This is a genomic window from Nonomuraea sp. NPDC050383, assembly GCF_044459125.1.
Taxonomy (GTDB): domain Bacteria; phylum Actinomycetota; class Actinomycetes; order Streptosporangiales; family Streptosporangiaceae; genus Nonomuraea.
The window spans coordinates 625404-682218 of the sequence record NZ_JBITIP010000002.1 but is presented as its reverse complement, the minus strand read 5'-3'; the positions used below and the strand labels follow the sequence as shown (position 1 = coordinate 682218).

Below are 56815 nucleotides of genomic sequence, written 5' to 3'. Positions count from 1 at the left end.
TGTAGACCTCGGGATGGCCGAAGAACCAGAACAGGTGCTGCCACAGGATCGGCCCGCCGCTCGACCCGTCGAAGATGTGCGTGCCGAACTTCCGGTCGATCTCCAGCGCCAGCAGCGCGGCGGCCAGCACCGGGAACGCCATGAGCACCATCATGCTGGTCAGCAGCGTGTTCCAGGTGAAGATCGGCATGCGGAACATCGTCATGCCGGGCGCCCGCATGCAGATGATCGTGGTGATGAAGTTGACCGACCCGAGGATCGTCCCGACCCCCGACAGGGAGAGGCCCATGATCCAGAAGTCGCCGCCCAGGCTGGGCGAGAACGTGATCGACGACAGCGGCGTGTAGGCGAACCAGCCGAAGTCCGCCGCCCCCAGCGGCACCACGAAGCCCCAGACCGCCATGAGGCCGCCGAACAGGAACAGCCAGTACGCCACCGCGTTCAGCCGCGGGAACGCCACGTCCGGCGCGCCGATCTGCAACGGCATGATGACGTTGGCGAACCCCGCGAACAGCGGCGTGGCGAACAGCAGCAGCATGATCGCGCCGTGCATGGTGAAGAGCTGGTTGTACTGCTGGGCCGAGACGAACTGCAGCCCCGGCGCGAACAGCTCGGCCCGGATGATCATGGCCATCACGCCGGCCGCCAGGAAGAACCCGAAGGACGTGATCAGGTAGAGGTAACCGATGACCTTGTGGTCGGTCGTCGACAGCCAGTTGGCGAGCATCTCACCCGTGCGGCGCCTCTTCACCGGGGCGAGCGGTGAGGTCATCGGCTCGCCGGCGGCCGGCTTCTGTGTCGTCACCCGGTCCTCCCCCTGCTGCGTCCCGGCGTCCTGCCCCCGCGCGTGACGCCTTCCACCAGGAATACCCGTAGCCGGGTCAAGGAAGGATCGGCCCGCGGTCACGACTCGCCCCGCATCGGCGGGGCGAGTCGCGCCCGGTCCGTCAGGAGGTCGCCTTGTCCGGCCGCTCGGAGACGCGGATGGCGTTGAGGATCGGGTCGCCCTGCCGGGTGGCGAAGCGGACGTTGAGCTGGCCGTCGGTGACCTTCACCGTGTACTGCCTGCTCACGGCCGTGTACGTGCCGGCCTCCAGGGCGAGGTCGAGCGCCGGGATGGCGAGCTGGCCCTCGACCAGCACGTCGAAGACGCGCTTGCCGATGCCCGTCGAGCGGAGGTCGGCGAAGTCCAGCTCGACGGTGTAGGTGCCGGCGGGCACGCCGTCGAAGCGGTACTCCAGCATGCCCTCCCGGGCGGTGCGGAACAGCGCCTGGTCGTCGGTGCCCTTGATGGTCTTGGACGTGGACTGGGTGCGGTTGGAGGTGGCGACGTAGCCGTGGCCGCCCTGGGTGTACTTGCGGTCGGCCGTCCAGGCGTCGCCGCCGGCGTCCACGGCGCCCTTGTTCGCGCCCACGTCCACCGCGATCTGGAGCTTGGGCACGACGACCGTCACCTTGACCTCGATGACGGGCTGCCGTCCGCTGGCCGACCTGATGAGCAGCTTGCCGCTGCGCAGCGTGCCGGGCTGGAGGCCGGCGCTGGAGGCGGTGACCTTCAGCGTGACCTGCTGTCCCTTGGCCAGGTCGCCGGACGTGGGCGTGACGGCGAGCCAGCCCTGCGCGGGATCGGCGGCGACGGTGTAGGCGGTGGTCGAGCCGAGGTTGGTCAGCTCGAAGGTGCGTGTCCGGCTGGCCTCGGCGGGCATCACCAGGGTGATCTCGCCGACGGAGGAGCTGACCCGGCCGGTGACCAGAGCCGTGTCGATGCGGGTGATCGTGGCCGGGGCGATGGTGACGGGCTTGGTGAAGGTGCCGTAGTTCTCCTTGGACACCTCGACCTGGTAGTCGCCGGCGAGGAGCTGGCCGGAGAAGGCGCCGTCGGGGCCGGTGGTGAGGGTGGCCACGTCGCCGATCTTCACCGTGGCGCCGGGCAGCGGGTCACCGTCGTTGGCGTCGGTGACGACGCCGACGACCAGGCCGTGCCGGCTGGCGGTGAAGGTGAGGCTCTGGCCGTCGGTGAGGGCTGGCTCCTCGTAGGAGTAGAGCATGCCGTCGGCGCCGGTCGCGTTCTCGATGCCGATGGTGGCGCTGGTGCCCTGGTCGCGCTGGCTGTCGACGCCCTTGTAGCGGTAGCTGACGGTGCCGTCCTCGCCGAGCAGGGCGGCGAAGGAGATGCGCTGCGTGGCGTCGTTGTAGTACTTGACGTTGCGCCACTCGATCACGAACTGGCGGTGCGGCGCCGTGCCGGTGACGCCGGTGTAGACGCCGGCGTTGGCGTCCACGACCAGGTCGTCCCAGTACGGGTAGACGGCGTTGTTGGGCGTGCCGGCGGTGGGCAGCCGGCCGTTGCCGCCGCTGGTGGCCTTGTCGGCGGCGAAGGTGGCCATGCCGTTGGTGGCGATCCACGCCTTGGCCTGCCCCGTGCCGTAGAACGGGACCGGGAAGGGCAGCGTCACCTGCTGGGCGTCGTCGTCGCCGGTGAGGGCGAGCTTGTCGGTGCCCGCCACGTACGGCTCGGCCCCGGTGCGGCAGGTGTAGCCGAAGTTGTCGCCGCGCAGCCCCAGCTCGATGTCCTGGACCGTGTCGCCGGAGAGCGTGACGCCCACGGAGGCGCCGCGGGCGCAGCGGGAGGACGGAGTGACGGTGATGGTGTACTCGCCGTGCGGGAGCGACAGCCGGTAGCGGCCGGCGGCGTCGGTGACGGTGCTGACCGGCGTGCCGGCGGCCTCCACCTTGGCGCCGGGCTCCGGCGAGCCGGCCGTGGTGACCGTGCCGGACACGACGGCGGAGGGCTGCTGGACCAGGGAGACGTCCGCGGTGGCGCGCTGGCCGGCGGTGATCGTGGCGGTGGCCTCGCCGGCGGCGTAGCCGAACTTCTCGGCCGTGATCCGGTAGTCGCCGGGCAGCAGGCGCGGCACGGCGTACGTGCCGTCCTGGCCGGTCACGGCGGTGCGGGTGACCGGGCCGGTGATGGTGACGGTGACGCCGGCCACGGGGCCGCCGGTCGAGGTGCCCGTGGTGGAGGTGCCCGTGGTGGAGGTGCCCGTGGTGGAGGTGACGGTCCCGGCCAGGTCGCCGACGTCGTCGCGGGGCGCGGCCTGGACGGCGGCGTAGGCGTCGAGCCGGCCCTCGCCCCAGACGTTGTTGTCGGCGGCGGTGCCGCCGCAGGAGGTGTCGTTCACGTCGATCGCCGTGCCGTCGAGCAGCGGCCGGGTGGCCGCCACGTCACCCTGGAGGGCGGGCGCGGCCGACCAGATGAGCGCCACGGTGGCCGCGACGTGCGGCGAGGCCATGGACGTGCCGGTGTAGGAGTCGTAGCCGCCGCCGGGCACGGAGGAGCGCACGTTCACGGCCGGGGCGGCGATGTTCGGCTTGATCTCGCCGTTCTCGCCCTCGCCCTTGCTGGAGCGGGCGTAGACCGCGTTGTTGACGTCGAAGCCGCCCGCGCTGTAGCTGCTCACGTACTGGCCGGGCGAGCCGCTGGTCCGGCAGGCCGGGCCCTCGTTGCCGTTGGCGAAGGCCGGGAAGATGCCGGCCGCCACCCACGCCTCGACGGTCTCCTTGTACCAGGGGTCGAAGCCGTCGCCGCCCCAGGAGTTGTTGACGATGTCCGGCGCGAGGTCGGGCCTCGGGTTGGCGCCGTTGAGGTCGGTGGGGGCGAGGACCCACTGGCCGGCGGCGAGCAGGGAGGCGTCGGTGCAGGTGTTGACCTCGCAGCCCTTGGCGGCGATCCACTTCGCGCCGGGTGCGACGCCGATGCCGTCGGCGCCGACCATGGTCCCCATCGTGTGCGTGCCGTGGCCGTTGTTGTCGCACGGCGCGGCGCTGGGGCAGATGTGGGCGGGGTCGAACCAGTTGTAGTCGTGGGTGTAGGAGCCGTCGGCGTTGCGCCCCCGGTAGGCGGCGGCCAGCTCGGGGTGGTCGAACTGGGCGCCGGAGTCGATGTGGGCGACGACGATGCCCTCGCCGCGGTCGCGCAGGTCGCTCCACACGCGCGGGGCGCCGATGCGGTCGATGTTCCACTCGACGGCCTTGACCCGCGCCTCCGCCTTGCCCGGGTCCGGCTTGGGCAGCGTCAGCGTGCGGACCGGCTCGATGCCGGTGACCTCGGGCAGCTTGGCGAGCTCGGCGGCCAGCTTGGCCCCGGCGGTGACGCGGACGGCGTTGACGATCCAGTACGAGGTGTAGTCGGCGTCCTGCGAGTCCAGGAGCTTGCGCACGCCGGCCTGCGAGGTCCGGGCCTGCTCGGTCTTGGCCTCGAAGACCTGCTCGGCCTTGGCCTCCTTGGTCCTGGCCCGGCGGGCGGCACTGAGGTCGGCGGCGCCCTTGAGGCGTACCCAGAAGGTGGCCTTGCCGTCGTCGGCCAGCTCGGCCTGGACGGTGGGACTGATCTTGTCCGCGCCGGCCGCGGCGGCCGCGGCGGACGCGCGCGCCGCCAGCGCGGGGGCGCCCAGCGGCAGGATGAGGGTGAGGACGGCGATGATCCCGGTCAGGATCGCACGCCGGCGGGGGGTGTTCGGCACACGCTCTCCTTCACACCCGGCGGGGGCGGGCCCCCGCCGGGGTAGAGCTGATCTTTACGCCTACGGGTCGAGGGTGAAGAGATCGTGTGCGCTTTGCAAGAGGTCCTGCCATAACAAGACCCGAAAAGTCATGAAATGTGATCTGGTCAGGGGCAATGTCAGGACATAGCGTCGTTTATCGGACGGTGAGCGTGTAGTCCTTGGTCACGGGCGTGCTGAGCTTGTCGTAGTCCCTGAGCTGCACGGTGAAGGTGAAGGTGCCCGCCTTGGCCGGCGTGCCGGCGAGGGCGCCGGTGAACCGGTCGAGCGTCACTCCCTCGGGCAGCGCGCCGCTCGTGACCTGCCAGTCGTAGAACGGCACGCCACCCTTGGCCGCCAGCCGCTGCTCGTACGGCCGGCCGGCGGTGGCCCGGCCGAGCGAGCCCGTCTCGATGGACGGCTTGAGGAACGGCGTGAGCTTCCGGTTGAGCTTCCAGCCGGCGTTCTCCGCGATGAGCAGGGACAGCTTGGTCAGCTCCCACCTCCTGGTCGGGAACACGTGCCGCCAGCCGCCGCTCTGCCCGCTCAGCCGGTCCCAGTACGGCTCGTCGCCGGGCACGTGGTAGCTGGAGTCGAGCGGCACCGGGTAGCCCTGGTAGTCGATGACCTCCTGGTCGTCGCGGCCCTTGCTCTCGACGTACTTCGCCATGCCCTCCCAGTCGCTGTGGTAGGCGACGGCGTGGCCGTACTCGTGCATGACCAGCCCGTGGACGTCGATGACCGAGCCGAGGTCGGTCTTGTACCAGTCCTCGTCGCCCAGCGAGGTGAACAGCTTCATGAGCTGCTCGTCGTACTCCAGGATCATGCTGGTCGAGCGGTGGTACGGCGTGGGCTTGCCGTCCTGGGTGTGGAACTTGCCGTTGATCGTCGGGAAGCCCGTCGAGTACGGCGTCTGGATGCCGCGGAAGAAGACGTACATCCCGTTGTACGGCTTGGCGTTGCTCGCCTCCACCTCGTTCTGCCAGTCGTCGCCCGGCAGCCGCGTGACCTCGTCGCCGGCCGGGACGGTGTCGAACGGCTTGAGGTCGAAGAAGGCGAACCAGTTGCGCACGGCCGTCTCGGCGGCCTTGCGGACGCCGGGGTCCGAGAAGTACTTGGTGATCGTGTCGTAGCGGTAGTCGAAGTCGATCGGGACGGTCGGCTCCAGCTTCTTCTTCTCGTCCTGCTGGACCCGGATGGGCATGGTCTGGGTGGCCGTCGCGCCGGTCGCGTCGGTGGTCTTCATGATCCACTTGTGCTGCTCGTCCTGGCCGGGACCCTGCTTGGAGTGGATGGCCAGCCGCACCACCTCCCGGTCGGCCGGCCCGGTGAGAGTGAAGGACTTCGTCGCCCCGGTCGCGGTCAGCTCGCTCGGCGTGTTGAACATCAGCCGTGACGTGCCCTCGGCCTTGAGGTCCACGGTCAGCGGGTAGGCGATGCCCGGCGTCTTGGGCGCCCGCACGGTCAGCTCGACGTACGGGTTGGCCAGGTAGCCCTGCCAGTCGACGAGCTGCACGCCGTAGCCGTTGACGTTGCGGTAGAAGATGTCGAAGACGTCGAGGTTCGGCGCGGCCTGCCGGGCCGCGAGGCCGGGAGCGGGTACCGAGAGGGCACCCAGCAGCCCGGCCAGCGCGGTGACGATGGCGGTCTTCCTCATGAGGTCCTTTCCTAGGTGTTCGCCTTGACTTCGAGCAGCCCGACCGAGCCCTGGCCGCTCTGGAGCACGACCCTGAGCCGGGTCGTGGTCACGCCGGTGAAGGTCACGTGGTTGTAGGCGTCGGCCGCGACCGGATAGGTGCCCGGGATGTCCACGTACGCCGAGCCGTTCCACTGCTGGAGCTTCCAGGAGGCGGGCAGGCGCACCCCGTCGGCGTCGTCGAAGAAGTAGACGTCGGCGGACCTGAGGGTCTGCGCGGACGGCCAGGTCAGCTCGGCCCACTGCTGGCCGGTGTTCGGCCAGGTGCCCCAGCGGGGGTTGACGGTGTCGTTCGAGCGCGGCGGGTCGATCCCGTCGTTGACGGCCGCGACGCTCTCCCAGGCCGAGGTGTACGAGGCCGACGGGGTCGCGCCGCCGGCCACGTTCACGGACGTGCCGCCGCCTCCGCCGACCGTGAGCTGGAAGGTCTTCGTGACCGGGGTGCTCAGCTTGTCGTAGTCGCGAAGGCGCACGGTGAAGCCGTACGTGCCGGCCGTCGTGGGCGTCCCGCTGATCGCGCCGGTGAAGCGGTCGAGCGACAGGCCCGGCGGCAGCGAGCCGGAGGTGACCTGCCAGTCGTAGAACGGCACGCCGCCCTTGGCGGTCAGCGTCTGCCGGTAGGCCTGGCCGGGCGACGCCTGCGGCAGGGAGGCCGTGACGATCGACGGCTTGAGGAACGGGGTGAGGTTGCGGTTCAGCTTCCAGCCGGCGTTCTCGGCGACGAGCAGGGACAGCTTGGTCATCATCCACCGGCGGGTCGGGAACAGGTGGGTCCAGCCGCCGCTCTGGCCGCTGATCCGGTCCCAGTACTTCTGGTCGCCGGGGATGTGGTAGCTGCTGTCGAGGGGCACCGGGTAGCCCTGGTACTCGACGACGTCCGGGTCGTTGCCGCCGCCCGAGACGTAGGAGCGCATGCCGGCCCAGTCGCTGTGGAAGGCGACGGCGTGGCCGTACTCGTGCATGACCAGGCCGTGGACGTCGAGGACCGGGCCCGCGATCTCGGTCTTGTACCAGTCCTCGTCGGCCAGGGAGGTGAACAGCCGCTTGCCGGCCTCGTCGTACTCGAAGATCATCGCGGTGGAGCGGTGGAGCGGGCCGGCGACCTGCGAGCCGCCTCGGGTGTGGTACTTGCCGTTGGCGGCCGGGTAGCCGGTCGAGTACGGGGACTGGATGCCGCGGAAGAACACGTACATGCCGGTGTAGGCGGAGCCGTTCGTGACGGTGATCGTGTTCTGCCAGTCGTCGCCCGGCAGGTGGTTGGTCTCGGCCCCGGCCGCCACGCTGTCGAACGGCTGGACGTCGAAGAAGCGGAACCAGTCCTTGACCGCCTCCTCGGCGGCCGTGCGGAAGGCCGGGTCGGAGAAGTAGCCGGTGATCGTGTCGTAGCGGTAGTCGAAGGTGATGGGGATCGACGGCTCCAGCGCGGTCTTCTCGTCCTGCTGCACCATGATCGGCATGCTCTGCTGGAACGTGGCTCCGCCCGCGTCCCTGACCGACAGCCGCAGCGTGTGCTGCTCGTCGGCGCCGGGCCCGCGCTTGGAGTGGATCGCCAGCTTGAACGTCTTCTGCTCGCTCGCGCTCGCGAAGGTCAGCGTCTTGGTGGCGCCGGTGGCGGTGAGCTGGCTGGGCAGGTCCATCATCAGGCGGGAGGTGCCCTCGGCCTTGAGGTCGATCGTGACCGGGAACCGGGCGTCCTGCGGGGGCTTGACGGTCAGCTCGATGTACGGGTTGGCCAGGTAGCCCTGCCAGTCCACGAGCTTGACGCCGTAGTCGTTGACGACCCTGCCGTACATGTCGACGACCTGGGCGGCGGACAGGGCGTGCGCGGCGGGCGCTCCGACGCCGAGCGGGACGAGGATCGAGGCGAGGAGCAGGACGACGGCGGCCGTTAATCGTTGCATGGGACCTCTTCTCAGTTCTTGATGCCGGTGAGCGTGACTCCTTCGATGAAGTAGCGCTGCAGGAAGAAGAAGAGCGCGATGATCGGGGCGATGACGGCCGCCGAGGCGGCCATGAGGTAGCCCCACTGCGTGATGAACACGCTCTGGAACGAGGCCAGCCCGAGCGAGAGCGTGTACTTCTCCTCGTCCTGCAGGTAGAGCAGCGGCCCCAGGAAGTCGTTCCAGGTGCCGATGAAGGTGAAGATCGTGACGACCACGATGGCCGGCTTGGACAGCGGCATGACGATCGTCCAGTAGACCCGCCACGGCGAGGCGCCGTCGATGTAGGCGGCCTCGTCCAGCTCGAACGGGATCGTCAGGAAGAACTGCCGCAGCAGGAACACGTTGAACACGCCGCCCCCCGCCCCGCCGAACCAGGCCGGCACGGTGAGCGGGACGAACGTGTCGATCGCCCCCAGCTCCTGCCACATGACGAACGTCGGGATGATCGTCACGGCGTACGGCAGCATCACGCCGGTGAGCAGCAGCGCGAAGACGGCGTTACGGCCCTTCCAGCGCAGCCGCGCGAAGCTGAAGGCGGCCACCGAGCAGGTGAACACCGTGCCGATCACGCAGACGACGGCGATGATCACGGTGTTGAGCAGGTAGAGGCCGAACGGCTGGGCGGTGAGCGCCTCGCCGAAGTTGGACCACTGGAACGGGCTCGGGATCCACTCCGGCGGGGCGACGAACATCTGGGCGTCGGTCATGAGCGCGCTGCGCACCAGCCACACGAACGGCAGGAGCGTCGGGATCGCGCCGAGGGTCAGCCCCACGTACAGCAGCGCCCTGCCGTACCGGCGCGGCCGGCGCAGCCCGGCGGTCGGCGCGACGCCCCGCGGTCGCGTCTTCTCCGGCGCCGCGAGCGCGGTCATCGGGCGCCCGCCATCTCGTAGTAGACCCAGCGCCGGGCGTTGCGGAACATGAGGAACGTCACCACCATGATGATCATGAACAGCACCCAGGCGAGGGCGCTGGCGTAGCCCATCTCGCTCTCGGTGAAGGCCTTGCGGAAGATGTAGTAGACGTAGAAGAGCGTGGCCTGGTTGGGTCCGCCCTCGGTCATCACGTACGCCTGGGTGAAGACCTGGAAGGTACCGACGACGCCGACCACCAGGTTGTAGAAGATGGTTGGGGTCATCATGGGCAGCGTCACGTGCCAGAAGCGCCGCCACGGCCCGCCGCCGTCGATCGACACGGCTTCGTACAGGTGGCGCGGCACGCCCTGGAGCCCCGCCAGGAAGATCACCATGGTGTTGCCGAAGCCCCACGTGCTCATGATGATCAGCGACGGGACGGCCATCTCCTCGCTGTAGACCCACTGCGAGGTCGGCAGGCCGGCCTCGCGCAGCAGGGAGTTGAGCAGCCCGAAGTCCGGGTTGAAGATCCAGATCCAGAGCACCACGTTGGCGATGGCCGGGACCAGCGTCGGCAGGTAGAAGATCGTCCGCCACAGCGGCAGGCCGCGGGCCTTCTGGTTGAGCAGCATGGCGACCGCGAAGCTGACGATCAGCGTGAGCGGCACCGCGCCGAGCGTGTAGTAGGTGGTGGCGCCGAGCGACTTCCAGAACAGCGGGTCGTCGGCCAGAGCCGTGTAGTTGTCCAGGCCCACGTACGTGGGCGCGCCGCCGACCTGCCAGTCGGTCAGGCTGAAGAAGAACGACGCGATCATCGGTCCGACCGTGAAGATGACGAACCCGAGGATCGCGGGCAGCGCCATGAGGACGCCCCATCGCGCCTCGAACCTGCGCATCTAGAGCTCCTGGGTGTGGTGCCAGCCCTGCAGCATCGCGGTGATCTTCGGGGCGGCCTCCTTGAGCACGTCCGCGGCGGGCCGCTTGCCCGACTCGATCTCCTGCAGCGCCGGGGTCAGCACGTCGCTGGAGATGGACGACATGTTCTTGATCCGGTTGCGCATGTCGGGGACCCCGTGCTCGCGGGTGTAGTCGACGACCGCCGTGCGGAACTCGGGCGGGTGCGCCGCGTTCTTCGTCCAGGAGTCCACGGCCGCGGAGTCCTCGTAGTACTTCTTCTCCTGCGGCATCCACAGGCCCTGCTGGTACAGGTCCACGTAGCGCGGGTCGTTGTGGAAGGCGAACAGCTCGACCGCCTCCTCCACGTGCTTGCTGCCGGCGAAGACCGCCGACGCGCCCGCCACCTGGGTCGTGGTGAACGGCTCGCCGTACTTGGGCAGCACGCCGATCCCGAAGTTCACCTTGCTCTGGTTCATGTCCAGCAGCGACCAGTGGCCGTCGACGACCATGGCCACCCGCTTGGTCTTGAGCAGCACGTTCGTGCCGGGCACGTCGTCACCGGTGGCGGCGAGCTGGCCGGGGCCGGGCATGACCCGGTGCTTGTAGATGAGGTCCTGGAGGTTCTGGAACACCTTGATCGCCTCGGGCGTGTCCAGCAGGCAGCGCTTGCCCGCCTCGTCGGCGAAGTCGGCGCCGTTGCTGCGCAGGAAGCCGTACCAGGCGGCGCCGTAGGTGATGCTGCTGGAGATGCCGAACTGCCGGATCTGCTTGGGGTCGAACCCGGACTCGTCGGGGTGCTTGCCGTTCTGGTCGACCGTCAGCTTGTAGGCGTTCTGGACGAGCTGGTCCCACGACCAGGCCGAGGCGGCGTCGGCGGGCGGCGGCGCGACGCCGGCCTCGGCCAGGGCGTCCTTGGCGTACCAGAGCAGCATGACCTCGTTGGCGGTGGCCAGACCGTGCAGCTTGTCCTGGCCGTACCACAGGTAGGCGTCGGGCAGGCAGCCGGCGAGCTGCGGGTACTTCTTCACGTACGGGAACAGGTTGACCAGCGTGCCCTGCTCGGCCAGCCGGAACGACATGCCCATGGGCACGTAGCCGACGTCGGGCACCCGGCCGCTGGCGACCAGGGTGTTGAGCTTGACGTCGTACTCGTCGGGCGTGAACAGCGCCTTGACGTTGACGCCCGCGTTCTTCTGCTCGTACTGCCGGAGCATCTTCTCCACGGCCGTCTTCTCGAAGGTGGACCCCCAGTACATGAACTGGAGCTGGGTGCCGCCCTTCGAGCCGCCGGCGCCGCCGCCCCCGCAGGCCGCCGCCGCGGCGCCGAGCGCGGCCAGCCCGCCGATCCTGAACAGATCACGTCGATTCATCTGGTGGTTCCTTACGCGAGGGGCAGCCAGACCCGCATCGCGCCCGCGCCGCGGTTGTCCCACTGGTAGTAGGGGACGGCGGTGGCGGTGACACGAGTGGGGGGCGTGCTCGTGGGGGGTGTACCGGTGTAGGCGAGGGTGGGCGGGTCGGCCGCGTACGCGCCGGCCTCGATGAGGACGGTCCGGCCGAGGCCCGGCACGTCCTCCTTGTGGACCACGCGCAGCTCGGCCCGCGGGTCGAGCGCGAGGTCGTCCACGTCGGCCCGCTGGTCGATCTGCTCGAAGCAGTAGACGAGCGGCCCGCGCTCGACGGCCGCCGTGCCGCGCACGGCGTCGATCCGCCGGTTGGGGTAGGTGAGGCGGGGCGTCAGGTCGAGGTCGAGCTCGACCGTGTCGCCGAGCCGCCACTCGCGGGTGACGACGGCGTAGCCGCGCTCGTCCGGCTCGGCCGGCACGGTCTCGCCGCCGACGGTGACGGTGGCGGCGCCGGCGCTCCAGGCGGGGACGCGCAGCGCCAGCGACCACGGGCCGGCCGGGGCCCGCTCCACGGTGAAGACCACCTTGCCGTCCCAGGGGTAGCCGGTGGCGACGGCGAGGTCCAGGTCGCCCGAGCGGATCGCGCCCGGCGCGTACTGGTGGACGTGCAGCGCCCGCTCGGCCGTCGTGGCGATGTAGTGGCCGAGGGAGGAGACCGTGCGCATGATGTTGGGCGGGCAGCAGGCGCAGGCGAACCACTCGCGCCGCCGCCCCAGGTAGGCGTCCTCGACGGTGTCGTCGCGGCGCTGGAGCGGGTTGACGTAGAAGAAGCGCAGCCCGTCGGCCGAGGTGGAGGCGGCGAAGGCGTTGTGAAGGACACGCTCGATGAGGTCGGCGTAGCGACCGTGGCCGGTGGCCAGCAGCAGCCGCCAGTTCCAGTGGATGCTGGCGATGGCCGCGCAGCTCTCGTTGTAGGCGCGGTCCGGCGGCAGCTCGTAGCGCTCGCCGAACGCCTCGCCGTCGTGGCGGGAGCCGACGCCGCCGGTCAGGTACATCTTGGTGGCGACCATGTCCTCCCAGCGGCGGACCGAGCACTCCAGCAGCGACTCGTCGCCGGTCTCCAGGTAGACGTCGACGATGCCGGCCTCCAGATAGAGCTGGCGCACGGCGTGGCCGACCGGGGTGTCGGCCTCCCTGACCGGCAGGTGGTCCTGGGCGTACAGCGGGCCCATGCCGCTGTCCTTGATCAGGCCCTTGCCGCGGTTGTCGATGAGCTTGCCCGCGAGGTCGAGGTAGGAGCGCTCGCCGGTGACCCGGTAGAGCTCCACCAGGGCGGTCTCGACCTCGGCGTGGCCGTCGATGCCGTCGTCGCCGCCCTTGAGGAACACCTCGACCAGGTGGTCGGCCAGCCTGCGCGCCACCGCCGTCAGCCGCTCGTCGCCGCCCGCCCGCGCCCCGGCCACCGCGGCCTGGAACAGGTGGCCGGCGCAGTACATCTCGTGGCTGTACTCCAGCTCGGCGTAGATCTTGTCGGGCTTGACCACCTGGTAGTGGGAGTTGAGGTAGCCGTCGGCCCGCTGCGCCCGGCCGAGCAGGGCCGCCGACTCCGCGACGAACTCCAGGTAGCCGGATCCGGGCCGGCGGGCCTGCTCCCAGGCCACCGCTTCGAGCTGCTTGTACAGGTCGGAGTCCTGGAACCGGTACCCCTGGTAGGCGCCTTCCGCCTCGCCCGCCGCCAGGCGCAGGTTCGGCACGCTGCCCGCGCGCTCCATCTGCTCCAGGCCGAGCGGGATGCTGGCCTCGCGATTGATCCGCTGCCAGCGGCCCAGCGGCCCGCCGGTGATGTCGACGTCACGGACGCCCAGCGGGCGCCACACCGCCTTGGCACCCTGGGTGGGTACGGCGGGGCCACAGACCTGAGGGGGGTTGACCATAGAGCTCCTTCACTCGCCCCGAAGGAAAATAAGGAATAGGTTTTCCTTAGGGGAACGTAGATCCAGGCCGAGGTCAGCGTCAAGAGTCTTATAGTGAGAGTGGTTGGAAAGGAAAAGGTTTGTCCTCTGAACAGGCTCATGTCGTCACCATCCGCGAGGTGGCCGCGGCCGCCGGCGTCTCCATCGGCACGGCCTCCAAGGCGCTCAACGGCCGCGGCAAGCTGCGCGAGGAGACCCGGGCCCGGGTGAGCGCGGCGGCCGAGCGCCTCGGGTTCCGCCCGAACCCGCTGGCGCAGGGCCTGCTGGCCGGCCGCACCTACACGGTGGGCCTGGTGACCGGCGACAGCTTCGGCCGGTTCAGCATCCCGGTCATGCTGGGCGCGGAGGACGCGCTCGGCGCGGGGCAGATCTCCGTGTTCATGTGCGACACGCGGGACGACCCGATCCGGGAGCAGCACTACGTGGAGCGGCTGCTGGCGCGGCGCGTGGAGGGCATCATCGTCACCGGCCGGCGCACCGAGCCGCGGCCCAGCATCGGCGCGGACCTGCCGGTGCCGGTGGTCTACGCGATGACCCAGTCCTCCGGGGACGACGACTTCTCCGTCATTCCCGACGACCGGGGCGGAGGGGCGCTCGCGGCCCGCCACCTGCTCGCCACCGGCCGCACCCGGATCGGCCACGTGACGGGCCCGGAGCGGTTCGAGGCGGCCAGGCGGCGGGCGGAGGGCATGGCGGGGGCGCTGGCCGAGGCGGGCGCCCGGCCCGCGGGCGAGCCGCTGTTCGGCGAGTGGACCGAGGAGTGGGGGCGGCAGGGGGCCGACATCCTGCTGCGGGCACACCCGGACGTGGAGGCGATCTTCTGCGGCAGCGACCAGATCGCGCGGGGGGTGTCGGAGACGTTGCGGGAGCGGGGGCTGCGCATCCCGGACGACGTGGCGGTGGTGGGCTTCGACAACTGGGAGCCCATGGTGGAGGGCAGCCGCCCGCCGTTGACGACCGTGGACATGAACCTGGGCGAGATCGGCCGGATCGCGGCGGAGCACCTGCTGGAGGCGATCGGCGGCGCACCGCGGGCCCGCGGGGTGCTCACGGTGCCGTGCAGCCTCGTCCTGCGCGAGTCCACCCGCGTCAACCCGGCCTGACCCCGTACCTCATGGGGTGACAGGCACGATCCGGGCCTCCTGGAGGGCGCCGTGGTCGATCGTCAGCAGGCCGACCGTGCCATGGGGCTGGCGGCGGCGGTCCGTCGGCGAGCCCGGATTGAAGATGCGCAGGCCGTCGCCCGCCTCGTCCATCGGGATGTGGGAGTGGCCGAAGACCACCAGGTCCGCGCCGGGGAAGCGGCGGCGCAGCCGGGGCAGGCGGCCCTTGGCCGGTCCGCTGTCGTGGATCATGCCGACCCGCAGGCCGTCCAGGGTCAGCTCCAGCGTCTCGGGCGCGGTCACGTCCGGGCCGTCGTTGTTGCCCTTGACGACGTGGACGGGCGCGTACGCCGCCAGCTCGTCGAGCACGGAGGCGACGCACACGTCCCCGGCGTGCAGGATCACGTCGGCGCCGCGCAGGTGCCCGGCCACCCGGGGCGGGCACGAGCGCCAGCGGCGGGGCGCGTGCGTGTCGGAAAGGACCACCACTCTCACGCCTCTCCCCTGCCCGCTTCCCCCGGAAGGGCACCCCCTACGAAAGTCTCCCGGCCCCATCCCGATGACCGATCCGCCGGGAGAGGACCGGGTCATAGTGTCCGATCATGCGCAAAGCCATCCAGGTGACGGGTCTGATCCTGCTGCTCCAGGGCGTCAGCGGCGCCATCGACCATCTGGCCGTCCAGCCGTTCATGGGCTTGTTCCTGAACTTCTTCAACCGGGTGATCGTGCCCCGGGTGGATCTCCTGGCCGCCCAGCCGCTGTTCGCCAACCTCGCCCTGGCGGTGCTCGGCCTCGTCATGATCATCGCGGCCGCGCGGTCGTAGCTCGCGGGCAGGTCCAGGCCCGCCCTAGCTTGCCTACCAAGCGTTTGGTTGAATCCGGGGATGGACCCTCACGAGATCGCCGACCGGCTGGAGATCATCGACCTGCTGGGCCGCTACGCCCGCGCCGTCGACTCCGGCCGGTGGCACCTCCTCGACGACGTCTTCACCCCCGACGCCGTCATCGACTACCGCTCCGCGGGAGGCATCCGGGGCAGCCGCGCCGAGGTCACGGCGTGGCTGGCCGAGGTGCTGTCCGGGTGGCCCGGCCGGCTGCACCTGATCGGCTCCGTCACCATCCGCTTCGACGGGGCCGGCGTCGACGGACGGGACGAGGCCGCGGTGAGCGCCGCGTTCACCGACACGCTGGCCCCGTCACGCGAGATGGTGACGGCTGACACCGCCGGGCTGCTGCGGGGCGGCGGCTGGTACCACCACCGCGTGTGCCGCACCACTGACGGCTGGCGCAGCCGCGAGCTGGTCGAAGAGCAGTCCTGGCGGACCGTGACCGGTCGCCGGGCGTCCCCATCGTGATGCTTGACGCTTCGCCGGTCGGCCGGAGCGGCCGGGAGCCTCTTGGCATGGGTACGGAAGGAAATACTCAGGCGAACGTTCCGGCCGGGGATGTCAAGACGACGGGGGCGGCTCCGACCAACCAGTCGAAGGGCCCGGCCGGGCTCGCGAACCACGAGGAGTACGAGATGAAGTTCCTGATCAGCATGCACATCAACCCGAACGTGCTGGACGCGCTGACCGACGAGGAGAAGGCGGCGATCGGTGACGGCCACGGCAGGTTCATGGAGGCGGTGAAGAAGTCCGGCGAGCTGATCACCACGCAGGCGCTGGTCGACCCGTCACAGGCCGCCGTGGTCTCCGTGCGCAACGGCCAGCCGGTCGTGACCGACGGCCCCTTCCTGGAGGCGAAGGAGTATCTGGGCGGCTTCTACCTGATCGACTGCGAGAACAAGGAGCGGGCGATCGAGCTGGCGGCGCAGATCCCGGACGCCGCGATCGAGGGGCTGGGCATCGAGGTGCGGCAGGTGATGTTCGCTGACGGACAATTGGAGGCATGACAGCACCAGCCATCGAGGACCTGCTGCGTGAGCTCACGCCGCAGGTCCTCGGCACGTTGATCCGCCGGTACGGCCAGTTCGAAGGGTGCGAGGACGCCGTCCAGGAGGCCGTCCTCGCCGCCACCGTGCAGTGGCCGGCCGAGGGGGTGCCGGGCAACCCGCGCGGCTGGCTGGTGACTGTCGCGTCCCGGCGGTTCATCGACCAGATACGCAGCGACCACGCGCGCCGCGAGCGGGAGTCGGCGACGGCCGGCGAGGTGGTGCCCGAGGACGTGCCGGACACCGACGACACGCTCGTCCTGCTGTTCCTGTGCTGCCATCCGACGCTGACCGCCTCCTCCCAGACCGCCCTGACGCTGCGGGCGGTCGGCGGCCTGACCACTGCCGAGATCGCCCGCGCGTTCCTGGTGCCGGAGGCCACGATGGCGGTCAGGATCAGCAGGGCCAAGCAGCGCATCAAGGCCGCCGGCAGCTCCTTCAGCCTGCCGGACGGCGCGGAGCGCGAGGAGCGGCTGCGGGTCGTCCTGCACGTGCTCTACCTGATCTTCAACGAGGGCTACACGGCCTCCTCGGGCAGCGAGTTGCACCGCGCCGACCTCGCGCACGAGGCCATCCGGCTGACCAGGATGGTGCACGCGCAACTGCCCGAGGACGGTGAGGTGGCCGGGCTGCTCGCGTTGATGCTGCTGACCCACGCCCGCCGGGAGGCACGGACGACCGCGGCCGGCGACCTGGTGCCGCTGGACGAGCAGGACCGTACGCGGTGGGACCGCGCGCTGATCGAGGAGGGCAGCGAGCTGGTCAAGGCGTCGCTGGCCGGCCCGGCGCTGGGGCCCTACCAGTTGCAGGCCGCCATCGCCGCCACGCACGCCGACGCGGCCACGGCCGAGGAGACGAACTGGCCGCAGGTGCACGCCCTCTACCTCATCCTGGAACGGATAGCGCCCAACCCGATGGTCACCCTCAACCGGGCGATCGCGCTCGCCGAGATCGAGGGCCCGGCGGCCGGCCTGGCCCTGCTGTCCACCTTGGACGGTGACGAGCGGATGGCCCGGCATCACCGGTTGCTGTCCGTACGGGCGCATCTGCTGGAGAAGACCGGCGACCCGGCCGGGGCGTACGAGCACTACCGGCGCGCCGCGAAGGCCACAGCGAGCCTCGCCGAGCAACGCTACCTGGAGTCCCGAGCCGGCCGGCTGAGACCGTAGAGCCGGCCCCGGCGACCGGGATCCGATTCACGGCCTCATGCCGTTCGGGAATCCGGTCCAGCGCAGCTCGGCCGGGAGGTGGCTCATGTCGTTGAACATCACGATCGTGGGCGGCAGGCCGGTACGGTACTCGATGACCGTCAGCGCGGTGTTGGCGCTGTTCAGCCCGAGCCACCGGGATGGCGGCGCGTCCAGTGCGTGCCGCACCAGCCACGCGATCGGGTAGGCGTGCGTCACCAGGACGTCGTGCGTGTCGGACCGGGTCCCAGTCGTGGTCATGTCGGGCGCCTTCGCGAACCGGGCGACCAGGGCCGCGGCGAGCCTTCGGCCCGAGGCCGCCTCGGCGTCGTCGTAGCCGTCGAAGAAGCCGGTCCAGGACGGGGGTGTCTCGGCCGTGCTGGGAACGTAGGGCACATGATCGACCAGCTCGGCGGCCCCGGCCACGGGCACGCCCGGCAGCTGCCGGGCGAGTTCGTGTGCGCTCGCCACGGCGCGTGGCAGCGGAGAGTGCCACACGGCGTCGATCGGTAGACCGGCGAGCCGTTCGCCCAGCAGGCCCGCCTGCCGGCGCCCGGCGCCGGTGAGCTCCCCGAACGCGTCGGCCGCGCCGTGTCGGGCCAGATAGAGGTGTCGCGTCGTCATGAGGCGTTGGTCGTCGTGACGATGCCGTTGGTGCCGTCGATGGTGATGAGGGTGTCGTCGTGGAGCCTGCTCGTCGCGTTCGGGACGCCGAGGACGGCGGGGATGGCGTGCTCACGGGCGACGATCGCGGCGTGGGAGAGCACGCCTCCCGTTTCGGTGACGACGCCGGCGGCGATGCGCAGCAGCGGCGTCCACGCGGGGTCGGTGTAGGGGCAGACGAGGATGTCGCCCCGGTGCACGCGCGCGAAGTCTCCGGGACCGCGGACGATCCTCGCGGCGCCGGTCGCGGTCCCGTGACTGCCGGGTGTCCCGGTGAGTGTGGCGCCTGCTGTCCCCGAGGCTGCGGAAGGTCGGAGCAGTGGTGGCGGTGGGGGTGCGGCGGTGACCGGTCGTGCTTGCAGGATCCAGGCGCGGCCGTCGAGGATCGCCCACTCGATGTCCTGCGGCCCGCCCATCACCGCGGCGACCTCCTCTCCCAGCTCGGCGAGCCGCGTGACGGTCGCGTCGTCGATCGCCGGTCGGTCCCGGATGCCGGCGGGCACGTCGCTGACCACGAGCCGCGCGCCGCGCCGGTCGAGGCGGGTCGGTTTGTCCGCGACGGTGCGTGTGACCGACCCGTCGCCGGCGACGCGGTAGGTGTCGGGAGTGACCGTGCCCCCGACGACGGTGGGGCCCAGGCCCCACGACGCCTCGATCCGGGTCGCGTCGTCCGGGCCCGCGGGTGTGAACATGACCCCGGACACCTCGGCGTCCAGATGGCGTTGGACGATGACGGCCATCGCAGGATCGTCGGACGGCCGCTCGTCGCGGCCGGAGACGGCCCGGTAGCCGATGGCACGTGGAGAGAACAGTGAGGCCCAGCAGGCGCGTACGGCGTCGGCGACCTCGCCGGCCCCGTGGACGGCGAGGAAGCTCTCGTGCTGACCGGCCGCCGATGCCTGACCGGTGTCCTCGTTCGACGCCGATGATCTCACCGCCACAGGGCCGCCGAGCCCGTCGAGTGCGCGTCCCAGCGCGTCGATCACGTCGGCGTGGAGGGGGCGGGTCTCGATCCCCTGCCGCACGGCGTCAAGACCGTCCGGCTCGCCGGCGAACCGTCCGAGGTCCAGGTCGCGGACGGCGGCGCGGTAGGCGGAGAACGAGACGACGAAGCCGTCGGGAACCGGCAGGCCCGCGCGGAGCAGCGCGCCCAGTGCGCCGGCCTTGCCGCCGCAGGTATCGGCGACAGCCTCGCTGAGGGGTAGGATCATCCCGGCCTTTCAATAAATTATTGACAATATTTTGTTGAGTATGGATCGTAGGTGGCATGTCACGCAAGCAGGACCACGCTCACCCGGCGCACGCCGACCACATCCAGGCCCGGCGTGAGCACGAGGCGCAACAGCGTCTTCTGAGCCTGGGCGCGGACGCGCTCGACGCCCGTCCGTGGCGGCCCCCGCCCGCCCCGCCGACGGCGGTCGACCTCGCGCACTTCGCCGTCTGGCGCCACGCCGACCTGGACCCGGAGGACATCCTGAGCACGCTCACCCTCCTGCCCGCCGCACGCGCCGAAGTCGAAGGACTCGAATCCGCCCTGCTGTTCATCGCCCGGAGCGCGGGACTGACCTGGGCCCAGATGGCGCAGGCGATGGGGTTCAACTCCCCGCAGGCGTGCCAGCAGCACTACAACCGCCTCACGGCACGACAGGACGCCGACTCGTGACACCGGACTCTCCGCCCGACCTCCTGGCCCTGCACGCCGTCCGCATCACCGGGTTCGCGGACACACCGGTGATCGCTCAGCGGTACGGCCTCGACCCGGCTGAGACGAGAGAGGCGCTGCTCGACGCCGAAGCACGTGGCTGGGTCGAGCACACCGCCTTCGCCGGCACCGGGGGCTGGTCGCTGACCGAACGGGGCCGGGCGGAGGACGAGCGCCGGCTCGCGGCCGAGCTCGCCAGCGTCGGCGGCACCGACGAGGTCCGTGACGCCTACCGCGCGTTCCTCCCGCTGAACGCGCTCCTGCTACGAGCCTGCACCGACTGGCAACTCCGGCCCACCGCCGGAGATCGGCTCGCCGTCAACGACCACTCCGACCCCGTATGGGACGCCGGAGTCCTCCACGAGCTCACCGGCATCGACCGCGCGCTCGGGCCGCTCGCGGACCGGCTCGGGGGCGTCCTCACACGGTTCCGCGGCTACGACACGCGCTTCACCACAGCTCTGGCGCGCGCCCGAGCCGGGGAGAGCGCCTGGGTGGACCGCACCGACGTCGACTCCTGCCATCGCGTCTGGTTCGAGCTCCACGAGGACCTCATCGCCACGCTCGGCCTGGACCGCCACACGCAACCCTGACCCCACACTCCCCCGCCTCTCCGGCCCGCCACCTGCCCGTCGCTGGGCCGGCAGGGCCCGTTCTGGACGGTCGCCCGCCAGGAGCATCCGACCTCCACGACGAGCAGCACGCGACCGCATTCGTCCTGGCGGCACGGCCGAGCGGCGCTACTTCGTGATCCTGGTCGCAACGTCCAGGTGTGGTGCGGATCTCGGGCCCGCGCCGGCGGCCATGTGGCCGGTGGGCGTCGCCTGGAGCACTCCCTCCAACGCGCGTGGATGGCTGACTTGGCCGGGAGCGAGCAGCCGCTGCCTGCTCCGGACGGCCGCATCGTCGGCGCTCGTGAGCTGCTCGGTTCACAGCCCGATGGTGGACTTGGCGCCCATGTAGGAGCCGGCTCCGGGGAATCCGGCCTGGGCGAGCTCGGTGAAGCGGCGGCTGAATCCCAGTGACGGCAGGTCGCTGATGGGCACGAAGCGCACGCCCCGGATCGGTCTGGTGTCCGCGCCGTCGACGGCACCGAGGCTGCCGCCGGTCCGCGCCGCCTCGAAGGTGATGTGAACAACGTGGGTGTCGCCGCCAGGCAGGTGATCGCACAGGTACAGCAGCCGGCCGGCGTTCACCTCGATGCCGGTCTCCTCCCTCATCTCCCGCGCCAGCGCCTGGCTGAGCGGCTCGCCGTGCTCGACCTTCCCGCCGGGCAAGGACCAGGAGCGGCCGGTGTCGGTGTCCTGGTCCAGCAGCAGAATCCGCTCGTCCTCGATGAGGACGCCGGTGACGCGCACCTTCAGCACCCCGGCAACGTACCGCAGGCATCCTGGCCTCGTGGGGGCGCTGTCTGCCGACGAGTGGCTTCCGCATCACCCGCTCGATCGCGAGCGCTGAGACCGCGTCCGGCGACGGGAAGCGTCTCCTCCCAGGAGACGTCCAGGTAATACAGCGCGGTCTTGCCGCGGTGGTCACGGCGCAGGTCGCTCAACATCCCCCCATACCGGCCGGCGGTCAGGACACCCTCCACCAGCACGTGACAGCCGGCGTCCAAGGCGTGAGGCCGAATGTTCACCGCGCCTGGCCTGTCCAGCTCCCGCAGGATGTCGCGCCGACGAGATACGGGCCGGCCTCTCGCCCGTCGAGGTGGCCGGCGCTCGGGGGTCCGGGGGCCGGAGGCACCCGGCCAGGGGGTGTGGGGGAGCTCGGCTCCCCCACTGTCACAGCCCGAACCCCGTCGCGCGAAGCGCGCCCCTCCGTGAGGACCTTGCCTTCGAGGCCCCGTTCCCTGGTTCTCACAGCGCGATTGTTGCGGCCGTGTTTCGCTCGTTACCCATGTGTGCGCTTTGTTACAGGCGTGCGACACACGTAACCGCAGCACCGCCACGGACCGTCAGAGTGCGTAACCCGCCCTTCCTAGGCTCGCAGCCAGAAAGATCGAGCGTAGGAGGAGATGATGGCGCGGTGGCTCGCCGAATGGCACCCCGATGACGAGACCTTCTGGGAGACCAGAGGGAAGAGGATCGCACGGCGGAACCTCATCTTCTCGATCTTCGCCGAGCATCTCGGCTTCACCGTGTGGACGCTCTGGAGCATCGTGGCGACCAGGATGGGCGCCTACGACTTCTCCACCGACCAGCTCTTCTGGCTGGTGGCGCTGCCGAACCTGATCGGTTCGGCGCTGCGAGTGCCCTACACCTTCGGCCCGGCCAGGTTCGGCGGGCGTACCTTCACCACCTTCAGCGCGCTCATGCTGCTCATCCCGGCGGTGCTCCTCGGGGTGGCGGTGAACAACCCGGGCACGCCGTACTGGCTGTTCCTGGTGATCGCGGCGCTGGCCGGGGTCGGCGGCGGCAACTTCGCCTCCAGCATGGCCAACATCACCTACTTCTACCCCCGCTCCAAGCAGGGCGTCGCCCTCGGCCTCAACGCGGCCGGCGGCAACATCGGCGTCAGCTCCGTGCAGCTCGTCATGCCGCTGGTGATCGGCGGGCTCGGGCTGGCCGCGGCCGGCTGGTTCTGGGTGCCGTTCATCCTGGTGGCCGCCGGCTGCGCCTGGTTCTTCATGGACAACCTGACCACCGCCAAGGCCAGCCCCCGCGAGCAGCTCGCCGTCGCCGGACGGGCGCAGACCTGGATCATGTCGTTCCTCTACATCGGCACGTTCGGCTCGTTCATCGGCTACTCGACGGCGTTCCCGCTGCTGGCCAAGAGCCTGTTCCCGGACTCCCCGTGGGCGGCGGTGGCCTTCGCCGGGCCGCTGGTCGGCTCCCTCATCCGGCCCGTCGGCGGCTGGCTGGCCGACCGCCTCGGCGGCGCGCCGGTCACGCTGTGGAACTTCGCCGGCATGGGCGTGGGCGTCACGCTGGTCTGGCTCGCCGTCGACTCGGGCGCGTTCTGGCCGTTCTTCCTGGCCTTCCAGACGCTGTTCATCACCGCGGGCATCGGCAACGGCTCGACATACCGGATGATCCCCGCGATCTTCCAGGCCAAGGCGGTCGCCGAGCGCGGCGAGGGCGAGGAGGCTCTCCTGTACGGCAAGCGGCAGGCGTCGGCGGCGATCGGCATCATCTCCGCGGTCGGCGCGCTCGGCGGGTTCCTCATCAACCGGGCGTTCGGCATGTCGTTCGCGCAGACCGGCAGCCCGGCGACGGCACTGGCCGCCTTCGGCGCCTTCTACGTGTCCTGCTTCGTCCTGACCTGGTGGTGCTACACCCGGACCGTCGGCGTCTCGCGCGTCGCCAGCCTCGCCCACGCCAGGGTCTGAGACATGATCGAGCTTCCCGTGCTGAGCCACTGCCCGTACTGCGCCCTGCAGTGCGGGATGGCGATCACCGCCGAGGCGGTGATCAGTCCCAGGACCGACATCCCGGCCAACGCCGGCGGCGCCCTGTGCCAGAAGGGGTGGACCGCGGCCGAGCTGCTCACCGGCGGCGAGCGCCTGACCAGCCCGCTGCTGCACGGCAGGCCCGTCTCGTGGGAGACCGCCCTCGACCACGTGGCCGGCCGGCTCTCCGAGATCCGCGCCGAGCACGGCCCCGACGGCGTGGCCGTGTTCGGCGGCGGCGGGCTGACCAACGAGAAGGCCTACCAGCTCGGCAAGTTCGCCCGGGTGGTGCTGGGCACCAGTCAGATCGACTACAACGGCCGCTTCTGCATGTCCTCGGCCGCGGCCGCCTCCAACCGGGCGTTCGGCATGGACCGCGGGATGCCGTTCCCGATCACGGACCTCGCGCAGGCCGACGTCGTGCTGCTGGCCGGCGGCAACGTGGCCGAGACCATGCCGCCGTTCGTCCGGCACCTGGACGGGCCGCGGCTCATCGTCATCGACCCGCGCCGCACGGCGACCGCCAAGCTCGCCTGGCTGCACCTGCAGCCCACCCCCGGCACCGACCTCGCGCTGGCGCTCGGCCTGCTGCACCTGGCCATCGCCGACGGGCTCGTGGACGAGGAGTACGTCGCCGCCCGCACCTCCGGCTTCGAGGCGGTGCGCACCTCGCTCTCCTCCTGGTGGCCGGAGCGGGTCGAGCGGATCACCGGCGTGCCGGTGCCCCGCATGCGGCAGGCCGTCCGGGCGCTGGCCTCGGCGCAGCGGGGCGTCGTGCTCACCGGCCGCGGCGCCGAGCAGCACGCCAAGGGCACCGACACCGTCACCGCGTTCATCAACCTGGCGCTCGCGCTGGGTCTGCCCGGCCGGCCCGGCTCCGGGTACGGCTGCCTGACCGGGCAGGGCAACGGCCAGGGCGGCCGCGAGCACGGCCAGAAGGCCGACCAGCTCCCCGGCTACCGCAAGATCGACGACCCGGCGGCCCGCGAGCACGTCGCCCGGGTGTGGGGCGTGTCCCCCGAGGACCTGCCCGGCGCCGGCCGCTCGGCCTACGAGCTGCTGGACGCGCTCGGCACCCCGGAGGGGCCGCGGGCGCTGCTGCTGTTCGGCTCCAACCCGGTGGTGTCGGCGCCCCGCTCCGGGCACGTCACCGACCGGCTGCGCGCCCTGGACCTGCTGGTGGTGGCCGACGTCGTGCTGTCGGAGACCGCCGCCATGGCCGACGTCGTCTTCCCCGTCACGCAATGGGCGGAGGAGACCGGCACCATGACGAACCTGGAGGGCCGGGTGCTGCTTCGCCGCCAGGCCGTCGCCCCGCCCGACGGCGTCCGCAGCGACCTGGAGCTCTTGCAGGGCCTGGCCAAGCGGTTCGGCCACGCCTACTCCGCCGATCCGCGCGAGGTGTTCGACGAGCTGCGCCGGGCCAGCGCGGGCGGGATCGCCGACTACGCGGGCATCACGTACGAGCGGATCGAGCGGGAGAAGGGCGTCTTCTGGCCCTGCCCCTCCCCCGAGCACCCTGGCACGCCGCGGCCGTTCCTCGACCGGTTCGCCACCCCGGACGGCCGGGCCCGGTTCGTCGCGGTCGAGCACCGCCCCGCCGCCGAGGAGATCGACGAGGACTACCCCCTCTACCTCACGACCGGCCGCGTGCTCGCTCAGTACCAGAGCGGCGCCCAGACCCGGCGCATCGCCCCGCTGGCCGAGGCGGCGCCCGAGCCGTTCGTGGAGCTCCACCCGGACCTCGCCGGCGAGCTGGAGATCAGCGCGGGGGACATGGTGCGGGTCAGCAGCCGGCGGGGCGACAGCCAGGCAGTGGTCAGGATCAGCGACGCGATCAGGCGCGACACGGTGTTCATGCCGTTCCACTGGGAGGGCGCCAACCGCCTGACCAACCCCGCGCTCGATCCCGTCTCCCGGATGCCTGAGTTCAAGGTGTGCGCCGTCAAAGTGGAGAGGGTCGCATGAGACTCGTCGTCGTAGGGAACGGCATGGCCGGCTCACGCCTGGTCAGCGAGGTGCGGGCACGTGACCCGCACATCACGGTCACGGTGCTCGGCGCCGAGACGTCCCAGCCGTACAACAGGGTGCTGCTGTCCAACGTGCTCGCCGGGACCACCCGGCCCGACCAGGTGCGCCTGGTCGACCCGGCGTGGTACGCCGCGCACCGGGTGGAGGCGGCGTTCGGCAGCGCCGTCACGTGCCTCGACCGGGACACCCGCTCGGTGATCACCGAGGACGGGCGCCGCGTGCCGTACGACGTGCTCGTGCTGGCCACCGGCAGCGAGGCGATCGTGCCCCGGCTGCCCGGCGTGGAGCGGGCGATCCCGTTCCGCACGCTGGACGACTGCGGGCGCATCCTGAAGGCCGCCGAGCACAGCCGGCGGGCCGTGGTCATCGGCGGCGGGCTGCTCGGCATCGAGGCCGCCCGCGGCCTGGCGGGGCGCGGCCTGCCCGTGACGCTGCTGCACCTGGCCGGCCACCTCATGGAGCGCCAGCTCGACGTGGAGGCCGGGCAGGTGCTCGGCGAGACGCTGGCCGGGCTGGGCGTGGACATCCGCACCGGCGTGAGCGCCGAGGCGGTGCGCGAGGACGGCGTCGCCCTGGCCGGCGGCGAGCTGGTCGAGGGCGACCTCGTGGTGCTGGCCTGCGGCGTCCGCCCGGTCACGGGCCTGGCCGCCGACGCCGGGCTGGAGGTGCGGCGCGGCGTCGTCGTGGACGACGAGATGCGCACCGACGACCCGTCGATCTTCGCCATCGGCGAGTGCGCCGAGCACGACGGCACCGTGTACGGCCTGGTGGCGCCCGCCTGGGAGCAGGCCACGGTGGCGGCCGACGTCATCACCGGCGGCAAGGCCCTCTACCGCGGCTCGCGGCTGGTGACCCGGCTGAAGGCCAAGAGCGTGGAGCTGGCCGCGATGGGCGAGACACAGCTCACCGAGGAGCACGCCGAGGTGGTGCGCTTCAGCCACCGGGCGCGCGGCACCTACCGCAAGCTCGTCATCCGTGACGGGCGGCTGGTGGGCGCGATCCTGCTGGGCGAGAGCGACGCGGTCGGGACGGTGACGCAGCTCTTCGACCGGGGCGGCGCCCTGCCGGGCGACCGGGCGGGGCTGCTGTTCCCCGGCCTGTCGTCGGCGGCGCACGTGGCCGACAGCCCGACGCTGATGCCGGACGCGGCCAAGGTGTGCCAGTGCAACAACGTGACCAAGGGCCAGATCCGGGCGTGCTGGGAAGCCGGCGCGCGGGACGTGGCCGGGATAGCGGCGGCGACGAGGGCCACGACCGGCTGCGGCACCTGCCGCGACGCGGTCGAGGGCATCGTCGGCTGGCTGTGTGAGCAGGAAGGGGTTTCGGCATGACCGGAGTCGTCGTCGCGGGATACGGGCCCACCGCCCACCGGTTCGTCGAGGCGCTGCGCGAGCGGGGCTTCGACGGCCGGATCACGGTCATCGGCGAGGAGCCCCGCCCGGCCTACGACCGGGTGGCGCTGACCTCGTACCTGACCGGGACGAGCATGGAGGAGCTCACCTACGAGGTGCCCGACGGGGTCGAGACCCGACTGGGGACCCGCGTCACCGGGATCGACCGGGAGGCGCGCGTGGTCACCACGGCCGACGGCGCGAGCGTGCCGTACGAGGTGCTGGTGCTGGCCACCGGGTCGGCGCCGTTCGTGCCGCCGGTGCCGGGCGCGGAGCACGCCTTCGTCTACCGCACCATCGACGACCTCGACGCGATCCGCGAGGCGTCGGAGGGGGCGTCGGAGGGCGTGGTCGTCGGCGGCGGGCTGCTCGGCCTGGAGGCGGCCGACGCGCTGCGCGGCCTCGGCCTGCGCACGCACATCGTCGAGATGAGCCCGTGGCTGATGCCGCGCCAGGTGGACGAGGGCGGCGGCTCGGTGCTGAAGGGCCACATCGAGGGGCTGGGGCTGAGCGTCCACGCCGGGGCGGGCGTCCAGGAGATCGTCACCGACGCCGGCGGGCGGGTCACCGGCCTGCGCAAGCCCGACGGCACGCTGCTCGACGCGCAGATCGTCGTCTTCTCGGCGGGGATCAGGCCGCGCGACGAGCTGGCCCGCGCCAGCGGGCTCGACGTGGGCGAGCGCGGCGGCATCGTGGTCGACGAGGGCATGCGCACCTCCGACCCGGCCATCTACGCGATCGGCGAGTGCGCGCTGGCCGGCGGCCAGGTGTACGGCCTGGTCGGGCCGTGCAACACGATGGCCGAGGTGGCCGCCGACCGCGTGCTCGGCGGGACGGCCGGCTTCGAGGGGGCCGACCTGTCGACCAAGCTCAAGCTGCTGGGCGTCGAGGTGGCGCAGTTCGGCGCGATGAGCGGGGCGCTCGACGTCACCTACATGGACCCGGTGGGCGGCGTCTACAAGAAGCTGTTCATCAGCGACGACGCGCGGACGCTGCTCGGCGGCATCTGCGTCGGCGACGCCTCGCCGTACGCGACGCTGCGGCCGTTCGTCGGCAAGGCCCTGCCCGCCGCGCCGGCCGACCTGCTGTTCACCGGGGCGGGGGCGGCCGGGCTGGACCTGCCCGACGACGCGCAGGTCTGCTCCTGCAACAACGTGAGCGCGGGCGCGGTCCGCATGGCCATCGCCGACAAGGGCGTGACCGACGTCCCCGGCGTCAAGGCGTGCACCCGGGCCGGCACCACGTGCGGAAGCTGCGTGCCGATGCTCAAGCAGCTCCTGGAGAAGTCGGGCGTCGAGATCAGCAAGGCGCTGTGCGAGCACTTCACGTACTCGCGGGCCGAGCTGTTCGACATCATCCGCGTGCGCGGCGTCACGACGTTCTCCGAGCTGATCGCCAACCACGGGACCGGGCGCGGCTGCGACATCTGCAAGCCCACGGTGGCCTCGATCCTGGCCTCGCTGCACAACGGGCACGTGCTGGAGGGCGAGCGGGCGGCGCTGCAGGACACCAACGACGCGTATCTGGCCAACATCCAGAAGAACGGCACCTACTCGGTCGTCCCGCGCATCCCGGGCGGCGAGATCACGCCGGACAAGCTCATCGTGATCGGTGAGGTGGCCCGCGACTTCGGCCTCTACACCAAGATCACCGGCGGGCAGCGGATCGACCTGTTCGGCGCCCGCGTGGAGCAGCTCCCGGAGATCTGGAAGCGGCTCGTCGACGCCGGGTTCGAGTCGGGCCACGCGTACGGCAAGGCGCTGCGCACGGTCAAGTCGTGCGTCGGCTCCACCTGGTGCCGCTACGGCGTGCAGGACTCGGTGGGCCTGGCCATCGCCCTGGAGCTGCGCTACCGCGGCCTGCGGGCGCCGCACAAGCTGAAGTCGGCGGTGTCGGGCTGCGCCCGCGAGTGCGCCGAGGCCCGCTCGAAGGACTTCGGCATCATCGCCACCGAGCAGGGCTGGAACCTGTACGTCGGCGGCAACGGCGGCTTCAAGCCCCGCCACGCCGACCTGTTCGCCTCCGACCTGTCCACCGACGAGCTGATCAGGACCATCGATCGGTTCGTCATGTACTACATCCGCACGGCCGACCGGCTCCAGCGCACCGCCGCCTGGGTCGAGTCCATCGAAGGCGGTCTCGACCACGTCCGCGACGTGATCGTGAACGACTCGCTGGGGCTGTGCGCCGAGCTGGACGCCCAGATGGCGCACCACGTGACCACGTACCAGGACGAGTGGCGCGCCACCATCGAGGACCCGGAGAAGCTGAGCCGTTTCGTCAGCTTCGTCAACGCCCCCGGCGTCCCCGACCCCTCGATCGTCTTCGACCGCGAACGTGACCAGATCAAGCCGATGGTGGTGACCCCGTGACTGTTCTCATGAGCTGGACGACCGTGTGCGACTACCCCGTACTGCTGCCGGAGCGCGGCGTGTGCGCTCTGGTGGACGGCGAGCAGGTGGCCCTCTTCCGTACCTTCGACGGCGCCGTGTACGCGATCGGCAACCGCGACCCGTTCAGCGGCGCCTGGGTGCTCTCCCGGGGCATCGTCGGCACGCGGGGCGGCGAGCCGACGGTGGCCTCTCCGCTGCACAAGCAGGTGTTCTCCCTCGTCACCGGCCTCTGCCTGGACGAGCCGGGCGTGGCGGTGCCGACGTACCCGGTCCGGGTGGTGGACGGCCGGGTGGAGGTCGGCGCGCGGGCCGGCCTGCCGGAGCAGACCGGCCCGCTCAAGGTGCTGGAGGCGGTGTCAGGGCGCGCTCTCGTTGACGCACCGTAGGACGGGGTGGCCGGTCAGGTCGCCGGGGTTCAGCTCCTGACCGGTCGCCACGGTGAACGTGGCCGACTCCCCCGGCAGCAGGGTGACGAGCATGTCGTCCACCGAGGCGGCGGGGTCCAGCCGGTCGGGGAACAGCGCGAGCTCGCGCAGCACCGTCCGGGCGGTGACCGTGACCCGGTAGCCGCCCTCGACCGGCTCGGCGCGCGCCTCGTAGGCGGCCGGCGGGAAGTCGACGGCGGTGTCCTCGGCGAAGAACGCCACGGTGCGCGCCTCCCCGAGCCGGGCGACCAGCAGCTCGCGCCGCGGGTCGCCGGGAACCGCCACGGGCGGGGGCAGCGGGATCCGCGCGACCGAGCGGGGCGCCACGTCCACCGGGACGGACTCCTTGGCCAGCGGCTCGCCGCCGAGGCCGTGCCGTACGAGCCGCAGCTCGCCCCGCCAGGGCCGGTCCGTGTCGTTGACGACGGCGGCCTCGCCGTCCAGCAGGGCCAGCAGCCGGTCGCCGTAGACGCGGCGCAGCGCGTACCACAGGGGCTTGCGCCGGCCGTCGCCGTCCACCGCGGCCCAGGAGGTGACCGGCCAGCAGTCGTTGAGCTGCCAGAGGATCGTGCCGGAGCAGTGCGGGGCGAGCGCGCGGAACCGCTCGATGCCGTAGGCGACGGCCCGTGCCTGGTTGAGCTGGGTGAGGTAGTGCCAGGCGTCGAACGTGGCGGGCCGCGGCAGGTGGTCGCCGAGGCCGCGCAGCAGCTTGCCGTTGCCGTCGTCGGCCTTCTGGTGGTGCAGGACGAGCGGGGCGTCGGGGGTCAGCTCGCCGCCGATGGCGCGGCGCATGGTCGCGTACGCCGCCGGGCCCTGGAAGCCGAACTCGGCGACGAAGCGCGGGGTGTAGGCGGCGTAGCGGGTGTAGTCCTCGCGGTTCCACACGTCCCAGATGTGGATGGTGCCGGCCGCCGGGTCGTTGGGCGGCAGCTCGGGCGACCCCGAGTAGGGGCTGCCCGGCCAGTACGGGCGGCCGGGGTCGAGCTCGGCGACGATCGACGGCAGCAGGTCGTGGTAGAAGCCGGCCCCCCAGGTACGGCCCTCCAGGCGCTCGGGCCAGCCCCAGTCGGCGTGGCCCTCCAGGTTCTCGTTGTTGCCGCACCACAGGACGAGGCTGGGGTGGGGGGCCAGGCGGGTGACGTTCTCGCGGGCCTCGGCCTCCACCTCGGTGCGGAACGGCTCCTCCTCCGGGTAGGAGGCGCAGGCGAACGGGAAGTCCTGCCACACCATGAGGCCCAGCTCGCCGGCCAGGTCGTAGAAGTCCTCGCTCTCGTACAGCCCGCCGCCCCAGACGCGCAGCAGGTTGACCCCGGCGCCGGTGGCCTGCGCGAACCGCCCGGCCAGGCGGTCGCGGGTGACGCGGGCGGGGAAGCAGTCGTCGGGGATCCAGTTGACGCCGCGCACGAACACCGGCACGCCGTTGACGGACAGCCGGAACGCCTCCCGTTCGAGCTCGACGGTCCGGAACCCGATCTTCCGCCGCCACTGCCCGGCGTCCCGCCCGGCCGCGTCGCCCAGGCGGACGGTCAGGTCGTAGCGGTGCTGCGCGCCGTGTCCGCGCGGCCACCACAGCAGCGGCTGGGCCACCGGCACGCGCACGACGGCGCGGCGCCGCCCGGCGGGGACGGGGACCTCCACGGTGGTCCCGGCGACCTCGGCGGTCACCACCAGCGGCGCCTCCGTGGCCCGCTCGACCCGGACGTGGACCTCCACCTCGCCGTGCTCGCCCCGCTCCCCGTGCTCCCCCGAAGGGGTGACGCGGACGACGGGGCGGACCTCGGCCAGGCGGGCGCCGCTCCAGCTCTCCAGCCCGACGGGCCGCCAGATGCCGGCCGTCACGAGGGCCGGGCCCCAGTCCCAGCCGAAGTTGCAGGCGGCCTTGCGGACGAACGGGTACGGCGCCTCGTACGCGCCGGGCCGCTCGCCCAGGGCGGCCCGCCACGCCTCGGCGTAGGCGGGGGCCGGGTCGAAGCGGACCTCCAGCGTGTTGGCGCCCTCGCGCAGCAGGTGCCGCACCGGAAAGCGGTAGGAGCGGTGCTGGTTGGCGGTGGCGCCGAGACGGACCCCGTTGAGGGTGACGGTGGCGACGGTGTCCAGCCCCTCGCAGACCAGGTCGGTGCGGTCGTGCCCGTCCGGGGCCCAGGTGAAGGTGGTGGCGTAGGTCCAGGCGGTGTCGCCGATCCAGCCGAGGCGGTTCTCGTTGTCGTCGAGGTAGGGGTCGTCGATGAGGCCCGCGGCCAGCAGGTCCGTGTGGACGCAGCCGGGCACGGTGGCGGGTACGGCTCCGGCGCCGGAGACCGCCGGAGGGAGGGAGCCGCCGGTGAGGGCGGGACGCAGGGTCCAGCCGTCGGACAGCGGGTGGTACACGGTCAAGAAAGGTCTCCTTGGCAGTCGCTGAGCCGGGCGCAGGCCACGAAGTGGCCCGGCGTGGCCTCCGCCAGGCCACCCGTGGCGCCCTTCTCGTGGTAGAGGCAGGATCGCACCTCGGGCGCGTCCTCCCAGGGGGCGTGCAGCCGGGGCACGGCCGACAGCAGCCGGCGGGTGTAGGGGTGGAGGGGGTCGCCGAACACCTGCTCGGTCGGGCCCCGCTCGACGACCGAGCCGCGCCACAGCACGACGGTCCGCTCGGCGAGGTAGGTGCCGAGGGCGAGGTCGTGCGTGACGTACAGCACGGCCAGGCCGCGGGCCTTGAGGTCGGCCAGCAGGTTGAGCACGTCGACGCGGGTGGACGCGTCGAGCATGCTGGTGATCTCGTCGGCGACGAGCAGCTTGAGGTCCAGCAGCAGCGCGCGGGCGATGAGCATGCGCTGGAGCTGGCCGCCGCTGAGCTGGTGGGGGTATTTGCCGAGGACCTCCCCGGGGTTGAGCCGGACGTCGCGCACGGCCGAGCGGACCCGTTCGGCCCACGCGTCCTCGGGCACGGCCGGATGGTACGTCTCCTTGATCAGCCGGAACACCCGGTCGGCCTTGAAGACCGGGTTGTAGCAGCTGAACGGGTCCTGGAAGACCCCCTGCACGGACCGGTAGTAGTCGCGGCCGGGCGTGACGGGGGTCCCGGCGACGGTGATGGCGCCGCCGGTGACGGAGGTGAGGCCGAGGATCATGCGGCCGATCGTGGACTTGCCGCTGCCGCTCTCGCCGATCAGGGAGACCACCTCGCCGGCCTGGACGTCGAAGCTGACGCGGTCCACGGCGGTCACCGCCTTCCCGCCGAGGGCACCGACCTTGTAGACCTTGGTGACGTTGTCGAGTGTGAGCATCAGGCCTTCCAGCAGGCCACGTGGTGGCCGGGTTCGACCTCGACGACCGGCGGCTGCTCGGCGCAGCCGTCGTCGGCGAGGGGGCAGCGGTCGCGGAAACGGCAGCCGGGCGGCGGGTCGAGCAGGGAGGGCGGGCTGCCGGCGATGCCGGTCAGCCGCCTGCCGGTGTGGCGGGCGCCCACCTCGGGCAGCGCGTCGATGAGCAGCCGGGTGTACGGGTGGCGCGGCTGCGCGATCATCACCTTGGCCGGCGCCTTCTCGGCGATCCTGCCCGCGTACATCACCATGATCGTGTCGGCGATGTGCGAGGTGAGCGCGAGGTCGTGGGTGATGAAGAGCATGCTGCCGACGTGGCCGCCGTCGCGGAAGCCGAGCAGCGCCCGCGCGACGGCCTTCTGGGTGGAGACGTCGAGCGCGGAGGTGATCTCGTCGGCGACCAGCAGCGACGGGTCGAGCAGGGTCGAGACGACCATGACGACACGCTGCTTCATGCCGCCGGACAGCTCGATCGGGTAGCGGTCGAGCACCTCGCGCGGCAGCCCGACCAGGTCGAGGCGCGACTCCAGCCGCTCCCGGTCGAGGGTCTCGCCGCGGGAGCGCAGCAGCTCGGCGACCATCCGGCCGATCTTGCGGGTGGGGTTGAGCGCGCTCATCGAGTACTGCGGGATGAGCGACACCTCGCGGAAGCGGAAGGCGTTCATGGCCCGGTCGTCGCCAATGGGCAGCTCCCGGCCGTCCAGCTCGACCGTGCCTCCGGCGTGGCGCATGCGGCTGTCCAGCCGGATGAGGCTCTTGCCCAGCGTGGTCTTGCCGCAACCGGACTCGCCGGCCAGGCCGAGGATCTCCCCGTCGGCCACGGAGAACGACACGCCGTCGAGGGCCCGTACCTCGCCTCGGAGGGTCTGGTAGAAGACCCGCAGGTCGGTGACCGTCAGGCTCATGTCGTCCTCAGCTTCGGGTTGAAGACCTCGTCGAGGCCGACGTTGGCGACGTACAGGGCGCCGACGACGGCGGTGATCGCCGCGCCGGGCGGCACGAACCACCACCACAGGCCGAGCTGCAGGGCGCTCCACTGGGTGGCGTTCTGCAGCATCAGCCCGAGCGAGACGCCCTCGGTGGGGCCGAGGCCGATGAAGTCGAGCGAGGAGGCGATGAGGATGGAGCCGCCGAACAGCAGGATGAACGTCATGAACAGGTAGGAGCTCATGTTCGGCGCGATCTCCCGCGCGATGATCCGGCCCGTGCGGAGCCCGCTGAGCCGGGCCAGGTCCACGAAGTCCCGGGTACGCAGGGAGAACGTCTGCGCCCGGATCGCGCGGGCCGCCCACGGCCAGGAGGTGAGCCCGATGAACAGGGCCTGCACGGCGACGCTGCGGATGCCGAGGTAGGCGTTGATGATGAGCAGCACCGCGAGCGTCGGGATGACCAGCACGACGTTGGTGAGCATGGTCAGCGCCTCGTCCAGCAGCCCGCCCCGGTAGCCGGCGGCGAAGCCGACGACCATCGCGATCACCGCGGCGATGCCGCCGCCGAGCGCCCCGACCGCGAAGGTGGTGCGCAGGCCGTGGACGAACTGGGTGAAGACGTCCTGGCCGAAGGTGGTGGTGCCGAACCAGTGCTCCGACGAGGGCGGCAGCATGGGCGCGGCGACGTACTCGTTCGGCGGGGCCGGGCCCAGCAGGAGCGGCCCGAGCAGGCCGGCCAGCAGCAGCACCAGCACGACGGTGAAGCCGGCGACGAGCTTGCCGTTGCGGACGGCGAAGTGCAGGGCCTCGCGCCGCACCACGCGCGGCTCGGGCCCGGTCTCGGTGAGGGTCGCCGTCATGCCCGCGCACCCGCCATCCCGGCGCGGGTACGGGGATCGACGACGACGTACACGATGTCGATGACGAAGTTGGCCACGAGCACCCCGATCACGATGAACATGAACGTGCCCTGCAGGAGGAAGAAGTCGTGGTTCTGGATGGCCTTGAGGATGAGGCTGCCCAGCCCGGGATAGGAGAAGACGATCTCGGTGACGAGCGCGCCGGCCACGAGCACGCCGAGCTGCAGGGCCAGCCCGGTGATCTGCGGCAGCACGGCGTTGCGGAAGGCGTAGCGGCGGATCAGCCGGGCCGGGGCGCCGAGCGCGGCCAGGTAGGACGCGTAGTCGGACTCCAGCTCGTAGATGATCATGTTGCGCATGCCGATCGCCCAGCCGCCGAGCGCGACGAGGAACAGCGACAGGAACGGCAGCACCCAGTGGTGCAGCAGGTCGAGCAGGAAGCCGGCGGTCAGGGTCGGCTGGAGGGAGAAGCTGTAGCCGCCGGCCACGGGGAACCAGCCGGCGACGACGCCGAACCCCCAGGCGAGGATCACGGCCAGCCACATGTACGGCGTGGCCGTCAGCACGTACCCGAGGGGCAGGACGGTGTTGTCGAGCAGCCGGCGCCGCGCCGCGAAGGCGCCGAGCCGGTTGCCCGCGACCCAGCTCAGCAGCACGGCCGGCACCATCAGCCCCAGCGTGTACGGCACGGCCCGCAGGATGACCGTGCTGACCGGGGTGGGGAACAGCCAGATGCTGATGCCGAAGTCGCCACGGAGCAGGGTGCCCCAGAAGCTCGCGTACTGCTGCCACAACGGCCGGTCCAGGCCGAACAGGTCGGTGTAGTAGACCCGCATGGCCTCGACGGCGGCGGGCTGGGAGACGCCGGCGCGGGCCAGCATGCCGGCCACGGGGTCGCCGGGCATGAAGCGCGGGATCATCCAGTTGACGGTGACGGCGACCACGAAGGTCAGCGCGTACACGAGCAGTTTCCTGCCGAAGTAACGACGCACGTGGGGGCTCCAGAGGCTCCTCCTCCCGAGGGGGAGAAGGAGCGCGGTCGTGGGGAGGCGGCCGCTAGGAGGCGGCGGGCTGGATCTGGGTGAGGGTCTCGAAGCCGCCGAGCTCCAGCCAGTTGTGCCACATGACGGGCGCCGACTTGGGGGCGCCCGGCTTGGCCGACGGCCAGTTCTTCCACACGCTGGTGCTGGACTGGGCCCACAGGCCGTTGTACCAGAGCGGGATGACCGGCAGCTCCTCCAGGTGGATCTTCTGGAGCTGCGAGGTGAGCTTCTTCATGCCGGCGACGTCGTCGGTCCTGACCTGGTCGAGCTGCTGCACGAGCTGCCAGGCCTGCTTGTTCTCGTACCGGCCGAAGTTGACGGTGTTCTGCGTCTTCTGGACGGGGAGCTGGAAGATGTAGTCGTAGTAGGTCCACGGCGTGTTGGACAGTTGCCGCTCGTTGTTGAGCAGCAGGTCGAAGTCGCCCTTGCCGCGCTTCTCCACCAGGGCGTTGAAGTCGGGGAAGTCGGGGGTGACCTCGATGCCGGCGGCCTTGGCGCTGGTGGAGATGGCCCGGGCGGCCTCCATCCAGTCGGTCCAGCCGGTGGGGACGATGAGGGTCAGCTTGATCTTGGAGCCGTCCTTGTTCTCCACCAGCCCGTCGCCGTCGCGGTCGCGGTAGCCGGCGTCGGCGAGCGTCTTCCTGGCCTTGGCGGTGTCGAAGGTGAAGCCGCTCTGGCTCACCACGGACTGGTCCACGAACTGCTCCCACTGCGGCAGCAGCCCGGTCGGGCTGGCGGCCTTCACCAGGTTGCCGTACACGCCCTCGACGATCTTCTTGGTGTCGACGGAGGTGGCGAGAGCCCTGCGGAAGGCCGGGTCGTCCATGGGCTTCTTGCGGGTGTTGGGCACCAGCCAGGCGGTGTTGGCCGACAGCATGTACGGCGGCTGGTCGTAGTAGGTGACGAGGCCGAAGTTGCCCTTGACCAGGTTGGCCACGCCGGGCAGGAAGTTGTTGCTCAGGTCGAGGCCCTTCTGCAGCAACATGCCCATGGCCACCTCGTTGCTGGGCGAGACCACGTCGACGATGTAGCGGGGCTTGGGCTCCATGTTGAGAGCGCTCTTGCCCCACCAGTCGTCGCGCCGCACCCAGACGACGCGGTCCTGGTCGTGGCTCTGGTAGCGGTAGGCGCCGGTGCCGACGGGATCGTTGTTGACGCCGTTGAGCACGTCCTCCTCCGACCGGCCGGACCACAGGTGCTCGGGCACGATGGCGCGGCTGTAGAGGTGGAAGTCCCACTCCTGGTAGTTGGCGGTGGAGAAGGTGAAGCGCACGGTCCGGTCGTCGACGGCCTCGGCGCTCTTCAGCCAGTCCCACAGGTTGTGGTACGGGCTCGTCGCCATCTTGCCGAGCCCGTAGGAGAAGGCGACGTCCTTGGCCGTCAGCGGCTTGCCGTCGGACCACTTCACGCCGGAGCGGATCTTGGTCTCGTACACGGTCGGGCTGGTCCAGGAGCCGCTCTCGGCCAGCCAGGGGACGAGCTTGGCGGCGTTCGGGTCGTAGTGGAAGAGCGTCTCGTAGACCAGGCCCTTGGTGCCGGTCGCGTGGTCCCACTCGCGGATGGGGTTGAAGTTGGCGGGCGGCCCCCACTGGGAGCCGGTGGTGTAGAGGGTTTCGTTGCGGGGCAGCGCCCCGGGGTTTCCGGGGTTCGCCGCGGTGGCGCCCTGGGAGCCGGACGTGCCGCCCGTCGGGCCCACCACGGGGCCTCCGCCGGAGCACGCGGCGGAGGCCAGGCCCACCGCCAGGAGCGGAACGAGGATCCGCGCCCGCTTTCGCATCTGTCTCTCCTTCCCCCGCCGCGGCGGAGGCTCGACCGTCTGTCTCAGCCCCGAGATGGCGGCTCAGGAGTCGCCGTGTGGCCGGGCCAGCGGTCGCCACGGAGGGCGGGCACGCGGACGCGGGCACCGCCCGGCCGTTGAGAGCGCTCCCACTGAACCGGGTAAGTAACGCGAACGTAAAGTGACCTGGCCGCCGCGTCAAGACCCCATCTGTCGGCGCCCGTCCGGGTACCGAACCCTGGCCGTGCCAACCTCGCGGCGCGGTAGTAAGGTTCGTCTGCACGGGTGGCTAACCGGTTCACCCGGCGGTTCTCCAGGGGGTTCGGTGAAGCGACCGACGATCGCCGACATCGCGCGCCGGGCGGGCGTGTCCAAGGTGGCGGTCTCGTACGCGCTGAACGACCGGCCGGGGGTGTCGGAGGCCAGGCGCGCCACGATCAAGGCCATCGCCGAGGAGATCGGCTGGCGGCCCAACAGCGCGGCGCGGGCGCTCAGCGGGGCGCAGGCCCACTCGGTGGGGCTCACCCTGTGCCGCCCGGCGCGCGTCCTCGGCGTGGAGCCGTTCTTCATGGAGCTGATCAGCGGCATCGAGGGCGAGCTGGCGGACCGCTCGTACGCGCTGATGCTGCAGGTGGCCGCCACGCCCGAGCAGGAGGCGGAGGTCCACCGGCGCTGGTGGGGCGAGCGGCGGGTGGACGGCGCGATCCTCGTCGACCTGCGCTTCGACGACCCGCGCGTGACGGCACTGGAGGAGCTGGGCCTGCCCGCCGTGGTGATCGGCCACCCCTCGGAGGCGGGCTCGCTGACGCCGGTCTGGTCCGACGACGCCGCGGCCGTCCGCGAGACCGTCGAGTACCTCGCGGCGCTCGGCCACCGCCGCGTCGCCCGGGTGGCCGGCCTGCCCGAGCTGGTCCACACCGTGCTGCGCGACCAGGCGTTCACGGCCGTGTGCGAGGAGCTGGGGCTGGAGTGCCACACGGTCATGCACACCGACTACAGCGGCGGCGAGGGCGCCCGCGCCACGCGCCGCCTCGTCGGCTCGCCCACCCGGCCGACGGCGATCGTCTACGACAACGACATCATGGCGGTCGCCGGCATGTCGGCGGCCCAGGAGATGCGGCTCGACGTTCCCGGTGACCTGTCGATCGTGGCCTGGGACGACTCGCCGCTCTCCCAGATCGTCCGGCCGGCGCTGAGCGCCCTCACCCGCGACATCCCCGCCTACGGCGCCCACGCGGCGCGCGCGCTGCTGTCGCTGATCGCGGGCGACCTGGTCGAGGACGTACGCGACGAGCCCGCCCGCCTCGTCCCCCGCGGCAGCACCGCGCCTCCCCCACCTCTTGGATAAGTGGACTTATAATAAGTCCGCTTATCCATAACGGAGGACCCCGTGGACAAGCCCGCCGAGATGTTCGACCGCGACTTCGAGTGGGACGAGCTGACCAGGTTCGCCGGCTACTCCGGTGGTGAGGCCACGCTGGGGGTGGTGTCGGGACGTCGACGACAGGGAAAGACATTCCTCCTGGACGGCCTCGCCCGCGCCTCCGGCGGCTTCATGTTCACCGCCACGGAGACCACCGAAGCCGATGCCCTCCGGCAGTTCGGGGCGGCCCTCGCCGCATACCTGGACGAGCCGGCTCCCTTTCGTTTCGCCGACTGGGACGAGGCGATCACCCGGCTTCTGCGCATCGCCGTCCACGGCCCCACCATCGCGGTCATCGACGAGTTCCCTTTCCTCGCCAAGGCGTCCCCCGCGCTGCCGTCGATCATCCAGCGTGCGCTCGACCCCACCGCACGCCGCGGCCACACGCCCGTGCGACTCCTGCTCTGCGGCTCCTCCCTGTCCTTCATGGGGCGCCTGCTCTCCGGCAACGCCCCGCTGCGCGGCCGAGCGGGCCTCGAGCTCGTGGTGCCCACCCTCGACTACCGTCTCGCCGCCCGATTCTGGGACATCACCGACCCGCGCACCGCGGTTCTCACCCACGCCATCGTCGGCGGCACTCCCGCCTACCGCCGGGAGTTCACCCAGGGCGACGCCCCCGCAGGCCCTGACGACTTCGACGACTGGGTCATCCGCGCGGTCCTCAACCCCGGCCGTCCCCTGTTCCGCGAAGCCCGCTACCTCCTCGCAGAGGAGCCGGAGCTCCACGACACCGCGCTCTACCACTCGGTACTCGCCGCCATTGCCGCCGGCAACGCCGCACGCGGCGGCATCGCGGACTATCTCGGCCGCAAGTCCACCGACCTCGCCCACCCGCTCCACGTCCTCGAAGACATCGGTCTCATCCGCCATGAGAACGACGCCTTCCGCAGGAATCGCTCCGCCTACCGCATCGCCGAGCCGCTCGTCACCTTCTACTACGCCGTCATGCGCCCCGACTGGGGAGACCTCGAACGTCCGGGGCGGGCCGCGGCGGTATGGCGCCGGGCCCACGCCACCTTCCGGAGCAAAGTCCTGGGGCCGCACTTCGAAGCCCTCTGCCGGGAATGGTCCCGGTGGCACGCGTCTCCCGAGACCCACGGGGGCCATCCCTCCCGCGTCTCCTCCGGCACCGTCAACGACCCCGCGGCCAGGACCGGCCACGAGGTCGGCGTCGCCGTCTTCGGTCACGACGATCGAGACGCCGAGGCCCTCCTGGCCATCGGCGAGGCGAAATGGAACGAGATCATGGGTCTCGGCCACCTGAGACGGCTCCAGCACATCCGCGAGCTCCTCCACGCCCGCGGCACCACCGCCGCCGAGCACGTGCGGCTCCTGTGCTTCAGCGGCGCGGGCTTCACCGACGACCTCCGCCGGGCCGCCGGCCGTGACAGCACCGTCGAGCTGGTCGGGCTGGAGAGGCTCTACGGCGGCGAATGACCCGCGGGCGCCGGGGCACCCCATCTCACCTGCGCATTTGAGGTTCGACGGCGCGTTATCGGCAAGTATCACGACGTGACGGAGGACATTCTCCGGGCCGAGGGCCTGCGCAAACAGTTCCCGGGCGTCCTCGCCCTGGACGGGGTGGATCTGAGCCTGCGCGCGGGCGAGGTCCACGTGCTGCTGGGCGAGAACGGCGCCGGCAAGAGCACGTTGATCAAGATCCTGTCGGGCGCCTACCACCCGGACGGCGGCCGGGTCCTGATGGACGGGCGGCCGGTGCGGATCCGGTCGGCCGGTGACGCGCGGGCGCTCGGCATCGCCACCATCTACCAGGAGTTCAACCTGGTCCCCCAGCTCACGGTCGCGGAGAACCTGGCGCTCGGCCGCCCGCCCCGCCGGTTCGGCCTCGTGGACACCGCCCGCATGGAGCGGGACGCGGAGGCCCTGCTGGCCCGCGTGGACGTCCGGGTCGATCCGCGCACGCCGGTCGGGCGGCTCGGCATCGCGCGCATGCAGATGGTGGAGATCGCCAAGGCGCTCGCCCTGGACGCGCGCATCCTCATCATGGACGAGCCCACGGCCGTGCTCACCACCGGCGAGGTGGAGAAGCTGTTCGCGATCGTCAGGCAGCTGCGCGACGAGGGCGTGTCGATCGTGTTCATCACCCACCACCTGGAGGAGATCCCCGAGATCGGCGACCGGGTGACCGTGCTGCGCGACGGCCGCTCGGTGGCGGAGGTGCCGGCGAGCACGGCGCACGACGAGCTGGTCCGCCTCATGGTCGGCCGGCCCATCGAGCAGCAGTTCCCGCGCGAGCGGGGCCGGGCCGGCGACCCGCTGCTGAAGGTGGCGGGGCTGACCCGCCGGGGCGTGTTCTCCGACGTGTCGTTCGAGGTGCGCGCGGGCGAGGTGGTCGGCGTCGCCGGGCTCGTGGGGGCGGGCCGGACGGAGGTGGCGCGGGCGCTGTTCGGCGCCGACCGCTACGACGCGGGCCAGGTCACCGTGAACGGCCGGCGGCTGCCGCCCGGCGACGTGCACGCGGCGATGGCGGCCGGGCTCGGGCTCGTCCCGGAGGACCGCAAGGGCCAGGGTCTGGTGCTGGGCGCCGCCGTCGACGAGAACCTCGGGCTGGTCACCCTGCGCGAGGCCACCCGGGCCGGGTTCGTCGACCGCAAGGGCCAGCGCTCGGCCGCCGCGAAGGTCGCCGACCAGCTCGCCATCCGCATGACCGGGCTCGACCAGGAGGTCCGCACCCTGTCCGGTGGCAACCAGCAGAAGGTGGTCATCGGCAAGTGGCTGGTGGCCGGGGCCCGCGTGCTCATCCTCGACGAGCCGACCCGGGGCGTCGACGTGGGCGCCCGGGTCGAGATCTACCAGCTCATCAACGAGCTCACCTCCTCCGGCGACGCCGTCCTGATGATCTCCAGCGACCTGCCGGAGGTGCTCGGGATGAGCGACCGGATCCTCGTCATGGCGCGCGGCCGGCTCGTCGGTGAGCTCCCGGCCTCGGAGGCCACGCAGGACGGCGTGATGGCGCTGGCCGTCTCGGAGGTGGAGGGTGGCCGTGTCCGGTAACGTCCTCGTCCAGCGCCGCTCTCCGGCGGCCGTGTGGTTCGCCGAGAACGGCGCGCTGGTCGCGCTCGTCGTGCTCGTCGTCGGGCTGTCGCTGCTGTCGTCCGACTTCCTCAGCCTCACGAACCTGCTCAACGTGGGCGTCCAGGCCTCCGTCACCGCGATCCTGGCGTTCGGCTCGACGTTCGTCATCGTCACCGGCGGCATCGACCTGTCGGTCGGGTCCGTCGCCGCTCTGTCCGCGATCGTGCTCGCCTGGACGGCCACCTCCGCCGGCTGGCCATGGCCGATCGCCACCGTCGTCGCGCTGGCCGTGGGTGTCGCCTGCGGGCTGGTCAACGCCGTCCTCATCGCGTACGGCAAGCTGCCGCCGTTCATCGCCACGCTGGCCATGCTCGGCGTCGCCCGCGGCCTGGCGCTCGTCATCTCGCAGGGCAGCCCGATCGCGCTGCCCGAGACGGTGGCCCACCTCGGCGACACCCTCGGCCGCTACCTGCCCGTGCCCGTCATCGTGATGGTCGTCATGGGCGTGATCGCGGCCGTGATCCTCAACCGCACCTACCCCGGCCGCGCCATGTACGCCATCGGGGGCAACGAGGAGGCCGCCCGCCTGTCCGGCATCAAGGTGAACCGGCAGAAGCTCATCACGTACGCGTTGTCGGGCGGGTTCGCCGCGGTGGCCGGCATCGTGCTGGCCAGCCGGCTGGCCTCGGCCCAGCCGCAGGCCGCCACCGGCTACGAGCTGGACGCGATCGCGGCCGTGGTCATCGGCGGAGCCAGCCTGTCCGGGGGCAAGGGACGGGCGCTCGGCACGTTCGTCGGCGCGCTCATCCTGGCCGTCCTGCGCAACGGCCTCAACCTGCTGTCGGTCTCGGCCTTCTGGCAGCAGGTGGTGATCGGCGTGGTCATCGCGCTCGCGGTCCTCGTCGACACCCTGCGCCGGAGGGAAACGTCCTAAGGGGGAAGATCATGCGGATCTCCGCGACAGTCCTGGCTCCGGCCGCCCTGGTGGCGGCGCTCGTGGCGGGCGTGACCGGGTGCGGCTCGTCCGGCTCGCCGGGCTCGTCGGGCGGTGGCTCGTCCGCCGGTGGCGGCGTCAAGCTCGGCATGTCGGTCTCGACGCTGAACAACCCGTACTTCGTGCAGTTCAGGGACGGCGCCCAGGCGCAGGCCGCCAAACTCGGCGCCGCGCTCACCGTCACCGACGCCCAGAACGACGCCTCCCAGCAGGTGAACCAGGTGCAGAACTTCACCAGCCAGAGCATGAAGGCGATCATCATCAACCCGGTCGACTCCGACGCGGCGGCGCCCGCGGTCAAGGCGGCCGACCGCTCCAGCATCCCGGTGATCGCCGCCGACCGCGGCGTCAACGGCGCCGAGGTCGCGCAGACCGTCGCCTCCGACAACGTGGCGGGCGGCAGGATGGCGGCCCAGCAGCTCGCCAAGGCGCTGGGCAGCGCGGGCAAGGTGGTGGTCCTGCAGGGCACGCCGGGCACGTCCGCCTCCCGCGACCGCGGCCAGGGATTCGCCGAGGGCATCAAGGCGTTCACGGGGATCCAGGTGGTCGCCAGGCAGCCGGCCGACTTCGACCGCACCAAGGGCCTGGACGTCATGACGAACCTGCTGCAGTCGCACCCCGACCTGACCGGCGTGTTCGCCGAGAACGACGAGATGGCGCTCGGCGCGATCAAGGCGCTCGGCGCCAAGGCGGGCGGGCAGGTCAAGGTGGTCGGCTTCGACGGCACGCCCGACGGCCTCAAGGCGGTGCAGGCGGGCACCATGACCGCGACGATCGCCCAGCAGCCCAAGCTGCTCGGCCAGCAGGCGGTGGATGCCGCGGTGAAGGCGGCCAAGGGCCAGACGATCCCGAAGACCGTGGCCGTGCCGGTGAAGGTGGCCACGAAGGCGAACGTCTCGGAGTTCGGGACCTCCTGAGCTCAGGCGTTGCCGGTGTTGCCGGGGGCGCACTCGTCGCCCTGGTGGTCGGTGCACGACTCCGGCGAGTAGTAGCGGCGCAGCCAGGCGGCCAGCCCGTCGAGGCCGGGCAGCAGCGCCCGCTCGTTGATGCCGGCCTGGTCGAGCCGCTCCCGCACCTCGGCCTTGACCTCCGGCGGGATGCGCCAGGCCCACCACAGCTCGAGATGGCTCTCCAGCCACTGCTCCACCGAGCACGTCACGTCCGACAGCGCCGACAGCACCGACGACTGGGTGACGATCCGCTCGTCCAGCGACGGCGGCTCGAACAGGGCCATGAACGGCTCCTCGCCCGCCAGCTTGCCGAAGCTGTCCAGGTCGGGCGCCCGCCGGGCGAGCATCTCCGTCGTGAACAGCAGCGCTCCCTCGCGGTCCAGGACCTCGCGCAGCGCCCCCGGCAGCAGCCGGTGGGCCGCCTCGCAGTCGAGCCCGATGAGCATGGCCTCCTCACGGGGCCAGGACGCCGTGGCGAAGTGCAGGGCGACGAGCGGGGAGAACGTCCAGTCCACCAGCCTCGTGGGCAGCCCGTGGTGCTGGCCCAGCGCCAGCCAGTCCCAGATCGCCGGCCCCGGGGCCTGGCGGTGGGCGTACTTGCGGAAGTTGCGGATGAGATGGCGCTCCACGGCCTGGTAGTCGCCGTCCAGCCGGGCGAGCCCGGACAGGTGCGAGTGCGGGGGGCGTGAGCGGCCGCGGAACACCACCGAGGAGTGGGAGTTCCCGCCATGCCGGTGTGACCCCCGCGGACCGCTCACCTCGCTGATCGCGTCGTCCAGCTCCCGCCAGGACGACACGGTGACGATCCTCTCCTCACTGATCCGCTGTGCGCCGCTCCGGTCCGTGCTGATCCCCATACAGGCCCGCATTCCCCTGCGACGGGCGCCCACACCCGGCCGCCGTCCGGAGTCGTGCCTGCTCGCGGGCGGTCCGGCCGGGTGAGCGGGGGATTCTCCCGGGGCCGGGTCAGGAGGCGCAGGTGTAGTCGCTCGGCGTGGCCGTGTCGCCCGACGGGCGCGACGCCTGGAAGCCGAACGTGGCGGTGGCGCCCGGGGCGAGGGTGCCGTTGTAGGCCAGGCTGCGGGCGGTCACCGTCTGGCCGGTGACGGTGAGGGTGGCGTTCCACGAGCCGGTCAGGGCGTGGCCGGCGGGCAGGGTGAAGGTCACGGTCCAGCCGTTGATCGTGGCGGTGCCGGTGTTGGTGACGGTCACGGGCTGCACCACGTAGCCGGTGCTCCACTGGCTCTGCACGGTCCCGGCCGCGGAGCAGCCGCCGGTCCCGCCGCCGGCGGCCGTGGTGAAGGTGACGGTGGCCGAGGCCGGTGACAGGTTGCCGGCGCCGTCGCGGGCGCGCACGTACACCTGGTACTGCGTGGCGGCGCTCAGCCCGGTGAGCGTGAGCGACGCGCCGGTGCCGCGCCCGAGCTCGGGGTCGGTGGCGCCCTGCTCCCGGTAGACGATGTAGCCGGCCAGGCCGCTGCCGCCGGAGTCGGTGGAGGCCGTCCAGGTGAGGGTGGCGGTGCTCGCCGTCACGCCGGACGCCGCGGGGGTGCCGGGCGTGGTCGGCGGGGTGGTGTCGGTGACGGTGCCGCCGGCGAGCGCGTCGTGGACGGCCGTGTAGGCGGGCTTGCGCTGGTAGCTCTGGTCGTGGATCAGCGCGGCGCCCTGGCCGGAGAAGGTGTCGGGCACCCAGGAGTACTTGTCGGTGAAGCCCCAGATCGTGATCCCGGCGCAGGCGGTGACGGCCAGGCAGGCGTTGACCACGTCCCGGTAGTAGGTGGCCTGCGTGGCGTCCTTGGTGGCGTCGCGGGGCATCACCATGCGGACGTCCAGCTCGGTGATCCGGACCTGGACCCCCAGGTCGGCGAAACGCTGGAGGTTCTGCTGCATCTGGCCGGGGAAGCCGTACTGGATGGCGAGGTGGCTCTGGAAGCCCACGCAGTCGACCGGCACACCTTGCTGGCGCAGCGAGCTCACCAGGTTGTAGAGCGCGGTGCTCTTGGCGTTGATCCCCTCGGTGTTGTAGTCGTTGATGCACAGCCGCGCGTCGGGGTCGGCGGCGCGGGCGGCGCGGAAGGCGTCGGCGATGTAGCTCTGGCCCAGCGTGTTGTACCAGAACGAGGTGCGCAGGTTGCCGTTGTCGTCGAAGACCTCGTTGACGACGTCCCACGACACGACGGCCGGGTTCGACGCGTAGCGGCCGACGACCTGGCTGATGTGGTTCTGCATGGCGCTGCGCATGGCGGTGGCGCCGAGGCTCTGCACCCAGCCGGGGGTCTGGTTGTGCCAGACGAGGGTGTGGCCGTGGACCTGCTGGTCGTTCTGGGCGGCGAAGGAGACGATCGCGTCGGCGCCGCCGAAGCTGAACTGGCCCTGGCTGGGCTCGGTGGCATCCCACTTCAGCGCGTTCTCGGGGGTGACCTGGTTGAACTCGGCGGCGGCGAGGTCGCGGTAGGCGGTCTCGCTCGCCAGCGGCCCGGTGGCCAGGGCGGTGCCGATGAACCTGCCGCGGGCGGCGGCGTGCTGGCGCAGCGCGGCCGAGGCGTCGGCCGGGGTCGCGTACAGGAGGAGTGTGGCCAGCAACCCGAGCAGGGCGGCCAGCGCGAGACTCCTGCGGCTCCTTGAGCGTTGGGGCGAGGACGGGGGCATGGACGTCGACCTCCGCGGGGGGGTACCGATTCCGAAAATTTCGGCCCGGCTTGCGGGCCAGGCATCCGGACGGTAGAGGCCACGCATGCGGCGGTCAACGACGACGGCGTCCTCGCGGGCCCAGGGCGGCTCTGGCAAGCCGAAATTATCGGGGTAGATGTGAAATTTTCACCGGCGCGGGAAGCCGTCCTGCGTCTCGTAAGCGTCCGGCGGAGCGGGGGTCGCCGAGCGCGGCGGCCGGGGAGCCCTTGACGGCGCGTGTCACCAGAGGTTCCGCCGTTCTCTCGCGCTGTGCAATCATGGTGTGTCGGAACGTATGCGCCATAAGCGCACAGTGCAGGACCGCCGGATCGCGGCGGTGGGAGGGGCCGAAACACGTGGAACGCGCGGGCGCGAGACGGGCCGGCTTCTCCTGGACCACCGACCGGAACGACGGGGTGACCGTCATCGCCCTGGCCGGCGAGCTCGACATCGCCACGGCGGGAGAGCTGCGCCAAGCCGTGGGCGACGCGGTGTCCGGCGGTCCGGACGGGCCGCCGCTGCTGGTGATCGACATGCTGGCCGTCGACTTCTGCGACTCCACGGGGCTGAGCGTCCTGGTGTCCGCGATCAACGGCGCGGCGGCCGCGGGCGGCCGGGCGGTGCTGAGCGGCATCGGGCCGCGCATGGCACGGCTGCTGCACGTGACGGGCCTGGACAAGCGCTTCCAGACGTACGGCACGGCGGACGACGCCGTGCAGGCGCTCCGCACCCCGTAACCGTTCAGCCGTCCCGGTCCTCCACCGGGACGCCCAGGCCGGCGAGGAAGGCCGCGGCGGCCGGAGCCGGGCGGAAGCGGCTCCAGACCAGGTACTCCACGCGGCCGGGCGCGTCGCGCACCGGCAGCACGGCCAGGCCCGGCAGCTGCGGCACGAACGCGGCGGGCATCATCGCCACGCCGAGCCCCTCCCTGACCAGCCGCGCCATGAAGTCCACCGCGGTCACCTCGAACGCCACCTCGCGCTGGATCCCCGCCGCCTCGAACGCCTCGTCCGACTGGGCGCGCCCGGCCGTGCCCGCCGGGAAGTCGACGAACGTCTCCTCGGCCAGCCGGCGCAGGTCGACGCCGTCCTGACCGGTCAGCGGGTGGCCCGGCGCGACGACCGCGACCAGCTCGCCGCGGGCCAGCTCCCGGGCGCGCACGCCCTTGGGCCGGGCCGCAGGCGGCAGCCCGAGGAACGCCACGTCCAGCCCGCCCTCCCGGACCCGCTCGGCCAGCTCCTCGCTGGTGCCGGTGCGGAGCGTCACCCGCACGCGGGGATGGCGGGCGTGGAAGTCCTTCAGCTCCCGGGGCAGGTCGACGGCGGCCACCGTGGGGATGATGCCGATCGCCAGCCGGCCCCGGATCTCCCCCGCCGCCGCCGCGACCTCGGCGCGGGCCCGCTCGGCGGCGTCGAGCGCCTGGCGGGCGGCGGGCAGGAACGCCTCCCCGGCGGGGGTCAGGCTGACGCGACGGCTGGTCCGGTCGAACAGCCGCGCGCCCAGCTCGCGTTCGAGGCGGGCGATCTGGTGGCTGAGTGCCGACTGGACGACGAGGCAGCGCTCGGCGGCGCGGGTGAAGCCACCCGTCTCGGCGACGGCGACGACGTAACGCATCTGCTGGAGGTCCACGAATCCATCGTGACGCACGATGGATCGGATGACGAACATGTGTTGGACTCATCGATGCCGGCTGGGCCACGCTGGACGGCATGACGAAGACCTTCATGGACCGCGGCGACGGGCGTCTGCCGCGGGGACTGCTGCTGCTGATGTCGGCGGCCACCGGGCTCGCGGTGGCGGGCAACTACCTCGCCCATCCGCTGCTCGACCTGATCGGCGGGGAGCTCGGGCTGTCGCCGTCGCTCGCGGCGTTGGTGGTGACGGCCGCGCAGCTCGGGTACGGGCTCGGGCTGATCCTGCTGGTGCCGCTCGGCGATCTGGTGGAGCGCAGGCGGCTGGCGGTGATGCTCTACGCGGCGACCTCGGTGTTCCTGCTGGTGTCGGCCACCGCGACGAGCGGCGCGGCCCTCCTGGCAGGCACGGTGCTGGCCGCGCTGACCTCGGTGGGGGCCCAGGTGGTGGTGCCGTTCGCGGCGACCCTGGCCCGGCCCGCCGAGCGGGGCCGGGTGGTCGGCACCGTGATGACCGGCCTGGTGCTGGGGCTGCTGCTGGCGCGGACCGCGTCGGGGGCGCTGGCGGACCTGGGCGGCTGGCGGACCGCGTACTGGGTGCAGGCGGGGCTGATGGCGCTGATGGCCGTGCTGCTGCGGGTGTTCCTGCCGCGGCTGCGGACCTCGGCGGGGCTGAGCTATCCGGCGCTGCTGCGCTCCACGCTCGGGCTGCTGCGCTCGGAGCCGGTGCTGCGGTGGCGGGCCGGGATCGCCGCCATGGCGCTGGCCTCGTTCAGCGTGCTGTGGACGGCGCTGACGTTCCTGCTGGCCGGGCCGGCGTACGGGTGGACGGAGTCGGCGATCGGCCTGTTCGGGCTGGCCGCGGCGGCGGGCGCGCTGGCGGCGTCGGTGGCGGGGCGGCTGGCGGACCGCGGCCACGTGCAGAAGATCACGGCGGCCGGGGCGGCGCTGATGCTGGCGTCGTGGCTGCCGATCGGCCTCGGCGGGCGGTCCCTGCTGTGGCTGGTCGTGGGCGTGGTGGTGCTGGACCTCGCCCAGCAGGCCGTGCTCAACAGCAACCAGAACGTCGTGTACGCGCTGCGCCCCGAGGCGCGCAACCGGGTCAACTCCGCGTTCATGACGTCCTACTTCGCCGGAGGGGCGGCGGGCTCGGCCCTGACCTCGCTGGTCTGGGCGCACGCCGGATGGTCCGGGGTGAGCGTGCTGGGAGCCGTGCTCTCGGCGGGGGCACTCGCGCTCTGGGCCGGCGAGCGGCTCACCGTGGGGCGGTCCCGGAACTCGTCCGCCCACCCGGCGCCCGCCGCGGCGGCTGTCACCGGATGATGGTGGCCGAGCGGCTGCCGAGACGCGACGAGCCGGCCCCTCGCCTTCTTCAGGCGCGGGACCGGCTCGCTCAGGTCGTGTGCCTCAGACCCGGGCGGAACGCGCCGGGCGGGGAGGCGTCACCCCCGGGAAGGATCAGACGGGGGTGATGTTCTCCGCCTGCGGGCCCTTCTGGCCCTGGGTGATGTCGAAGCTGACCTTCTGGCCCTCCTGCAGCTCGCGGAAGCCGCGGCCGGCGATGTTGGAGTAGTGGGCGAAGACGTCGGCGCCGCCGCCGTCCTGCTCGATGAAGCCGAAGCCCTTTTCAGCGTTGAACCACTTTACGGTGCCAGTCGCCATGTCAATCTCCTTCGATAGGCGCAGAGCCAGGACTCGCACGTCACGAGCCCCACGTCGCCGCGATGTCCCGTCCGGAAATGACCGGCAAACAAAATGCGCCCGAGGGGTCGGATCCCGTCAGGCGCACACACGTTCATGGGTACCACACTGCAACTACGATGAGCCTACCACATACCACACCCGCTCTGACAACCATCGGAGTCTCAGTGTTTCCCCAGGTCAGCGCGGGCATTCGAGCAAGGTCACCGGTCACGCGCCGCGGCTTCCAGGGCCTGTCTCATCTCCTGCGCGCCGCGTTCGACGCGCACGCGGACCTCCGCAGCCCGCGCGTGGGGCAGCACGTCGGTGGTCCAGACGAGCCGGCTCGCCCGGTCGCCCTCCGGGTGGACCTCGAAGGAGGCGTGATGGTGCTCCAGCGGGGGCCTCGCGCCCTCGACGACGGAGTAGGCCAGCCGGCGGGCGTCGTCGTCGATCGCGACGATCAACTCGCGGATGACGTGCCCGTCGGGAAAAGTCAGGAACCGCTGGTCGCCTTCGATCCGGGTGCCGGCGACCCGGCCCGGCAGCAGGCGCTCGTGCACGGCTCCGACGTCGCGCAGCACGTCCCAGATGTGCTCGGGCGACGCGTCGATGACGATCTCGTGGCGGATGGAGGCCATGACGCCGGAGAGCTCCTCTCAGGATGAACGGTGGCAAGGTGGGTGCGGCGTCTCACGGCTGCTGTCCGTTCTGCTGGAGGCGGTCGGCGAGGCGTTGCTGGTTGGCGGTCAGCCGCAGGCACAGGTCGCGGAGGACAGCCAGCTCCTCGGGGCTGAAGCCGTGGAACATCGCCCGCATGGCGAGCTGCGACGGCTTGCGGAACGCCTCGATCCAGGCCCGTCCGGCGGGGGTGATCTCGGCCAGGACCGAGCGCCGGTCCCCCGGATCGGGTACCCGGCGGACCAGCCCGTCGTGCTCCAGCGTGTCGACCAGCCCGGTGACGTTGCGGGAGCTGACCCCGGCGGCCCTGGCCAGCTCTCCGATGCTGACGCCCTTCTCGCCGCCGTTCAGGCGGACCAGCAGGTCGAGCGCGCCCGCGCTCAACCCCCGGCCCTGGGCGCCATGGGCGCGCATGCGCTCGACGGCATGGTGGGCGGTGCGGACGGCGGTGGCCGCCTCGAACGCCGGCATGTCGTCGTCGCCGTCGGCGAACTGGGCCATCGCGGCCCTGACGCGGGGGTCGTAGAGGAAGCCGTCAGAGTCGCACTCGTAAATGTGTACGTCCTTCATAGTAAAAAACGAGAATAGTACGGCCTTCCGAGATTTACCACACGGCCCTAGCGGGTGAAGCGGTGCAGGAGCTTCTCGGCGGCGGCGAAGCCGGCGACCACGTCGGCCGCCGTGCGGCGCTCCCGCACCAGGCCGACCCCCTGGCCCACGTAGACGAAGGCGGTGTCGAAGTCCTCGTCCCGCCGGGCCGCCTCCAGGGCGGCGCGCGCGTCCTCGTCGGCGGCGAGCTCGTCCTCCCGGCCCGCCCACCGCTCGAAGAAGGCGTTGCGCAGGGCCCGCCCGCCGTACTCGGCCGGCCAGCCGAGCCGCTGCGCCACGTCGAACACCCGCCCGTACGCGGTGTCGGTCTCCCCCGCCTCCAGCAGGCGCCGCGTGGCCGCCTCCGAGATCGTCGTCTCGGCGCAGCCCATGAACGCGGTGCCCGTCCAGGCACCCTCGGCGCCGGCGGCCAGCACGGCGGCGAGCCCGCGGGCGGTGGCGATGCCCCCGGCGGCGAGGACCGGGATCCGCACCGCGTCGAGCACCCCCTCCAGCAACGGCAGCGTCGCCACCTCGCCGCGCCCGTGGCCGCCGCCCTCGCCGCCGCGGGCCACCACGGCGTCCACCCCGGCCTGCTCGGCGGCGCGCGCCTCCTCGGTGGTGCCGGCCTGGGTGACGACCGTGATGCCGGCCTCGCGCAGCTCGCCGACGTAGCGCTCGTACGGGCCGAAGCTCACCGACACGATCGCGGGCCGCGCGTCGAGGACGGCCCGGAACTGGCCGGGGTTGCCGGGCAGCGCCCACGCCAGGAGCCCGATCCCGTACGGCCGGCCGCCCGCGGCGGCGACGGCCGCCTGATCCGCGATCCACTCGGGGCCGGCGGCCGAGGGCACGCCGAACATACCGAGCGCCCCGGCGGCGGACACGGCCGCGGCCAGCCGGCCCCCTCCCACCCCGGCCATGGGCGCCCCGACCAGGGGCACATTCAGATCGAACCGTTCGGTGAGCCACGTGCGCATCAGGATCTCCTCGTCCGTTCCCCGCCCACGGAGGGCCTTCTACCGCCACCATGCCACGGCCCGCCGGGCCCCCGGCCGGGGCCGGCCCGGCACCCCCGCGGGCCCCCGCCCCGCCCGGCCCGGCCGCCGGCCCGGCGGGGGGGCGGCGGGGGAGCGGGCGGCGGGCCCCCCCCCCGGGGGGCCCTCCCCCCCCCCCCCGCCCCCGCCCGGCGGGCCCCGGGCCGGGGCGGGCCCCGCACCCGCGGCTGCCCCCCCCCCCCCCCGCCCGGCCCGCGGGCCCGGCGGGGATGCGGCGGGGATGCGGCCGGGGTGCGGCACGCCACGCGCTCGGGCGGGGCGTCAGTCGTTCGCGAAGAGGGCGTTGACCTGCTGGTTGGCCGTGGTCAGGGCGGTTCGGGCGTCCTTCTGGCCGAGCCAGACCTCCTCCAGCGCCGTGAGCACGATCTGGTTGATCTCGTCGGCGTGGTCGCTGACCGGCAGCAGGAACGTTCCGCCGGGCGCGTCGGCCACCGTGGTGAAGGCGCTGATGTCCCGGTGCGCCGCCTTGTGCGCCGCGATCGCGCGCTGGGTGGACGAGGAGATGGCGGGGAAGACCACGGCGGTGTCCGCGATGATGTCCTGGCAGCCGGTGGAGCCGAGGAACTTCACCCACTTCCAGGCCGCCTCGGGGTGCTTGGTGCCCGCGTAGATGCTGTCGGCCAGGCCGTTGAAGGCGGACTTGCGGCCCTGGGGGCCGGTCGGCAGCGGGGCGAAGGCGAACTTCTGCTCCGTGGACTCCAGGTACGACTTGATCATCCAGGAGCCGGTGATGCCGAGCGCCGCCTTGCCGGAGCCGAGCACCGCGTCGGGGCCGAGCGAGCTGACCTTGTCGTACGGCGCCGCGTACCCCTTGTCCATCAGCCCCTTGAACCAGGCGATGGTCTCGGCCAGCTTGGGGTCGTCGTAGAAGTAGCGGGTGCCGAACGGGTTCTTGTCGATGTAGGAGAAGCCGTTGGAGACCGCCAGGTCGCCCCAGCCGTTCTGGCCCAGGCCGTCGTCCTTGAGCTCCGGGGTGATGCCGTACACGGCGACCTTGGACTTGTCGAACCCGGGCTCGTCGCCGTGGCGGCCGGAGCTGTCGACGGTGAGCTTGGCGATGGCCTTCTCGAAGGTGCCGCCGTCCTGGGGGTTCCAGGTGAGGTCGCTCAGGTCGAGCTTGGCCTTCTTGGCCAGGGTGGCGTTGTAGATGATCGCGATCGTGTCCCAGTCCTTGGGCAGGCCGTACCTCTTGCCGTCCTTGAGCCACAGCTCGGCCAGGCCGGGCCGGTACTGGCCGAGGTCGACCTTGTCGGCCCGCACCATGGGCTCGATGTCGAGGAGCTGACCGTTCTTGACGAACTGCGGGTAGTACGACGCCTGCATGGTGATCACGTCGGGAGCGCTGCCGGAGACCATCTGGGTGGTGAGGTTCTGCCAGTACTGGTCCCAGGCGGCCTGCGTGATCTTGATGGTGATCCCGGGGTTCGCCTTCTGGAAGGCGTCGGCGCACCGCTGGTAGCCGGCCTGCTGGGCGTCGTCGAAGAGAGCGTACGAGATCGTGACCGGATCATCCGCTGAGCCGGAGCCGCCCGAGCCACCCGAGCCGCCGCTGCAGGCCGCCGTGAGCAGCAGCAGCGCGCCCGCCGCCAGATGCGCCTTTTTCATCGCTAACCTTTCATGCCGGAGAACTGGATGGAGTCCACGAGCCGGCGGCCGAAGAAGACCACGAGCAGCAGCACGGGGATGATCGACAGGGCGGAGCCGGCCATGAGGCCGGTCCAGTCCGGCGCGGTGTTCGGTGACTGCTTGAGGAAGATGCCGAGCGCCGCCGTCAGCACCCGGGTCTCCTCGCCGGGGGCCACCAGCAGGGGCCACAGGTAGTCGTTCCAGGTCCAGACCGCGGTGGTGAGGGCCAGGGTGAGCAGCGGCCCCCGGCTCATCGGCAGCACCACCCGCCAGAAGATGAGCCCCTTTCCCGCGCCGTCGATGAGGGCGGCCTGCTCGACGTCGCGCGGCACGCCGAGGAAGAACTGGCGCAGGAAGAACACCGCGAACGGCGTCATGAGCATGCTGGGCGCGACGAGACCCTGGAAGGTGTCGAGCCAGCCGAGCTCCTTGACGAGCACGAAGTTGGGCAGCAGCGTGAAGATCGGCGGGACCATGAGGGCCGCCACGAACACCCCGAACAGCAGGTCCCGGCCGGGGAAGCGGAGCCGGGCGAAGGCGTAGCCGGCCATCGCGCAGAGGATGGTCTGCACGGCGGTGATGAGCCCGGTGTAGAGGACGGAGTTGCGCAGGTAGAGGAAGAAGTCGAGGTCGGCGCCGGATCCGCCGGCCGCCCGCGCCTCCTCCCGGCCGGCCAGGCCGAGCACCCGCTGGAAGTTGAACAGCGTCGGGTGCCGGGGCAGCAGCCCGGCGGTGTCCCCGCTCAGCTCGCGGCCCGGCGTGATCGCCGTGCGGAGCATCCAGTAGAGCGGGAACAGGGAGATCACGATGGCGAGGATCAGGCAGGCCCAGGCGATCGGGCGGCCGATCCGGCCGCGGAGCGGTCTGTTCATGTGAGGTCCGAGGTGGAGGCGCGCAGCAGGCGCATCTGGACGAAGGTCAGCACGCCGAGGACGAGCACGAGGCTCAACGCCAGCGCGGAGGCGTAGCCCATCTTGAAGTGGGTGAACGCCTGCTCGTAGATGTAGTAGTAGACGACCCGGGTGGCGTTGACGGGGCCGCCCTTGGTGGTGACGGCGACGGCGTCGAAGAGCTGGAACGAGTCGATGAGCGACACCACGAGCACGAACGCGAGGATGGGCCGCATCAGCGGCAGCGTGACGCGGAAGAAGGTGCGGATCTCGCCGGAGCCGTCGAGGGCCGCCGCCTCGTAGATGTGCCGGGGCACCAGCAGCATCCCCGCGTACAGCAGCAGCGCCGTGTAGCCGGTGCCGCTCCACGAGGTGATGACGGCCACGCTGGGCAGCGCCAGGTCCGGGGAGGTGAGGAAGCCCTGGTTGGGCAGGCCGACGGAGGTCAGCAGGTGGTTGACGAAGCCGAGGTTGGCGTCGAGCAGCCACATCCACAGCAGGCCGGTGGTCACGCTGGGCACCAGCCACGGGATGAGGAGCAGGGAGCGGAGGGCCAGGGAGCGGGTCAGCCGGTGCAGCAGCGCGGCCAGGCCGAGGCCGGCGAGGAGCTGGATGCCGAGGTTGAGGATGACGTACCCTGCGGTGACCTTGAGCGAGTTCCAGAACAGCGGGTCCTGGACGAGCCGGGCGTAGTTGTCGAGGCCGATGAAGCGCGGTGGTGACAGCAGGTTCCAGTCGGTCATCGAGTACCAGGCGCCGCGCAGCGCCGGATACAGGTAGAACAGGCCGAATCCCAGCAGCACGGGCGCGAGGAAGGCGGCGGCGAGCCGTCCGTCTCCGCGCGTGCCGGGCGCCCGCCGGCGACCTGGCCCAGGGGCGGGCTCCCTGGGGGCGGGCCCGTGACGGGACGGTGCCGGGCCGGCGGCGGGTCCGGGACGTGGGCCGGTGCCCGCCACCGGTGGGACCCCGGCGGGCGCGGTGCGGGCGCCCGGTCGTCGCAGCATCTCCGAACCTCCTGGGGGGCGGGGGCGGGCCGGTGGAGCGGCCGTGGTTCAGCCCATCATGGCGACTTTCGAAAGCTTGTCAATACCTTCGCCTAATCACCTCTTCTTCGGCAATACCGGATGCATTGCGAAAGTATTGACAAGATAACGAAGGTGCTGGGACTGTCCTCCTCATGGCCCTCTCGGACTTCGACTTGCTCGTCGTCGGCGACGCCAACCCGGACGTGATCGTCTCGGGGGCGCCCCGCCGCCCCGCCTTCGGTCAGCGCGAGGAGCTGGTGGACACCGGCGACCTGGTGCTCGGCGGCTCCGGCGCGATCACCGCGTGCGGCGCCGCCCGGCTCGGCCTGCGTGTCGCCTTCGCCGGCCGGGTGGGCGACGACCCGGCCGGCGCGTTCGTGCTGGACACGCTCGCACGCCGCGGGGTGGACGTCTCCGCCTGCGTGGTCGAGTCCGGCGCGGCGACCGCGCTCACCGTCATCCTGGCCGACGGGCAGGACCGGGCGATCCTGACCGCGCCCGGCTGCCTCGGCCGGACGTCCGCCGGCGACGTGCCGCCCGAGCTCCTCGCGCGCGTGGCGCACGTGCACGTCTCCTCGTTCTACCTCCAGCCGCTCCTGGCCGAGGGGGTGCCGGACCTGTTCCGGGCGGCCCGCGCCGCCGGCGCCACCACCTCGCTCGACACCAACGACGACCCGTCCGGCCGCTGGGAAGGGCTGGAGGAGGTGCTGCCGCTGACCGGCGTCCTGCTGCCCAACGAGCGCGAGGCCCTGGCCATCGCGGGCGTCCCCGAGCTCGGGCGGGCGCTGCGCGAGCTGGCCGCGCGGGGCACGACGCCGGTGGTCAAGTGCGGGGCTGAGGGCGCCCTGACGATCGTGGACGGCGAGCCGCTCCGCGTCCCGGCCCCGCCGCCGCCGGCTCACCAGGGCCCGGCCGTGGTCGTGGACACGGTCGGCGCGGGCGACAGCTTCGACGCGGGCCTGATCGCGTCCCGTCTGCGTGGCCTGCCCGTACGGCGGAGCCTGGAGGTGGCCGTGGCCTGCGGCACCCTCTCCACCCGAGCCGCGGGGGGCACAGCGGCGCAGCCGACCTGGGAGGAAGCCACCTCATGAGAAACCCGAAGATCGTCTTCATCGGCGCGGGCAGCGTGGTGTTCACGCACGGCCTCATCGCCGACCTGCTCGCCTACCCGGAGCTGCGGGAGGTCCGGATC

At 71.7% G+C, this 56815-nt stretch carries 49 protein-coding genes (2 of these 49 only partly in view); 21 read left to right on the top strand and 28 right to left on the bottom strand.

Annotated elements, in window-relative coordinates:
- The 8 genes from ctaD to ACIBG4_RS07800 all read right to left on the bottom strand — a co-directional run.
- Nucleotides 1–772, bottom strand: partial view of a cytochrome c oxidase subunit I gene (gene ctaD, locus ACIBG4_RS07835; protein ID WP_397201246.1) — the 5' end (the start) only. It extends 866 nt beyond the left edge of the window; 772 of the gene's 1638 nt are visible here — the first part of the coding sequence; the start codon lies at nucleotides 770–772; its stop codon lies off the left edge, out of view.
- Nucleotides 773–947: 175 nt separating this feature from the next.
- Entirely contained in the window at nucleotides 948–4523 is a 3576-nt protein-coding gene (locus ACIBG4_RS07830; RefSeq protein WP_397201165.1) for a S8 family serine peptidase, read from the bottom strand.
- Nucleotides 4524–4698: 175 nt separating this feature from the next.
- Nucleotides 4699–6198 carry an Ig domain-containing protein gene (locus ACIBG4_RS07825; RefSeq protein WP_310712783.1) on the bottom strand — a complete coding sequence of 500 codons (1500 nt, stop codon included), beginning with the start codon at nucleotides 6196–6198 and terminating at the stop codon, nucleotides 4699–4701.
- Between the two features lie 11 nt (nucleotides 6199–6209).
- Nucleotides 6210–8138: an Ig domain-containing protein gene (locus ACIBG4_RS07820; RefSeq protein ID WP_397201164.1), complete on the bottom strand. Its 1929-nt coding sequence runs from the start codon at nucleotides 8136–8138 to the stop codon at nucleotides 6210–6212.
- Nucleotides 8139–8149: 11 nt separating this feature from the next.
- A complete protein-coding gene (locus ACIBG4_RS07815) occupies nucleotides 8150–9052 on the bottom strand; it encodes a carbohydrate ABC transporter permease (RefSeq protein ID WP_397201163.1) in 903 nt (300 codons plus the stop codon).
- Nucleotides 9049–9930 carry a sugar ABC transporter permease gene (locus tag ACIBG4_RS07810; protein ID WP_310712778.1) on the bottom strand — a complete coding sequence of 294 codons (882 nt, stop codon included), beginning with the start codon at nucleotides 9928–9930 and terminating at the stop codon, nucleotides 9049–9051. Before ACIBG4_RS07810 ends, ACIBG4_RS07815 begins: the two co-directional genes overlap by 4 nt.
- Nucleotides 9931–11301 (bottom strand): extracellular solute-binding protein, encoded by a 1371-nt coding sequence (locus ACIBG4_RS07805; RefSeq protein ID WP_397201162.1) that lies wholly within the window; start codon nucleotides 11299–11301, stop codon nucleotides 9931–9933.
- Nucleotides 11302–11312: 11 nt separating this feature from the next.
- On the bottom strand, nucleotides 11313–13211 hold the full coding sequence (locus ACIBG4_RS07800) for a glycoside hydrolase family 127 protein (RefSeq protein ID WP_397201161.1): 1899 nt from the start codon (nucleotides 13209–13211) through the stop codon (nucleotides 11313–11315).
- A 119-nt stretch (nucleotides 13212–13330) separates the two neighbouring features.
- Between ACIBG4_RS07800 and ACIBG4_RS07795 the strand changes: the two genes are divergently transcribed.
- The gene (locus ACIBG4_RS07795) at nucleotides 13331–14353 is read left to right on the top strand and encodes a LacI family DNA-binding transcriptional regulator (protein ID WP_310712773.1); all 1023 of its coding nucleotides are present in this window, start codon (nucleotides 13331–13333) and stop codon (nucleotides 14351–14353) included.
- 9 nt (nucleotides 14354–14362) lie between these two features.
- Here ACIBG4_RS07795 and ACIBG4_RS07790 read toward each other — a convergent pair whose 3' ends face one another.
- Nucleotides 14363–14848, bottom strand: coding sequence for a metallophosphoesterase family protein (locus ACIBG4_RS07790; RefSeq protein ID WP_397201160.1), 486 nt, complete (start codon nucleotides 14846–14848; stop codon nucleotides 14363–14365).
- Nucleotides 14849–14955: 107 nt separating this feature from the next.
- On the opposite strand from ACIBG4_RS07790, the gene ACIBG4_RS07785 reads away from it, so the two are divergent.
- The 4 genes from ACIBG4_RS07785 to ACIBG4_RS07770 are packed head-to-tail and all read left to right on the top strand — an operon-like array spanning nucleotide 14956 to nucleotide 17455.
- Nucleotides 14956–15177, top strand: coding sequence for a hypothetical protein (locus tag ACIBG4_RS07785; protein ID WP_310712770.1), 222 nt, complete (start codon nucleotides 14956–14958; stop codon nucleotides 15175–15177).
- Between the two features lie 60 nt (nucleotides 15178–15237).
- Entirely contained in the window at nucleotides 15238–15708 is a 471-nt protein-coding gene (locus ACIBG4_RS07780; RefSeq protein WP_397201159.1) for a nuclear transport factor 2 family protein, read from the top strand.
- A gap of 47 nt (nucleotides 15709–15755) precedes the next feature.
- Nucleotides 15756–16247, top strand: a complete 492-nt coding sequence (locus ACIBG4_RS07775; protein WP_397201158.1) for a YciI family protein — start codon at nucleotides 15756–15758, stop codon at nucleotides 16245–16247.
- Entirely contained in the window at nucleotides 16244–17455 is a 1212-nt protein-coding gene (locus ACIBG4_RS07770; RefSeq protein WP_397201157.1) for an RNA polymerase sigma factor, read from the top strand. Before ACIBG4_RS07775 ends, ACIBG4_RS07770 begins: the two co-directional genes overlap by 4 nt.
- A 27-nt stretch (nucleotides 17456–17482) precedes the next feature.
- Here the strand turns inward: ACIBG4_RS07770 and ACIBG4_RS07765 are convergent, their stop codons facing one another.
- A complete protein-coding gene (locus ACIBG4_RS07765) occupies nucleotides 17483–18097 on the bottom strand; it encodes a histidine phosphatase family protein (RefSeq protein WP_397201156.1) in 615 nt (204 codons plus the stop codon).
- Nucleotides 18094–19347, bottom strand: a complete 1254-nt coding sequence (locus tag ACIBG4_RS07760) for a PEP/pyruvate-binding domain-containing protein (protein WP_397201155.1) — start codon at nucleotides 19345–19347, stop codon at nucleotides 18094–18096. Before ACIBG4_RS07760 ends, ACIBG4_RS07765 begins: the two co-directional genes overlap by 4 nt.
- Nucleotides 19348–19403: 56 nt before the next feature.
- On the opposite strand from ACIBG4_RS07760, the gene ACIBG4_RS07755 reads away from it, so the two are divergent.
- Nucleotides 19404–19799 (top strand): DNA-binding protein, encoded by a 396-nt coding sequence (locus ACIBG4_RS07755; RefSeq protein WP_397201154.1) that lies wholly within the window; start codon nucleotides 19404–19406, stop codon nucleotides 19797–19799.
- Nucleotides 19796–20431: a transcriptional regulator gene (locus ACIBG4_RS07750; protein WP_397201153.1), complete on the top strand. Its 636-nt coding sequence runs from the start codon at nucleotides 19796–19798 to the stop codon at nucleotides 20429–20431. Before ACIBG4_RS07755 ends, ACIBG4_RS07750 begins: the two co-directional genes overlap by 4 nt.
- 336 nt (nucleotides 20432–20767) lie before the next feature.
- Here ACIBG4_RS07750 and ACIBG4_RS07745 read toward each other — a convergent pair whose 3' ends face one another.
- A complete protein-coding gene (locus ACIBG4_RS07745) occupies nucleotides 20768–21205 on the bottom strand; it encodes an NUDIX domain-containing protein (RefSeq protein ID WP_397201152.1) in 438 nt (145 codons plus the stop codon).
- Nucleotides 21206–21852: 647 nt separating this feature from the next.
- On the opposite strand from ACIBG4_RS07745, the gene ACIBG4_RS07740 reads away from it, so the two are divergent.
- From ACIBG4_RS07740 to nirD, 5 genes are read left to right on the top strand one after another with little or no spacing between them, the layout of a single operon-like run.
- On the top strand, nucleotides 21853–23166 hold the full coding sequence (locus ACIBG4_RS07740) for an MFS transporter (RefSeq protein WP_397201151.1): 1314 nt from the start codon (nucleotides 21853–21855) through the stop codon (nucleotides 23164–23166).
- A 3-nt stretch (nucleotides 23167–23169) separates the two neighbouring features.
- Nucleotides 23170–25194 (top strand): molybdopterin oxidoreductase family protein, encoded by a 2025-nt coding sequence (locus ACIBG4_RS07735; RefSeq protein ID WP_397201150.1) that lies wholly within the window; start codon nucleotides 23170–23172, stop codon nucleotides 25192–25194.
- Nucleotides 25191–26588: an FAD-dependent oxidoreductase gene (locus tag ACIBG4_RS07730; RefSeq protein ID WP_310712742.1), complete on the top strand. Its 1398-nt coding sequence runs from the start codon at nucleotides 25191–25193 to the stop codon at nucleotides 26586–26588. The genes ACIBG4_RS07735 and ACIBG4_RS07730 overlap by 4 nt, the downstream gene beginning before the upstream one ends.
- Complete coding sequence (nirB, locus tag ACIBG4_RS07725; RefSeq protein WP_397201149.1) at nucleotides 26585–29020, top strand: nitrite reductase large subunit NirB; 2436 nt, start codon at nucleotides 26585–26587, stop codon at nucleotides 29018–29020. Before ACIBG4_RS07730 ends, nirB begins: the two co-directional genes overlap by 4 nt.
- Nucleotides 29017–29427, top strand: a complete 411-nt coding sequence (gene nirD, locus ACIBG4_RS07720; protein ID WP_397201148.1) for a nitrite reductase small subunit NirD — start codon at nucleotides 29017–29019, stop codon at nucleotides 29425–29427. Before nirB ends, nirD begins: the two co-directional genes overlap by 4 nt.
- Here nirD and ACIBG4_RS07715 read toward each other — a convergent pair.
- From ACIBG4_RS07715 to ACIBG4_RS07690, 6 genes are all read right to left on the bottom strand, one after another.
- The gene (locus ACIBG4_RS07715; RefSeq protein WP_397201147.1) at nucleotides 29398–31839 is read right to left on the bottom strand and encodes a glycosyl hydrolase 2 galactose-binding domain-containing protein; all 2442 of its coding nucleotides are present in this window, start codon (nucleotides 31837–31839) and stop codon (nucleotides 29398–29400) included. The genes nirD and ACIBG4_RS07715 overlap by 30 nt on opposite strands.
- Nucleotides 31836–32726, bottom strand: a complete 891-nt coding sequence (locus ACIBG4_RS07710; protein ID WP_397201146.1) for an ABC transporter ATP-binding protein — start codon at nucleotides 32724–32726, stop codon at nucleotides 31836–31838. Before ACIBG4_RS07710 ends, ACIBG4_RS07715 begins: the two co-directional genes overlap by 4 nt.
- Nucleotides 32726–33667: an ABC transporter ATP-binding protein gene (locus tag ACIBG4_RS07705; protein ID WP_397201145.1), complete on the bottom strand. Its 942-nt coding sequence runs from the start codon at nucleotides 33665–33667 to the stop codon at nucleotides 32726–32728. The genes ACIBG4_RS07710 and ACIBG4_RS07705 overlap by 1 nt, the downstream gene beginning before the upstream one ends.
- Nucleotides 33664–34551 (bottom strand): ABC transporter permease, encoded by an 888-nt coding sequence (locus tag ACIBG4_RS07700; RefSeq protein WP_397201144.1) that lies wholly within the window; start codon nucleotides 34549–34551, stop codon nucleotides 33664–33666. Before ACIBG4_RS07700 ends, ACIBG4_RS07705 begins: the two co-directional genes overlap by 4 nt.
- A complete protein-coding gene (locus ACIBG4_RS07695; RefSeq protein ID WP_310712730.1) occupies nucleotides 34548–35543 on the bottom strand; it encodes an ABC transporter permease in 996 nt (331 codons plus the stop codon). Before ACIBG4_RS07695 ends, ACIBG4_RS07700 begins: the two co-directional genes overlap by 4 nt.
- Before the next feature lie 64 nt (nucleotides 35544–35607).
- Nucleotides 35608–37371: an ABC transporter substrate-binding protein gene (locus ACIBG4_RS07690; protein ID WP_310712728.1), complete on the bottom strand. Its 1764-nt coding sequence runs from the start codon at nucleotides 37369–37371 to the stop codon at nucleotides 35608–35610.
- A 325-nt stretch (nucleotides 37372–37696) separates the two neighbouring features.
- On the opposite strand from ACIBG4_RS07690, the gene ACIBG4_RS07685 reads away from it, so the two are divergent.
- The 5 genes from ACIBG4_RS07685 to ACIBG4_RS07665 all read left to right on the top strand — a co-directional run bounded on the left by ACIBG4_RS07685 (nucleotide 37697) and on the right by ACIBG4_RS07665 (nucleotide 43741).
- Nucleotides 37697–38719, top strand: a complete 1023-nt coding sequence (locus ACIBG4_RS07685) for a LacI family DNA-binding transcriptional regulator (RefSeq protein ID WP_397201143.1) — start codon at nucleotides 37697–37699, stop codon at nucleotides 38717–38719.
- A 42-nt stretch (nucleotides 38720–38761) separates the two neighbouring features.
- Nucleotides 38762–40231, top strand: coding sequence for an ATP-binding protein (locus ACIBG4_RS07680; protein ID WP_397201142.1), 1470 nt, complete (start codon nucleotides 38762–38764; stop codon nucleotides 40229–40231).
- 75 nt (nucleotides 40232–40306) lie between these two features.
- Nucleotides 40307–41809 (top strand): sugar ABC transporter ATP-binding protein, encoded by a 1503-nt coding sequence (locus ACIBG4_RS07675; protein WP_397201141.1) that lies wholly within the window; start codon nucleotides 40307–40309, stop codon nucleotides 41807–41809.
- Complete coding sequence (locus ACIBG4_RS07670; RefSeq protein ID WP_397201140.1) at nucleotides 41799–42764, top strand: ABC transporter permease; 966 nt, start codon at nucleotides 41799–41801, stop codon at nucleotides 42762–42764. Before ACIBG4_RS07675 ends, ACIBG4_RS07670 begins: the two co-directional genes overlap by 11 nt.
- 11 nt (nucleotides 42765–42775) lie before the next feature.
- Nucleotides 42776–43741: a substrate-binding domain-containing protein gene (locus ACIBG4_RS07665; protein WP_397201139.1), complete on the top strand. Its 966-nt coding sequence runs from the start codon at nucleotides 42776–42778 to the stop codon at nucleotides 43739–43741.
- A gap of 2 nt (nucleotides 43742–43743) precedes the next feature.
- Here the strand turns inward: ACIBG4_RS07665 and ACIBG4_RS07660 are convergent, their stop codons facing one another.
- Together ACIBG4_RS07660 and ACIBG4_RS07655 are read right to left on the bottom strand one after the other, a co-directional pair.
- Entirely contained in the window at nucleotides 43744–44631 is an 888-nt protein-coding gene (locus ACIBG4_RS07660; RefSeq protein ID WP_397201138.1) for an FRG domain-containing protein, read from the bottom strand.
- 109 nt (nucleotides 44632–44740) lie between these two features.
- Nucleotides 44741–46423: an endo-1,4-beta-xylanase gene (locus ACIBG4_RS07655; protein WP_397201137.1), complete on the bottom strand. Its 1683-nt coding sequence runs from the start codon at nucleotides 46421–46423 to the stop codon at nucleotides 44741–44743.
- Between the two features lie 377 nt (nucleotides 46424–46800).
- Between ACIBG4_RS07655 and ACIBG4_RS07650 the strand changes: the two genes are divergently transcribed.
- Entirely contained in the window at nucleotides 46801–47181 is a 381-nt protein-coding gene (locus tag ACIBG4_RS07650) for an STAS domain-containing protein (RefSeq protein ID WP_397201136.1), read from the top strand.
- A 4-nt stretch (nucleotides 47182–47185) separates the two neighbouring features.
- On the opposite strand, the gene ACIBG4_RS07645 is transcribed toward ACIBG4_RS07650, so the two are convergent.
- Nucleotides 47186–48073 carry a LysR family transcriptional regulator gene (locus tag ACIBG4_RS07645; RefSeq protein ID WP_397201135.1) on the bottom strand — a complete coding sequence of 296 codons (888 nt, stop codon included), beginning with the start codon at nucleotides 48071–48073 and terminating at the stop codon, nucleotides 47186–47188.
- 80 nt (nucleotides 48074–48153) lie between these two features.
- Here ACIBG4_RS07645 and ACIBG4_RS07640 point away from each other — a divergent pair, with 80 nt between their 5' ends.
- Nucleotides 48154–49398: an MFS transporter gene (locus ACIBG4_RS07640; protein ID WP_397201134.1), complete on the top strand. Its 1245-nt coding sequence runs from the start codon at nucleotides 48154–48156 to the stop codon at nucleotides 49396–49398.
- A gap of 135 nt (nucleotides 49399–49533) precedes the next feature.
- Here ACIBG4_RS07640 and ACIBG4_RS07635 read toward each other — a convergent pair whose 3' ends face one another.
- The 7 genes from ACIBG4_RS07635 to ACIBG4_RS07605 all read right to left on the bottom strand — a co-directional run bounded on the left by ACIBG4_RS07635 (nucleotide 49534) and on the right by ACIBG4_RS07605 (nucleotide 55602).
- A complete protein-coding gene (locus tag ACIBG4_RS07635; RefSeq protein WP_310712710.1) occupies nucleotides 49534–49737 on the bottom strand; it encodes a cold-shock protein in 204 nt (67 codons plus the stop codon).
- Between the two features lie 242 nt (nucleotides 49738–49979).
- Nucleotides 49980–50396, bottom strand: coding sequence for an SRPBCC family protein (locus ACIBG4_RS07630; protein WP_397201133.1), 417 nt, complete (start codon nucleotides 50394–50396; stop codon nucleotides 49980–49982).
- A gap of 52 nt (nucleotides 50397–50448) precedes the next feature.
- On the bottom strand, nucleotides 50449–51006 hold the full coding sequence (locus ACIBG4_RS07625; protein ID WP_397201132.1) for a MarR family winged helix-turn-helix transcriptional regulator: 558 nt from the start codon (nucleotides 51004–51006) through the stop codon (nucleotides 50449–50451).
- A gap of 47 nt (nucleotides 51007–51053) precedes the next feature.
- Nucleotides 51054–52004, bottom strand: coding sequence for an NAD(P)H-dependent flavin oxidoreductase (locus ACIBG4_RS07620; protein ID WP_397201131.1), 951 nt, complete (start codon nucleotides 52002–52004; stop codon nucleotides 51054–51056).
- A gap of 339 nt (nucleotides 52005–52343) precedes the next feature.
- On the bottom strand, nucleotides 52344–53687 hold the full coding sequence (locus tag ACIBG4_RS07615; protein WP_397201130.1) for an ABC transporter substrate-binding protein: 1344 nt from the start codon (nucleotides 53685–53687) through the stop codon (nucleotides 52344–52346).
- 2 nt (nucleotides 53688–53689) lie between these two features.
- Entirely contained in the window at nucleotides 53690–54580 is an 891-nt protein-coding gene (locus ACIBG4_RS07610) for a carbohydrate ABC transporter permease (protein WP_310712706.1), read from the bottom strand.
- Nucleotides 54577–55602 carry an ABC transporter permease subunit gene (locus ACIBG4_RS07605; protein WP_397201129.1) on the bottom strand — a complete coding sequence of 342 codons (1026 nt, stop codon included), beginning with the start codon at nucleotides 55600–55602 and terminating at the stop codon, nucleotides 54577–54579. The genes ACIBG4_RS07610 and ACIBG4_RS07605 overlap by 4 nt, the downstream gene beginning before the upstream one ends.
- 173 nt (nucleotides 55603–55775) lie before the next feature.
- Between ACIBG4_RS07605 and ACIBG4_RS07600 the strand changes: the two genes are divergently transcribed.
- Complete coding sequence (locus tag ACIBG4_RS07600) at nucleotides 55776–56714, top strand: carbohydrate kinase family protein (protein ID WP_397201128.1); 939 nt, start codon at nucleotides 55776–55778, stop codon at nucleotides 56712–56714.
- Nucleotides 56711–56815 carry the start of an alpha-glucosidase/alpha-galactosidase gene (locus ACIBG4_RS07595; protein WP_397201127.1) on the top strand. It continues 1200 nt past the right edge of the window, so only the first 105 of its 1305 coding nucleotides appear in the window; it begins with the start codon at nucleotides 56711–56713; its stop codon lies off the right edge, out of view. Before ACIBG4_RS07600 ends, ACIBG4_RS07595 begins: the two co-directional genes overlap by 4 nt.

Bases quoted from the DNA above. Each gene is read 5' to 3' on its own strand.
- ACIBG4_RS07825 (WP_310712783.1), bottom strand. From the start codon at position 6,198: ATGAGGAAGACCGCCATCGTCACCGCGCTGGCCGGGCTGCTGGGTGCC.
- ACIBG4_RS07820 (WP_397201164.1), bottom strand. From the start codon at position 8,138: ATGCAACGATTAACGGCCGCCGTCGTCCTGCTCCTCGCCTCGATCCTC.
- ACIBG4_RS07815 (WP_397201163.1), bottom strand. From the start codon at position 9,052: ATGACCGCGCTCGCGGCGCCGGAGAAGACGCGACCGCGGGGCGTCGCG.
- ACIBG4_RS07810 (WP_310712778.1), bottom strand. From the start codon at position 9,930: ATGCGCAGGTTCGAGGCGCGATGGGGCGTCCTCATGGCGCTGCCCGCG.
- ACIBG4_RS07805 (WP_397201162.1), bottom strand. From the start codon at position 11,301: ATGAATCGACGTGATCTGTTCAGGATCGGCGGGCTGGCCGCGCTCGGC.
- ACIBG4_RS07800 (WP_397201161.1), bottom strand. From the start codon at position 13,211: ATGGTCAACCCCCCTCAGGTCTGTGGCCCCGCCGTACCCACCCAGGGT.
- ACIBG4_RS07785 (WP_310712770.1), top strand. From the start codon at position 14,956: ATGCGCAAAGCCATCCAGGTGACGGGTCTGATCCTGCTGCTCCAGGGC.
- ACIBG4_RS07780 (WP_397201159.1), top strand. From the start codon at position 15,238: ATGGACCCTCACGAGATCGCCGACCGGCTGGAGATCATCGACCTGCTG.
- ACIBG4_RS07775 (WP_397201158.1), top strand. From the start codon at position 15,756: ATGGGTACGGAAGGAAATACTCAGGCGAACGTTCCGGCCGGGGATGTC.
- ACIBG4_RS07770 (WP_397201157.1), top strand. From the start codon at position 16,244: ATGACAGCACCAGCCATCGAGGACCTGCTGCGTGAGCTCACGCCGCAG.
- ACIBG4_RS07765 (WP_397201156.1), bottom strand. From the start codon at position 18,097: ATGACGACGCGACACCTCTATCTGGCCCGACACGGCGCGGCCGACGCG.
- ACIBG4_RS07760 (WP_397201155.1), bottom strand. From the start codon at position 19,347: ATGATCCTACCCCTCAGCGAGGCTGTCGCCGATACCTGCGGCGGCAAG.
- ACIBG4_RS07755 (WP_397201154.1), top strand. From the start codon at position 19,404: ATGTCACGCAAGCAGGACCACGCTCACCCGGCGCACGCCGACCACATC.
- ACIBG4_RS07740 (WP_397201151.1), top strand. From the start codon at position 21,853: ATGATGGCGCGGTGGCTCGCCGAATGGCACCCCGATGACGAGACCTTC.
- ACIBG4_RS07735 (WP_397201150.1), top strand. From the start codon at position 23,170: ATGATCGAGCTTCCCGTGCTGAGCCACTGCCCGTACTGCGCCCTGCAG.
- ACIBG4_RS07730 (WP_310712742.1), top strand. From the start codon at position 25,191: ATGAGACTCGTCGTCGTAGGGAACGGCATGGCCGGCTCACGCCTGGTC.
- nirB (WP_397201149.1), top strand. From the start codon at position 26,585: ATGACCGGAGTCGTCGTCGCGGGATACGGGCCCACCGCCCACCGGTTC.
- ACIBG4_RS07710 (WP_397201146.1), bottom strand. From the start codon at position 32,726: ATGCTCACACTCGACAACGTCACCAAGGTCTACAAGGTCGGTGCCCTC.
- ACIBG4_RS07705 (WP_397201145.1), bottom strand. From the start codon at position 33,667: ATGAGCCTGACGGTCACCGACCTGCGGGTCTTCTACCAGACCCTCCGA.
- ACIBG4_RS07700 (WP_397201144.1), bottom strand. From the start codon at position 34,551: ATGACGGCGACCCTCACCGAGACCGGGCCCGAGCCGCGCGTGGTGCGG.
- ACIBG4_RS07690 (WP_310712728.1), bottom strand. From the start codon at position 37,371: ATGCGAAAGCGGGCGCGGATCCTCGTTCCGCTCCTGGCGGTGGGCCTG.
- ACIBG4_RS07665 (WP_397201139.1), top strand. From the start codon at position 42,776: ATGCGGATCTCCGCGACAGTCCTGGCTCCGGCCGCCCTGGTGGCGGCG.
- ACIBG4_RS07660 (WP_397201138.1), bottom strand. From the start codon at position 44,631: ATGGGGATCAGCACGGACCGGAGCGGCGCACAGCGGATCAGTGAGGAG.
- ACIBG4_RS07655 (WP_397201137.1), bottom strand. From the start codon at position 46,423: ATGCCCCCGTCCTCGCCCCAACGCTCAAGGAGCCGCAGGAGTCTCGCG.
- ACIBG4_RS07640 (WP_397201134.1), top strand. From the start codon at position 48,154: ATGACGAAGACCTTCATGGACCGCGGCGACGGGCGTCTGCCGCGGGGA.
- ACIBG4_RS07635 (WP_310712710.1), bottom strand. From the start codon at position 49,737: ATGGCGACTGGCACCGTAAAGTGGTTCAACGCTGAAAAGGGCTTCGGC.
- ACIBG4_RS07630 (WP_397201133.1), bottom strand. From the start codon at position 50,396: ATGGCCTCCATCCGCCACGAGATCGTCATCGACGCGTCGCCCGAGCAC.
- ACIBG4_RS07625 (WP_397201132.1), bottom strand. From the start codon at position 51,006: ATGAAGGACGTACACATTTACGAGTGCGACTCTGACGGCTTCCTCTAC.
- ACIBG4_RS07620 (WP_397201131.1), bottom strand. From the start codon at position 52,004: ATGCGCACGTGGCTCACCGAACGGTTCGATCTGAATGTGCCCCTGGTC.
- ACIBG4_RS07615 (WP_397201130.1), bottom strand. From the start codon at position 53,687: ATGAAAAAGGCGCATCTGGCGGCGGGCGCGCTGCTGCTGCTCACGGCG.
- ACIBG4_RS07610 (WP_310712706.1), bottom strand. From the start codon at position 54,580: ATGAACAGACCGCTCCGCGGCCGGATCGGCCGCCCGATCGCCTGGGCC.
- ACIBG4_RS07605 (WP_397201129.1), bottom strand. From the start codon at position 55,602: ATGCTGCGACGACCGGGCGCCCGCACCGCGCCCGCCGGGGTCCCACCG.
- ACIBG4_RS07600 (WP_397201128.1), top strand. From the start codon at position 55,776: ATGGCCCTCTCGGACTTCGACTTGCTCGTCGTCGGCGACGCCAACCCG.